At 58.3% G+C, this 57,203-nt stretch carries 54 protein-coding genes and 1 pseudogene (1 of these 55 running past the window's edge); 24 read left to right on the plus strand and 31 right to left on the minus strand.

The annotated features are described in order from the left end of the window. Window positions 1–647: 647 nt before the first annotated feature. The 4 genes from AXG89_RS02355 to AXG89_RS02370 are packed head-to-tail and all read right to left on the minus strand — an operon-like array spanning window position 648 to window position 5,632. Window positions 648–2,489 carry a polysaccharide biosynthesis protein gene (locus tag AXG89_RS02355; protein ID WP_236873366.1) on the minus strand — a complete coding sequence of 614 codons (1,842 nt, stop codon included), beginning with the start codon at window positions 2,487–2,489 and terminating at the stop codon, window positions 648–650. A gap of 16 nt (window positions 2,490–2,505) precedes the next feature. Then, entirely contained in the window at window positions 2,506–3,498 is a 993-nt protein-coding gene (locus AXG89_RS02360; protein ID WP_062170222.1) for an MraY family glycosyltransferase, read from the minus strand. An 8-nt stretch (window positions 3,499–3,506) separates the two neighbouring features. Then, entirely contained in the window at window positions 3,507–4,502 is a 996-nt protein-coding gene (locus AXG89_RS02365) for a UDP-glucose 4-epimerase family protein (RefSeq protein WP_236873367.1), read from the minus strand. Beyond that, a complete protein-coding gene (locus tag AXG89_RS02370) occupies window positions 4,448–5,632 on the minus strand; it encodes a glycosyltransferase family 4 protein (RefSeq protein ID WP_062167564.1) in 1,185 nt (394 codons plus the stop codon). The genes AXG89_RS02365 and AXG89_RS02370 overlap by 55 nt, the downstream gene beginning before the upstream one ends. Before the next feature lie 509 nt (window positions 5,633–6,141). Here AXG89_RS02370 and AXG89_RS02375 point away from each other — a divergent pair. The 9 genes from AXG89_RS02375 to AXG89_RS02415 all read left to right on the plus strand — a co-directional run bounded on the left by AXG89_RS02375 (window position 6,142) and on the right by AXG89_RS02415 (window position 17,216). After that, window positions 6,142–7,593: a mannose-1-phosphate guanylyltransferase/mannose-6-phosphate isomerase gene (locus AXG89_RS02375; RefSeq protein WP_062167566.1), complete on the plus strand. Its 1,452-nt coding sequence runs from the start codon at window positions 6,142–6,144 to the stop codon at window positions 7,591–7,593. A 111-nt stretch (window positions 7,594–7,704) separates the two neighbouring features. Beyond that, complete coding sequence (locus tag AXG89_RS02380; protein ID WP_062167568.1) at window positions 7,705–8,826, plus strand: glycosyltransferase family 4 protein; 1,122 nt, start codon at window positions 7,705–7,707, stop codon at window positions 8,824–8,826. Window positions 8,827–8,914: 88 nt separating this feature from the next. Next, window positions 8,915–10,873, plus strand: coding sequence for a hypothetical protein (locus AXG89_RS02385; protein ID WP_162916001.1), 1,959 nt, complete (start codon window positions 8,915–8,917; stop codon window positions 10,871–10,873). A gap of 130 nt (window positions 10,874–11,003) precedes the next feature. Next, window positions 11,004–12,098: a CDP-glucose 4,6-dehydratase gene (gene rfbG / locus AXG89_RS02390; RefSeq protein WP_062167571.1), complete on the plus strand. Its 1,095-nt coding sequence runs from the start codon at window positions 11,004–11,006 to the stop codon at window positions 12,096–12,098. Window position 12,099: 1 nt separating this feature from the next. Further along, on the plus strand, window positions 12,100–13,032 hold the full coding sequence (locus AXG89_RS02395; RefSeq protein ID WP_062167573.1) for an NAD-dependent epimerase/dehydratase family protein: 933 nt from the start codon (window positions 12,100–12,102) through the stop codon (window positions 13,030–13,032). A gap of 18 nt (window positions 13,033–13,050) precedes the next feature. Then, window positions 13,051–14,028, plus strand: a complete 978-nt coding sequence (locus AXG89_RS02400; protein WP_062167575.1) for a glycosyltransferase family 2 protein — start codon at window positions 13,051–13,053, stop codon at window positions 14,026–14,028. 15 nt (window positions 14,029–14,043) lie between these two features. Further along, window positions 14,044–14,847 (plus strand): glucose-1-phosphate cytidylyltransferase, encoded by an 804-nt coding sequence (gene rfbF / locus AXG89_RS02405; protein WP_062167577.1) that lies wholly within the window; start codon window positions 14,044–14,046, stop codon window positions 14,845–14,847. Next, entirely contained in the window at window positions 14,847–15,878 is a 1,032-nt protein-coding gene (locus AXG89_RS02410) for a lysylphosphatidylglycerol synthase transmembrane domain-containing protein (RefSeq protein ID WP_062167579.1), read from the plus strand. Before rfbF ends, AXG89_RS02410 begins: the two co-directional genes overlap by 1 nt. A 21-nt stretch (window positions 15,879–15,899) precedes the next feature. Further along, window positions 15,900–17,216 (plus strand): NAD(P)/FAD-dependent oxidoreductase, encoded by a 1,317-nt coding sequence (locus tag AXG89_RS02415; RefSeq protein WP_062167581.1) that lies wholly within the window; start codon window positions 15,900–15,902, stop codon window positions 17,214–17,216. A 402-nt stretch (window positions 17,217–17,618) separates the two neighbouring features. Here the strand turns inward: AXG89_RS02415 and AXG89_RS42945 are convergent, their stop codons facing one another. From AXG89_RS42945 to AXG89_RS02450, 7 genes are all read right to left on the minus strand, one after another. Beyond that, the gene (locus AXG89_RS42945) at window positions 17,619–18,719 is read right to left on the minus strand and encodes a hypothetical protein (protein WP_236873368.1); all 1,101 of its coding nucleotides are present in this window, start codon (window positions 18,717–18,719) and stop codon (window positions 17,619–17,621) included. Window positions 18,720–18,795: 76 nt separating this feature from the next. Then, window positions 18,796–19,791, minus strand: a complete 996-nt coding sequence (locus tag AXG89_RS02425; RefSeq protein WP_062167583.1) for a class I SAM-dependent methyltransferase — start codon at window positions 19,789–19,791, stop codon at window positions 18,796–18,798. Window positions 19,792–19,960: 169 nt separating this feature from the next. Further along, window positions 19,961–22,591, minus strand: a complete 2,631-nt coding sequence (locus AXG89_RS02430) for a glycosyltransferase family 4 protein (RefSeq protein ID WP_069638335.1) — start codon at window positions 22,589–22,591, stop codon at window positions 19,961–19,963. Window positions 22,592–22,608: 17 nt separating this feature from the next. Next, window positions 22,609–24,102, minus strand: a complete 1,494-nt coding sequence (locus tag AXG89_RS02435; RefSeq protein ID WP_062167587.1) for a class I SAM-dependent methyltransferase — start codon at window positions 24,100–24,102, stop codon at window positions 22,609–22,611. 25 nt (window positions 24,103–24,127) lie between these two features. Further along, a complete protein-coding gene (locus tag AXG89_RS02440) occupies window positions 24,128–25,351 on the minus strand; it encodes an ABC transporter ATP-binding protein (protein WP_062167589.1) in 1,224 nt (407 codons plus the stop codon). 268 nt (window positions 25,352–25,619) lie between these two features. Further along, on the minus strand, window positions 25,620–26,660 hold the full coding sequence (gene gmd / locus AXG89_RS02445) for a GDP-mannose 4,6-dehydratase (protein WP_062167591.1): 1,041 nt from the start codon (window positions 26,658–26,660) through the stop codon (window positions 25,620–25,622). 196 nt (window positions 26,661–26,856) lie between these two features. Then, the gene (locus AXG89_RS02450; protein ID WP_062167593.1) at window positions 26,857–27,651 is read right to left on the minus strand and encodes an ABC transporter permease; all 795 of its coding nucleotides are present in this window, start codon (window positions 27,649–27,651) and stop codon (window positions 26,857–26,859) included. 537 nt (window positions 27,652–28,188) lie between these two features. On the opposite strand from AXG89_RS02450, the gene AXG89_RS02460 reads away from it, so the two are divergent. Next, window positions 28,189–29,043, plus strand: coding sequence for a symmetrical bis(5'-nucleosyl)-tetraphosphatase (locus AXG89_RS02460; RefSeq protein WP_062167597.1), 855 nt, complete (start codon window positions 28,189–28,191; stop codon window positions 29,041–29,043). On the opposite strand, the gene rfbD is transcribed toward AXG89_RS02460, so the two are convergent. The 10 genes from rfbD to AXG89_RS02510 form a co-directional block, all read right to left on the minus strand. After that, window positions 29,040–29,942 carry a dTDP-4-dehydrorhamnose reductase gene (rfbD, locus tag AXG89_RS02465; RefSeq protein WP_062167599.1) on the minus strand — a complete coding sequence of 301 codons (903 nt, stop codon included), beginning with the start codon at window positions 29,940–29,942 and terminating at the stop codon, window positions 29,040–29,042. The two genes, AXG89_RS02460 and rfbD, sit on opposite strands and share 4 nt — an antisense overlap. Before the next feature lie 8 nt (window positions 29,943–29,950). After that, complete coding sequence (gene rfbC, locus AXG89_RS02470; RefSeq protein WP_062167601.1) at window positions 29,951–30,502, minus strand: dTDP-4-dehydrorhamnose 3,5-epimerase; 552 nt, start codon at window positions 30,500–30,502, stop codon at window positions 29,951–29,953. After that, window positions 30,487–31,380, minus strand: coding sequence for a glucose-1-phosphate thymidylyltransferase RfbA (rfbA, locus tag AXG89_RS02475; RefSeq protein WP_062167604.1), 894 nt, complete (start codon window positions 31,378–31,380; stop codon window positions 30,487–30,489). Before rfbA ends, rfbC begins: the two co-directional genes overlap by 16 nt. Continuing rightward, on the minus strand, window positions 31,370–32,437 hold the full coding sequence (gene rfbB, locus AXG89_RS02480) for a dTDP-glucose 4,6-dehydratase (protein WP_062167609.1): 1,068 nt from the start codon (window positions 32,435–32,437) through the stop codon (window positions 31,370–31,372). The genes rfbA and rfbB overlap by 11 nt, the downstream gene beginning before the upstream one ends. A 1-nt stretch (window position 32,438) precedes the next feature. After that, the gene (locus tag AXG89_RS02485; protein WP_062167615.1) at window positions 32,439–33,254 is read right to left on the minus strand and encodes a lysophospholipid acyltransferase family protein; all 816 of its coding nucleotides are present in this window, start codon (window positions 33,252–33,254) and stop codon (window positions 32,439–32,441) included. Window positions 33,255–33,267: 13 nt separating this feature from the next. Beyond that, window positions 33,268–34,551, minus strand: coding sequence for a dihydroorotase (locus tag AXG89_RS02490; RefSeq protein WP_062167619.1), 1,284 nt, complete (start codon window positions 34,549–34,551; stop codon window positions 33,268–33,270). Window positions 34,552–34,555: 4 nt separating this feature from the next. Beyond that, window positions 34,556–35,587: an aspartate carbamoyltransferase catalytic subunit gene (locus AXG89_RS02495; RefSeq protein WP_119024614.1), complete on the minus strand. Its 1,032-nt coding sequence runs from the start codon at window positions 35,585–35,587 to the stop codon at window positions 34,556–34,558. Between the two features lie 84 nt (window positions 35,588–35,671). Next, on the minus strand, window positions 35,672–36,187 hold the full coding sequence (gene pyrR, locus AXG89_RS02500) for a bifunctional pyr operon transcriptional regulator/uracil phosphoribosyltransferase PyrR (protein WP_062000175.1): 516 nt from the start codon (window positions 36,185–36,187) through the stop codon (window positions 35,672–35,674). Then, on the minus strand, window positions 36,184–36,648 hold the full coding sequence (gene ruvX / locus AXG89_RS02505) for a Holliday junction resolvase RuvX (RefSeq protein WP_375508394.1): 465 nt from the start codon (window positions 36,646–36,648) through the stop codon (window positions 36,184–36,186). Before ruvX ends, pyrR begins: the two co-directional genes overlap by 4 nt. After that, complete coding sequence (locus AXG89_RS02510; RefSeq protein ID WP_062167622.1) at window positions 36,645–37,223, minus strand: YqgE/AlgH family protein; 579 nt, start codon at window positions 37,221–37,223, stop codon at window positions 36,645–36,647. The genes ruvX and AXG89_RS02510 overlap by 4 nt, the downstream gene beginning before the upstream one ends. 29 nt (window positions 37,224–37,252) lie before the next feature. Here AXG89_RS02510 and AXG89_RS02515 point away from each other — a divergent pair, with 29 nt between their 5' ends. Next, window positions 37,253–38,737 (plus strand): cryptochrome/photolyase family protein, encoded by a 1,485-nt coding sequence (locus tag AXG89_RS02515; protein ID WP_062167626.1) that lies wholly within the window; start codon window positions 37,253–37,255, stop codon window positions 38,735–38,737. A 3-nt stretch (window positions 38,738–38,740) separates the two neighbouring features. On the opposite strand, the gene AXG89_RS02520 is transcribed toward AXG89_RS02515, so the two are convergent. Together AXG89_RS02520 and AXG89_RS02525 are read right to left on the minus strand one after the other, a co-directional pair. Next, the gene (locus AXG89_RS02520) at window positions 38,741–40,099 is read right to left on the minus strand and encodes a hypothetical protein (RefSeq protein ID WP_062167628.1); all 1,359 of its coding nucleotides are present in this window, start codon (window positions 40,097–40,099) and stop codon (window positions 38,741–38,743) included. Window positions 40,100–40,476: 377 nt separating this feature from the next. Further along, a complete protein-coding gene (locus AXG89_RS02525) occupies window positions 40,477–40,647 on the minus strand; it encodes a rubredoxin (protein WP_062167629.1) in 171 nt (56 codons plus the stop codon). 355 nt (window positions 40,648–41,002) lie between these two features. Here AXG89_RS02525 and AXG89_RS02530 point away from each other — a divergent pair, with 355 nt between their 5' ends. The 3 genes from AXG89_RS02530 to AXG89_RS02540 are packed head-to-tail and all read left to right on the plus strand — an operon-like array spanning window position 41,003 to window position 43,155. Further along, entirely contained in the window at window positions 41,003–41,872 is an 870-nt protein-coding gene (locus AXG89_RS02530; RefSeq protein WP_062167635.1) for a hydroxymethylpyrimidine/phosphomethylpyrimidine kinase, read from the plus strand. Window positions 41,873–41,897: 25 nt separating this feature from the next. Continuing rightward, window positions 41,898–42,719, plus strand: a complete 822-nt coding sequence (locus AXG89_RS02535) for a DUF72 domain-containing protein (protein WP_062167642.1) — start codon at window positions 41,898–41,900, stop codon at window positions 42,717–42,719. Between the two features lie 55 nt (window positions 42,720–42,774). Beyond that, window positions 42,775–43,155: a hypothetical protein gene (locus AXG89_RS02540; protein WP_062170228.1), complete on the plus strand. Its 381-nt coding sequence runs from the start codon at window positions 42,775–42,777 to the stop codon at window positions 43,153–43,155. 142 nt (window positions 43,156–43,297) lie between these two features. Here the strand turns inward: AXG89_RS02540 and groL are convergent, their stop codons facing one another. Then, window positions 43,298–44,941 carry a chaperonin GroEL gene (gene groL, locus AXG89_RS02545; RefSeq protein WP_062167646.1) on the minus strand — a complete coding sequence of 548 codons (1,644 nt, stop codon included), beginning with the start codon at window positions 44,939–44,941 and terminating at the stop codon, window positions 43,298–43,300. A 106-nt stretch (window positions 44,942–45,047) separates the two neighbouring features. Continuing rightward, on the minus strand, window positions 45,048–45,338 hold the full coding sequence (locus AXG89_RS02550; RefSeq protein ID WP_031362728.1) for a co-chaperone GroES: 291 nt from the start codon (window positions 45,336–45,338) through the stop codon (window positions 45,048–45,050). A gap of 672 nt (window positions 45,339–46,010) precedes the next feature. Between AXG89_RS02550 and AXG89_RS02555 the strand changes: the two genes are divergently transcribed. The 8 genes and pseudogenes from AXG89_RS02555 (at window position 46,011) to AXG89_RS02590 (ending at window position 50,757) form a co-directional block, all read left to right on the plus strand. After that, on the plus strand, window positions 46,011–46,343 hold the full coding sequence (locus AXG89_RS02555; protein WP_062167649.1) for an ArsR/SmtB family transcription factor: 333 nt from the start codon (window positions 46,011–46,013) through the stop codon (window positions 46,341–46,343). Then, window positions 46,340–46,807 carry an ArsI/CadI family heavy metal resistance metalloenzyme gene (locus AXG89_RS02560; RefSeq protein ID WP_062167655.1) on the plus strand — a complete coding sequence of 156 codons (468 nt, stop codon included), beginning with the start codon at window positions 46,340–46,342 and terminating at the stop codon, window positions 46,805–46,807. Before AXG89_RS02555 ends, AXG89_RS02560 begins: the two co-directional genes overlap by 4 nt. Continuing rightward, complete coding sequence (locus tag AXG89_RS02565; RefSeq protein WP_062167661.1) at window positions 46,804–47,325, plus strand: arsenate reductase ArsC; 522 nt, start codon at window positions 46,804–46,806, stop codon at window positions 47,323–47,325. Before AXG89_RS02560 ends, AXG89_RS02565 begins: the two co-directional genes overlap by 4 nt. Continuing rightward, window positions 47,312–48,382, plus strand: a complete 1,071-nt coding sequence (arsB, locus tag AXG89_RS02570; RefSeq protein ID WP_062167667.1) for an ACR3 family arsenite efflux transporter — start codon at window positions 47,312–47,314, stop codon at window positions 48,380–48,382. The genes AXG89_RS02565 and arsB overlap by 14 nt, the downstream gene beginning before the upstream one ends. 11 nt (window positions 48,383–48,393) lie before the next feature. After that, window positions 48,394–48,819, plus strand: coding sequence for an arsenate reductase (glutaredoxin) (gene arsC, locus AXG89_RS02575; protein WP_062167673.1), 426 nt, complete (start codon window positions 48,394–48,396; stop codon window positions 48,817–48,819). Next, window positions 48,816–49,580, plus strand: coding sequence for an arsenical resistance protein ArsH (arsH, locus tag AXG89_RS02580; protein WP_062167679.1), 765 nt, complete (start codon window positions 48,816–48,818; stop codon window positions 49,578–49,580). The genes arsC and arsH overlap by 4 nt, the downstream gene beginning before the upstream one ends. Then, window positions 49,561–50,367: pseudogene (locus AXG89_RS02585) on the plus strand (MFS transporter); the annotation flags it as partial. The gene arsH and the pseudogene AXG89_RS02585, both read left to right, overlap by 20 nt. A gap of 105 nt (window positions 50,368–50,472) precedes the next feature. Continuing rightward, complete coding sequence (locus AXG89_RS02590; RefSeq protein WP_062167685.1) at window positions 50,473–50,757, plus strand: transposase; 285 nt, start codon at window positions 50,473–50,475, stop codon at window positions 50,755–50,757. A 58-nt stretch (window positions 50,758–50,815) separates the two neighbouring features. Here AXG89_RS02590 and AXG89_RS02595 read toward each other — a convergent pair whose 3' ends face one another. From AXG89_RS02595 to AXG89_RS02610, 4 genes are all read right to left on the minus strand, one after another. After that, entirely contained in the window at window positions 50,816–51,043 is a 228-nt protein-coding gene (locus tag AXG89_RS02595) for a type II toxin-antitoxin system RelE family toxin (protein WP_335671955.1), read from the minus strand. 26 nt (window positions 51,044–51,069) lie between these two features. Continuing rightward, on the minus strand, window positions 51,070–51,294 hold the full coding sequence (gene relB / locus AXG89_RS02600) for a type II toxin-antitoxin system RelB family antitoxin (protein WP_062167687.1): 225 nt from the start codon (window positions 51,292–51,294) through the stop codon (window positions 51,070–51,072). A gap of 165 nt (window positions 51,295–51,459) precedes the next feature. Beyond that, a complete protein-coding gene (locus tag AXG89_RS02605) occupies window positions 51,460–51,573 on the minus strand; it encodes a tyrosine-type recombinase/integrase (protein WP_082771322.1) in 114 nt (37 codons plus the stop codon). A 489-nt stretch (window positions 51,574–52,062) separates the two neighbouring features. Further along, complete coding sequence (locus AXG89_RS02610) at window positions 52,063–52,302, minus strand: AbrB family transcriptional regulator (protein WP_119024616.1); 240 nt, start codon at window positions 52,300–52,302, stop codon at window positions 52,063–52,065. A 162-nt stretch (window positions 52,303–52,464) separates the two neighbouring features. Between AXG89_RS02610 and AXG89_RS02615 the strand changes: the two genes are divergently transcribed. Next, window positions 52,465–53,157: a DUF2242 domain-containing protein gene (locus tag AXG89_RS02615; protein WP_062167692.1), complete on the plus strand. Its 693-nt coding sequence runs from the start codon at window positions 52,465–52,467 to the stop codon at window positions 53,155–53,157. Between the two features lie 9 nt (window positions 53,158–53,166). Here the strand turns inward: AXG89_RS02615 and AXG89_RS02620 are convergent, their stop codons facing one another. Then, window positions 53,167–55,260, minus strand: coding sequence for a D-(-)-3-hydroxybutyrate oligomer hydrolase (locus AXG89_RS02620; RefSeq protein WP_062167695.1), 2,094 nt, complete (start codon window positions 55,258–55,260; stop codon window positions 53,167–53,169). 292 nt (window positions 55,261–55,552) lie between these two features. Then, window positions 55,553–55,912 (minus strand): BON domain-containing protein, encoded by a 360-nt coding sequence (locus AXG89_RS02625; protein WP_062167697.1) that lies wholly within the window; start codon window positions 55,910–55,912, stop codon window positions 55,553–55,555. A 702-nt stretch (window positions 55,913–56,614) separates the two neighbouring features. On the opposite strand from AXG89_RS02625, the gene AXG89_RS02635 reads away from it, so the two are divergent. Next, a protein-coding gene (locus AXG89_RS02635) for a TAXI family TRAP transporter solute-binding subunit (RefSeq protein ID WP_062167705.1) crosses the window boundary here: on the plus strand, window positions 56,615–57,203 show its beginning. The gene runs 872 nt beyond the window's last position; 589 of the gene's 1,461 nt are visible here — the first part of the coding sequence; its start codon is at window positions 56,615–56,617; its stop codon lies beyond the right edge, outside the window.

A 57,203-nucleotide genomic window follows, 5' to 3' on the forward strand; every position in this document is an offset into this window, starting at 1 on the left:
TGAACCGGTCATTAAGTGATAGGTGACAATTACAGCGAGCGCCAATAACATAAGTAGTTCAAGCGCGAGCTTACGGCGAAGGCGATATGCGGCACGTACGTACTCGAAGGGCGACATAGGTTTTCCATCCGGTTGTTTTCGCTCACCATATGGAGAGCCGACTAATGATGTCGCGTCCAGTATGAAGTCAAATATTTAGAGGCTGCGCATACCAACGTCTCGAGAAACTAGGTCGTAGCCCTGACACTTTGCGGAGATCCTTGCCAGATCCCGGAGCTAAGATGCTGTCGAGTGCCTTTTACGGTAGCTTCCTTTAAATCCTCCACGAAAATAAATCTCCGGCGCTTTAGCGTTGAGTAGTGACCTATCAATCTGGACTACATAGTGTCTACTATATCCTCAGGTCCACAGTCGAACTCCGATGACTTTTTGATGAAGGACTTTACTAACGCGAGCGAACCGATGGACGGCGGCTGCGTCGAAAAGAAGGTTGCATGTCCCCGACGATGCGGACTTTGTTGGAAAACGTCCTAAGTAACGTGCTAGGGCGCCTCACAGTAAAACAGAGGTGGATGGGATCTGAACAGACTCCCTAGCGGCTAAGCCTGCCGAGCCCGGATCTTATCGAAGTCGCATGCGGAGGTGGATTACCGATTCGCAGACTGAATAGATTGCAAGACCGGTTGCATAGACGTTTGATATTCAGGCACCCAACGCCGCAGGTCACGACGCACTTCTTCATCCGCCAGCACGCGATGCTGCATAAGCCACGGCAGCAGTTCATCGAGGAAATGATCCGCGACCCCGCGCGCTTGCGCAATTCGTAATTTTGGATGCGGTGTACGGGTAGTGGTCTCGTCGTCAGCGAGCAATTCTTCGTATAGCTTCTCGCCTGGGCGCAAACCCGTGAAAACAATCCGAATCTGCTCCTCAGTGAAACCGTATAAACGGATCAAGTCTCGCGCGAGGTCTACGATCCTCACTGGTTGGCCCATATCCAGTATAAAAATCTCGCCCCCGCGTCCCATACTAGACGCTTGCAACACCAATTGCGCAGCCTCAGGGATGGTCATGAAAAAGCGCGTGATCTCCGGATGCGTCACTGTGACTGGGCCGCCCTTAGCGATCTGCTGTTGGAACTTTGGGATTACGCTGCCCGCGCTGCCCAAAACGTTGCCAAATCTGACCGTCTCGAATTGCGTGTGCGGAGCGGTCTGCTGCAGCGCCTGACATGCCATCTCTGCGAGCCGCTTACTCGCGCCCATGACATTAGTAGGGTTGACGGCCTTATCGGTAGAGATCAGAACGAAATGGCGGACTTGATGACGAATGGCCGCGCGCGCAACGCGCAACGTACCGAGAACGTTGTTGCGCACCGCAGCCCACGCGTTCTGCTCTTCCATCAGCGGCACGTGTTTGTACGCAGCCGCGTGAAACACAATGTGCGGCGCGAAGCGTGACATGGTCTGGTCAAGCAACAGCGAATCCTTGGCGTCGCCGATCACCGGAATCACCGACAGACCCGGGAACCGCTCGTGCAATTCTTCAACGAGCAGATACATTGCGTATTCGCTCAGATCATAGGCCACGAGTTGCGCCGGCGAAAAGCGCAGGATCTGCCGGCACAGTTCCGAGCCGATAGAACCACCCGCCCCCGTCACCATCACAACACGGCCATGCAGCAACGCTTCGACGTGCGGCATGTCGATCTTCACCGGCTCACGGCCGAGCAAGTCCTCGAGATCGATCTGCCGGACGCGGGAGAGGAACGCCTGACCTTGCGTCAGTATGGTGAGCGCGGGGAGGACCATCGCCTTGACGCCGGCGCGAACGCACATGGTCGCGACGCGCCGCTGAGCATCGACCGACGCCGATGGAATCGCGATGATCGCGGTATCGGCCTTGAGCTGTTCGGCCCAGAGCGGCAGTTCGCTGATCGACCCCAGCACTTTGTGGCCCAGGATTTCGCGGCCGCGTTTGGCGGGGTCATCGTCGAGAAGACCGACCAACCGCCATTCGCTCGAACGCGCGAGTTCACGTACGAGGTTAGCACCGGCAGTGCCGGCGCCGAGCACGATCACGGGCTTGCCCTTGCCGATCAGGCCGCCATACAGATAAAACTCCTTCACCGCTCGATACAACGCGCGCGAGCCGCCCGTCGCCATGAACAGCAGCAACGGCGAAACGATGAGAACCGAGCGCGGAATGATAGGCACCGGCTGCAGCATCGCGGCGCCGATCATCACGACCAACGCCCCGCTCGCAACAGCCTTCGAGATCCGCATGAGGTCTGGCAAACTGGCAAACACCCACATGCCGCGATACAGCCCGAAGATGCGAAACATCACGGCATAGATCACGACCACCCACCCGAGCGCGTTGATGCCGCCATGCCAGAAATCGTCGGGAACCGAGCCGTTGAAACGAAGAGCGTACGCGGCCAACCACGTGACGACCACCGCCACGATGTCGAATCCAAATGCAGCCATAGAGAGCCACGAGGGCTTAATTCGCATCGTTATGATTATTTTGAGTGAGGGTGAATTGCCGCCAACTGCGGTCGATCTGCCAGCCAACCAGCGCCAGAACAACATACCAGCCCGCAAACAGCACCCATTGCGCTACGGGCGGCAGGTGAAGTGCCAGAAGCGCCACCCCGCCGCTGCCCATCATGAGCAAGTAATACGCCACGGCAACCCGGGTATGGCTTCCGGTAATCTGTACCAGCCTCTGATAGTAATGCTCGCGATGCGCCAGCCACACTTTTTCGCCCCGGACGAGACGACGACAGAGCGTCACCGTTGCATCGGCAACAAAAGGCGCGAACGCCAGCGCCGGGAACCAGATGGGCCACACGCCGTGCTGCCAGCCCCAGAAACCAAGCGCGCCGGCGAGAAAGCCAAGCGGTATGGAACCGGCGTCGCCTAAAAATATCTTGGCCGGATGATGATTAAAAATCAAGAATCCAATACCGGCGCCTGCGATTGCCGCCGCGGCCGTTGCAAGCGAAGGCTGCACAGCGAGCGCTGCAACGGCATAAAAACCGAAGCCCGATACCGCCATTCCCCCCGCAAGCCCGTCAGAACCGTCCATGAAATTGTAGAGATTCACCACCCACACCAACGCAATGACGGCGAGAAGAGCAAGCCACCAGGCGATATCGACAGCGCTCCATGCGACGGCCGCCGCAACCACCAGCAAGTGCGCCGCGAAGCGGATTCGGGCCGGCAGGCCACGCCGGTCGTCGATCTGAGACACGATGGCCAGCACTAGTGCCCCCAATGCGATCCAGCCAAAGGATGGCGCACCAAGCGCAATGGCGAGGATCGAACCCGGTACGACGCCCCAGCCGCCCACCCGCGGAATGGGCCGCACGTGCAGGGAGCGGTGATTCGGGATATCGACAGCAATATCCCACGCCCAGCCCGTGCGCAATAACAACAGCAGGATGCCGGTGCTGACCACGCCCGCAATGGCTGCGGCAATGCACAAGAGCATGGGCGCGCTCACCGGTGCGCCTCCTGATAAGCGCGCACAGTCCTTTCGATGCCCTCCGCTACCGAAACAGGCGGCGTCCAGCCGAGACCCGTCCGAAGCCGCGTGCTGTCCATGCGCAATGGGCTCGTCAGTCGATCGATCTGCGCAGAACGCCCGGCAATCCGGCCCAACGCGTGCAACCACGAAGGGGGCACCGGCAACAGACGCGCAGGTTTGCCAAACGCGTGCGCGAGCGACCGGATCATCTGCGGGACCGTCAGGTCGTCACTGTCCGTGACGTGGTACACGCCCGTCGTCGGCTCGGAACGCGTTGCGACAAAACGAATGGCATCGGCGAGATTGCCTGCGTAGATCATGCTTCGATGCGCTTGGACCGCGCCGAGCGGCAGCGGAACACCGCGCTCGACGGCTTTCATCAATTGTTCGAAGTTGGCTCGCACACCCGGGCCGTAGACCAGCGGCGGGCGCAGGCTGACCACCTCCATCCCATGCTCGCGGCCGAAATTCGCAAGGACGCGTTCGGCCTCGAGCTTGGTGATGCCGTAGGGATCGACCGGCGCGGGGGTGTCGTCCTCGCGCCAAGGCCGGCCGGGTTCGCCCTCGCCCAGCGCCTTGATGCTGCTCACGAATACAAATCGCTTCACGCCGGCGTCCAGCGCCGCACGCGCCACGTTCTGCGAGCCCTCTACATTCACGGCGCGGTACGCCTTCATCGGATCGCTGGCGCTGTCGTTCATCACGTGAACGCGGGCAGCGAGATGCACGAATGCATCGGCTGCAGGCAACGGCGCGAGGCTCGCGAAGTTGTCGTCGGCAATCAGCCGTTCGTCGACGCGCGGGTCGCAACCGCCCAGACGCCGCACGAGCGCGGTCACGGCATGGCCTGCATCGCAGAGACTTGCACACGTCGCACGCCCCACGAAACCGCTGGCCCCGCTCACGATGATCCTCATGCCGACAACCCGCGATACACCGCGCAAGTCTGAGCGACGGTAGCGTCCCATGTCAGTTCTGCCGCCCGGCGCAAGCCCCTGGCGATCAGTTCGTCGCGCAGCGCTGGATCGCCGAGCAGGCGCTCCATGCCGGCGGCGATGTCATCGATGGAATACGGGTCCACTTCCCAAGTGGCCCCCGCCGATACTTCCGGCAACGATGTGTTATTCGATGTCAGTACCGGCACGCCGCTCGCCATGGCTTCGGCAACAGGCAAGCCAAAGCCCTCGAACAACGACGGATAAGCGAACAAAGCCGCCGATGCATACAGTTTCAGCAGATTCTCGCGCGGCACGTAGCCCGGCATCACGACCTGATTGTCGCGTGCGAGCGGTTCGATCACGCGCATCAACGCGGCGTTATGCCATCCATCGGCGCCGATCAGCACGAGCGGAAACGCGCTGCGCATATCGGCCGGCAAACGCGCGAACGCTTCGGCAAGCCGCAGCAGATTCTTGCGCGGCTGCAACGTACACACCGACAGCACGAACCCGCGATGTTTCAGTCCGAGTTGCGCGAGGGCATCGGCACACATTTCTTCGGGATACGGCTGGAACGCCGGTTCCACGCCCAGATGAATGGTGACCACCTTCGACTCGGGAACGCCGTAGATCTCGACGATATCGTTCTTCGTGTAATGACTGTCCGCAATCACGACCTGCGCCTGGCGCAACGACTTCGGGATCTCGCGGTCGAGATATTCCACCGCCACGCGCGGATGAAACTCCGGATGCCGCCGATGCGAAAGGTCGTGGATAGTCAGCACGGTCGGGCCTTTGTAGCGCGACGCCACGAAGTTCGTCTCATGATAGATAAAGCCGCGACGTGCGTACTCGTCGCGTAATTCACGCGACAGGACTGCCCGCAAGATGGTTCTGCTTCGATAAAGGCCCGGCAGACTACGCGCCTTTTGCATCACTTTCGCCCTGATGCCCTCGCTGAACTGCACGCCCTTGCTCAACGGAACCCGCTGGTTGATCAGTTCCTGCAGTCGCTCGCCTTCGAACAACTGCGTGCCCACCCAGCCTGCCAGCCCTTGCACATCCCGCGTGTCGGTCAGTCCTTCCAGCAGATGCTGGGTGTAATAGCCGACGCCGCTCCGGGGTGGGCGTAGTGAGTTGAGATCGAAAAGCAGTTTCATGCGTGAATGTCTAGTTATCTTTGTGGCAGCTTGATGGGCTTATGAGCGGCGAACCGGGGTCACGACGGCGGGATCGCCGCCATCGACCTTGTCCGCAAGACATGTGGCTCGCGATCGCAACCGGGCCAAGAATGGAATGAATGAAGCCGTCCTCGTTTGCTGACCGACTGGACCTGTTCCGTGTTTCCCCGAATCCCTTCCCGCTGCGCTTCACAGCGTTTCGCCCGGCCCGGGCGAAACGTCGAAATTTAACACACCGGCCCCTGTTTCCCCCGTCTTTGCGGACCCACCGGAGCGGGTCGCGTGCGCCTGCGCAACGCTCCGCGCCTCGGTGATCACGTGTCAAGAAAACTGTCCACACAGTAACAAGACCCTCGCGACGCGGCGAGCCAGGGGCGGTTCCCCTGCTGCAACAACGGTAACGAGATGTTCTTGAAAGGGGCATCGGTGTTCCGAAATCCGCTAAAATCGCGGCTTCAGTGCCCCAACTCAGTCATTCCTGAGCGTTAATGAACATCATTCCCGTGATTATTTGTGGGGGCGCAGGTACCCGCCTGTGGCCGGTGTCCCGCGAAGCCTTCCCGAAGCCGCTATTGAAACTGGCCGATGGGCAAAGTCTCCTGCAGAAGACATTCTTGCGCGCATCGCACGTGGCGAACGCCGGCGAAGTGGTCATCGTCACCAACCGGGAAACCTATTTCCTGACCAAGGACGAATGCGTCGAAGCTGAATCGGGCGTGAGCAAGCTCGGTTTCATCCTTGAGCCGTCCGCGCGCAACACCGCGGCGGCAATCGGCGTGGCGGCGGAAGTCGTGCGCGAGCAGCATGGCGCGGACGCGATCATGCTCGTGATGCCTGCGGACCAGCTGGTGGAAGACGAAGCCGCGTTCGGCGCCGCTGTGCAGGACGCCGCGCGGGCAGCGCAGGAGGGCCGCATCGTCACATTCGGCATCCGTCCGACAAAGCCGGAGACGGGCTATGGCTACATTGAATTCGACAGCGCGCCGCTGCCGGGCGCGGAGGCCATGCATAAAGTGGTGCGATTCGTCGAAAAGCCCCAGTTGAGCGTAGCCGAAGAACTCGTGGCCGACGGCCGGCATCTCTGGAACGCGGGCATGTTCTGCTTTACTGCCAAGACCATGCTGGCCGAACTTGGCAAGCACGCGCCGACGGTCCTTGAACCATCCATTGCCGCGGTGAATAAAGCCAAGCGCAGCACTTCGAAGGACGGTTATACGGTCGAACTCGATGGCGCCCAGTTTGGCCGTGCGGAAGATATTTCCATCGACTACGCGGTTATGGAGCGCTCGGACAACGTCAATGTCGTGCCGTGCGAAATAGGCTGGAGCGATATCGGCTGGTGGCTTGCCATCAGCGAGCTGACCGCGCCCGATATACGCGGCAATCGCATTCACGGCGGCGCCGAGCTGTATGAAGTCGATAACTGCTTCATTCGCAGCGAAAACGGCCGGATGATCGGCGCGGTGGGCGTGCAGGACCTGATCGTGGTCGATACCGCCGACGCCCTACTGATCGCCACGCGCGACCGGGCGCAAGACGTGAAGCAGATCGTCGCCAAGCTCAAGAAAGTCAATCACGATGCCTACAAGCTGCACCGGACGGTGCATCGCCCGTGGGGCACGTACACCGTGCTGGAAGAAGGCGATCGCTTCAAGATGAAGCGCATCGTGGTGAAGCCGAACGCCCAGCTTTCGCTGCAGATGCATCATCATCGCAGCGAGCATTGGATCGTGGTGAGTGGTTGCGCGGACATCGTCAATGGCGAGCAGGTCATTTCGCTGCAGCCGAATGAGTCCACTTATATTCCGGCGGGACACAAGCACCGGCTGATCAATCCTGGCGTGATGGATCTGGTGCTGATCGAAGTGCAGTGTGGCGAGTATCTGGGAGAGGACGATATCGTCCGCTTCGAGGATGTTTATGGGCGCGTGCCTGCCTGATTGCTTTTAGCGTCATTTGGCAAACGCCGCTGAGGATGTCGAATCCGCGGCGGCGCCTTGCATTGCTTCATTGCCGGCAAGATGTCTTGCGCCGGCCCCTCAGCGGGATTTATGCGCGTTTTACACTTCTACAAGACGTACAAGCCCGATTCGATGGGCGGCGTCGAGGAACTCATCGGCCAGATATGTTCGGGCGCGGCCAAACGCGGCGTGACGAGCGAAGTGCTGACCGTATCGAAGGATACGAGCACGGTCGACTTTGGCGACCACCTGCACCATCGCGCCAAACTCGATGTGGAGATTGCATCGTCGGCGTTCTCCCTTGCGGCGTTCCGGCGCTTTCGTGAACTGGCCGAACACGCCGACCTGATTCATTATCACTTCCCGTGGCCGTTCGCCGATGTCGTGCATTTTGCTTCGCGCGTGCACAAGCCTTCGATTGTGACGTATCACTCGGATATCGTGCGGCAGAAAGTGCTGCTGCAGTTCTACAAGCCGTTGCGGGACAGGTTTTTGGCAAGCGTGGACAAGATCGTGGCTACATCGCCGAACTATCTGGCGACGAGCGACGTGTTGCAGCGGTATCGCGACAAGGTCGAGGTGATTCCCATCGGACTGGATGAGACTTCGTATGCAAAGCCCACGGCCGAGAAACTGCAGTATTGGCGCGAGCGTGCGGGGCCGAAGTTTTTCTTGTTTGTCGGGAATCTGCGGTACTACAAAGGCCTGCATGTCCTGCTCGATGCGTTGCAGGGAACCGAGTTCCGGGCGGTGATCGTTGGGTCGGGGCCGGTGGAGCAGGAACTGAGGGCGCAGGCGGAACAGTTGAAGCTGAATAACGTGGATTTTGTTGGGCCGGTGGGTGACGACGACAAGATCGCCTTGCTTACGCTATGTCATGCGCTGACGTTTCCGTCTCATTTGAGGTCCGAGGCGTTCGGGATCTCGCTGCTCGAAGCGGCAATGTTCGGGAAAGCGATGATATCGACCGAGATCGGGACCGGGACTTCGTATGTGAATGTGGATGAAGAGACAGGGCTGGTGGTGCCGCCTAGCGATCCGGCGGCGTTGAGGGGGGCGATGGGGAGGCTTTGGGGGGATGAGACGCTTTCATCGCGGCTAGGGGCGAACGCCCGGGCAAGATTTAAGAAGCTGTTCACAGCGGACCAAATGGTCGCTAGCTACGTGGAACTTTATCGGCGCCTGGTTAGTCGCCGCCCTCTGCGTTTGTAACGCCTCGAAACGCTGAAGCAGATCTGCGGCAGACATGAACTCAAAATCAAGAAAGTTTTCGGTTAAAAGCAGAATCAAGGAGCGGGTTTTGAGCAAGATAGCATTGGGGCGGTTGGCGTTTGCGTTTTTAATCTGTATCTCGCTGTATTTGTGGACCTCAAATCAGATATGGTCGCAGAGCGTCGACCTTGCCCACCATTACGCGCTCATTACCCGATTATTCGACTCGGGAACCGTCGTTGTCCCGGATGCCAGTCTCGGGGAAATGACCTTTTATCCGCGTCTTTCACACCGCATCGCGGCATCGTTAGGGGCATTGTTCGGATCGCCGATCATGGGCATGCAGCTTGCCGCTGTAGGCTCCATGATCGCAGCATGGGTGGGCATGTGCACCATGCTCTCATCGTTTGGTGGTCAAGTCCGCATTCGCGCGTTACTTTTGTTCGCGGTACTGTTGATCGCGAACCGGCTCGTGTTAAAACTGGATATCTTCGGCAGCGAACTGGTCAACAACTACTTCTTTTCGCAGCTCTTTGCGCAAGCAGCAATGATTTGCGCGCTGGCAGTGGCCTTGTTGCTTGACCGGGCAAGAGTTCCGGTGTGGATTCGCTACGCCTTTCTGATCGTTGCCATCCTAGTAATCGAAAGTGCACATTTATTGCCCGCACTTGAGTTGCTCATTTGCATGGGTGTTCTTGTGCTATCCGATCTGATCGAGGTTTGGAGAGACAAGCGACCAGCGATTCGCAAAAGGTTTTATATTTACGCAGCCGTTTCCGGGATTGCCCTTGTCGGAACCGCGGTAGCAGTAGTCGTACATCCGACATTTAGTGCAATGCGGATGATCAGCGAGAACAACGGCGACTTGACGGTGCACCGGTTCAGCTCGCTCACGTCCCTGGTTATCTTGGCAGTCGTCGTGGTTATATCGTCGGTTTTATTGCTGCTTGGCTGGCAGGCGGCACCGACAGCGATTCGCCGCGACATCCTTCCACTCAAATACTTTGGCTCGTTTGGATTGAGCGCAAGCCTCTTGTTTATGCTTCAGTGCATTGCTCTGCACTTTGGTCAAGGATCGGAGTACGCCTGCAAGAAGTACGGGGTTGCGCTCGCCACCATACTTCTGATTCAAGTCGCTCTTCATCTCGTCGCGCGCTTCTCGTTATCGACTCAACCATTCAAATGGCTCGCCAATCGTCGGCTTGCTGCAGCGGAAATCGTGCTTCCTGGCGTAATAATCGCGCTGGCATTTTTTTCGCCAGTCCCTAGACATCCCGAGCTGACGGTCGCAGAACTGCATAAGCTGGAGGTGCAGACTCGTGAGATCGCAGCACTCTCGGCAAAGCAAGTTTCGCCTCTGCCGACGATTGCAGTACATCTGCCGACGAATCGGCCCATGCTCGACTACATGTACACAATCGCAGTTTTCAAGGCGCCACGTAATCAAATGGTGATGCACATTCTGGCCAATAGGGGCCCCTCGGACTACAGTAATCTCTATGCAGTTGTAACCACGAAAGACGATGCAACTTACGACGACAAAGCATGCCGTCTGCCGTGGTCCACCGCGGACCTTGTTGCCATCGACGCAGCTTGTCATCGCAAGACCGAACGCGCAGCTGCCTTTTGCCGAAGCGACTTCGACTTCACAAAGCCCGGCTCCGTAAGCCCTTTAATGTTGAGTGGCTTCAGCGCCATGGAGGAAAGCGGTACCTGGACGGAGGGTCGCGACGCTTCGTTCAAATGCGAGTTGCCGCCGTCGGACGCGTTTAAGCCGACCCGAGTTGAAGTTGTGACGAGCGCTTTCGTCTCAGGTAGTCGCCAACAACACATGACGGTATCTTCGAACGCTTCGACTACAACTCAGGCGGCCACGTTTAAGAGCGCAGGCGAGGTACAGACAATCACATTGCCCCTAACGCACAGCAACAGCGGCTGGCTATCGCTTAGATTTTCGCTGCCTGACGCCATCTCGCCCAAAGAGGTTGGTATGAGCACGGACGACCGTCCCCTTGGCCTGTCTGTCAAAGCCATACGCTTTCGTTGAATATGAACGTGCAAATGAACACATCGACTGCCGTGCAGATACGGCACCACTCAGATACCCCCGGTTGTTCGAATACAATTGGGGATTGTAAGTGCCACGAGCCGGCACGATGCTTATCTAAAGGCATTGTATGAAAACAAGTTCCTTATTCGATTTCGAACAAACCCTGAAGGGAAAACGCATCCTGGTAACTGGTCATACCGGGTTCACCGGAAGCTGGGCTAGTCTGTGGCTCTCGCAAATCGGCGCCGAAGTTGCGGGATACTCGCTAGCGCCCGATCAGACTCCAGCGCTTTTTGACGAGATGGGTATCGGAGGTGCGATTGACTCGACCATCGCCGATATATGCGACTACGTCGCGCTTAAAGACCAGTTCGACCGCTTCAAGCCGGACGCCGTGCTACACCTCGCCGCGCAGCCCCTCGTGCGGCGCTCCTATCGTGAACCCGTGAGTACCTTCGCCGTGAATGCAATAGGCACGGCTCATGTGCTGGAGGCTGCACGCCTGACGCGGTCTGTCAGGGCGGCAGTTTGCATTACGACAGACAAGGTGTACAAGAACAACGAGTGGGCATGGCCGTACCGCGAGAATGATCCGCTCGGGGGCAAGGATCCATACAGCGCTTCGAAAGCGGCAGCGGAAATGATCATTGATAGTTATCGCTCTTCGTTCGGCAAGACCGACGGTACCGGCGTTGCCATCGCGACGGCTCGGGGCGGCAACATCATAGGCGGCGGTGACTGGTCGGAAGACCGGCTGGTCCCCGACTTCGTACGCGCTGTCGTTGAGAGAAAGCAAATGACCTTGCGTTATCCAGATGCAACCCGCCCATGGCAACACGTTCTCGCGCTTGTGCAAGGCTACTTGATGCTCATAGCAGGCCTGCTGAACGAGCCTGCGAAATACGCACGCGCCTGGAATCTCGGCCCGCAGGATCCACGAAATGTCAGCGTACGTGAAGTGCTGGACGACCTGTCGGCGAATTGGCAGCGCCCTGACCTCGACTACATGGAAGCACCGCTTCCGGAAGCCGGTGCACTCGCACTCGACAGCTCCCTCGCCCGCAATCACCTCGGCTGGACGCCACCGTGGGACACGCGTCGTGTCGTTTCGGAAACCGCCAAATGGTATCGCGACTACTACGCAGATCCGACCGGGGCGAAGAACATCTCGCTGAAGCAGCTTCAAACCTGGCGTGCGGATCTCGCCGCCACAGGTAACTAACGTGCTGTCGAACGTCCTCCTGACTGGCGCATCCGGATTCATTGGCACACGTCTGGCACGCTCGCTCGTTGCTGCGAATGTGCGTGTGACTTGCGTTGGGCGCTCGCCGTGTCTGGTTTCGGGCGTCGAAAATCGTCTAGTCGAGACGCTGGTAGTCGAGAAGATCGAGGCTGCGCTTGCAGGCTCCAGTTTCGACGGCGTCATCCATCTTGCAGCTGCGGGTGTGACCCCCGCAGATCGGGACTCTTCCGCAATCTTCCGCGTGAATGCGTTTCTTGCACCGCAGATGGTATCGCTTGCCGCAAAAGTTGGCGCGAGCGCGATTGTGCTTGCGGGAAGCAGCGCGGAATATCGCTTGCCTCGACGTCCAGAGGTGCTCGACGAGGACGATCCGCTGGAAACCAGCAAGTTGTACGGCGCGTCAAAGGCAGCGGGTGGCATTCTCGCGCTGGCCAACGGAGCAGCAGCAAATATTCCAGTTGGCGTGATGCGGCTTTTCAATGTCTACGGTCCGGGTGAGGCACCTCACCGGCTATTGCCATCCCTAGTGCGGGATTTAAGCGGCGGACGTGAAGTCAAGCTTTCGCCTGGAACGCAAGTCAGGGATTTTGTTTACGTCGAAGATGTCTGCGTTGGTCTGACTGCCGCGCTGAATGCCTTGGCAGAAGGAAAGATGGCGACAGGCGCATACAACGTTGCCACTGGCGTCGGCCGTTCGGTGAGCGATTTTGCGCGAGCAGTCGCCCACGCCATGAAGGTCGATCCGGCATTGCTACAATTCGGGGCGCTGCCTTTTCGTCCGGATGACCTGCCTTATGTCGTCGGATCGCCGTCACGACTACGCAATGCATGCGGCTGGCATACGTACACGACGCTTGCTGCCGGAGTCAGCAAGGCGCTGGCAGAACTGTCGCGCCTGAAATCACGAGACTAACGATAGATCGACGAGTTCATGCACATTGACACGACCATAGGGCGTCGCCCACTCATTTCAATAGCCATCCCCGTCCTGAACGAGGCCGACAATCTGGATGCGCTGTATGCCCGTCTCGATAGTCTCTCGAAGACGATGGCGGGAAAATGCGACTTCGAATTTGTTTTCTCGGACAACCATTCGGATGACCGGACCTGGGACATGTTGTGCAACCTCGCCAAGTCTGATCCACGCGTGCGCGCAATACGCTTCTCGAAGAACGTAGGCTTCCAACGCTCCATCCTTGCTAACTATATGCACACACGTGGCGATGCGGTGCTACAGATCGACGCCGACTTGCAGGATCCCCCGGAATTGCTCGAGCAATTTTTCGACCTTTGGCTGCAGGGCAATCACGTTGTCTACGGCGTACGAGCCAAGCGTCCTGAAGGTCTGTTTATCAACTCGTTTCGTAAGTTTGGTTACTGGGTAATCGACAAGATCAGCGAGCACCCAATTCCCCGCGACGCGGGGGATTTCCGGCTCGTCGATCGCAAGGTCATCGACTCCGTCCAAAAGTTCCGATCGACCAGTCCGTATTTGCGCGGTTTGATCGCCGGACTCGGTTTCAAGCAGATCGGCGTGCCGTACGAACGAGCTGCGCGTGTTGCGGGATCCAGCAAATTCGGGTTGGCACAACTCGTTCGCCTTGGCATGACAGGCGTGTTCAATCACTCCGTAGTACCGCTTCGCGTGGCGACGTACTCCGGCCTATTCTTGCTTGCGTTAAGCGTGCTCGGCGCGCTTTACTACATTGGATTGCGGTTGTTTCAGCCCGGGCTCCCGCGCGGCTTGGCAAGCATTCATATTCTTGTTCTCTTCGGGATCGGCTTCCAGTCGCTCTTGTTAGGAATCTTGGGCGAATACCTGCAGCGCATCTACATACTCTTGCGCGCAGAACCCACTGCTATCGTGGAACAGGCGCTGAACATTCCCGCGAACGAACTCAAACTCTGAACATAAGGTGCGCATATGAAAGCGGTAATTTTGGCTGGTGGACTGGGGACCCGGATCGCCGAAGAGTCCGACAGCAAGCCCAAGCCCATGGTGGAAATTGGCGGCCGCCCGTTGCTGTGGCACATCATGAAAACCTACAGCCACTACGGCATCAACGACTTCGTGATTTGCCTAGGCTACAAGGGCTACGTCATCAAGGAATTCTTCTTTAACTATTACCGCCATACGGCGGACCTTGAGATCAATCTGGCGACCGGTGCTCACAGGGTTCTAAACTCCCAGTCGGAGCCTTGGAACGTGACATTGATTGATACCGGTCCTGAGACAATGACTGGTGGCCGGCTTAAGCGTATAGCACCGTACCTCGGCAGTGAGACATTTTGTCTGACTTATGGCGACGGTTTGTCAAACATTGACGTTCGAGCAGAAATCGAGTTCCACCGCCAGAACGGCAAACTTGCAACTGTCGCGGCTACCCAGCCGCCGGGGCGCTTCGGCGTGCTCAACATTGCGGCGAACGCTGAAGTGACGAGTTTTGAAGAAAAACCCACAGACGAAATCGGCTGGATCAATGGTGGATTTTTCGTCCTCGAGCCAAAGGCAATCGATTACATCGAAGACGATACGACATCTTGGGAACTCGCGCCCCTTCGCGATTTGGCGCGTGACGGTCAGCTCGCTGCATATCAGCACCATGGCTTCTGGCAACCCTGCGACACACTGCGAGACAAACGGCAACTCGAAGCTTTGTGGGAAAGTGGAGCTGCACCTTGGGCGGTCTGGAACACCACTCCCGGCGCGACGGGAACTAACTCGTAATGAATGATCAACTGACTGAAACCCGTCCGAAAAGAAAACTGCCCGTTCGTCAGATCCTCGGAGTCGGTATTTCTGTCGTATGCCTGGTGCTGGTTTTTCGCAAGGTCGATTTCGAGCAGCTAAAACTGGCGCTTGAAAACTTTAAATGGCATTTTGTTGCACTCGGCCTTGCGTCGCTTGCTATCGACTACGCCATGCGGATTCAACGCTGGGCCGTCATGTTGCGCGCTGGCGGGGCAACCGTGTCTGGTTGGGATTGCGCAGCGCCATTTCTCGGTTCGATCACGCTAAACAACGTGCTGCCTTTTCGGGCCGGCGATCTGGTTCGGGCGCTGGTTTTCCCATCCGCGATCGGCGTACGCCGCGTCACGGCTACCGCCAGCCTTCTCCTGGAACGACTGGTCGACATGCTGACGTTGTTGCTGAGCCTTGGCATCGGTCTGTCTTTGAGTCCCGTTGCAAAGATGCCGGAATGGCTCGGCCGCTCGGTAACCGCGCTGGCCGTGGTGGGCGTGATTGCGCTAGTGCTGATCGTCACGTTGCATCGGCCGATCGTGCGACTGCTCGTCTATATCGAAAACGGTTTGCTACAACGTAACGTCGCGAAGCTCGCGAACGTGTTTGCTGTGATCGCTCAACTGACGCGGGACATTGGTGAAATGTCGCGGCCGCGCACGCTGCTGACACTCGTATTGCTGTCGATGGTCATATGGATCGGCGAGACCGGCCTGTTCTGGGCCGTGCTGCAAGGCCTCAACATTGATTCTGGCTTCCCGGCCGCCCTAACTATCATGGCGGTGGCGACTCTGTCCACGCTCGTGCCTTCGTCTCCCGGCTATGTAGGACCGTTCCACCTCGCGGCATATTCCGCTGCGGTCATGCTGGGCGGAACTGCGGCCCAGGCGGCCAGCTTTGCGGTGCTGGCGCATCTGGGGCTATGGCTTCCAACTACGCTGGCTGGAGGAATTGCGATCCTCGCCAAACCCGCCCTCTTCAAGGGCCGTGCTAGCGCCCTTCCCGACGCTAAATAAATTTTCTGGATTAAAGTGCAAATGAGCAATCAACACGATGTGGTCATCGTCGGCGCGGGCTTTACCGGTTTGACAGCGGGACTGGAACTGGCTCGTGCCGGACGCAAGGTTTTAATTATCGAAAAGGACGATGCGCCCGGCGGCCTCGCCGGTACGTTCGAATTCAAAAGCGGCGTTACGATCGAAAAGTTCTACCACCATTGGTTCAACAATGACGTGTACGTACCACAACTCGCGCGGGAGTTAGGTCTGGAAGATCAGATTGTCACGCTGCCATCACGCACGGGTATGTATTTCAACGGCAAGTTGTGGCGGCTGTCCACGCCGTTCGACTTGCTGAAGTTCTCACCGCTATCCCTTCTCGACCGTATTCGTCTAGGCCTGCTTGTATTCAAGGTGCGTCAGATCAAGGACTGGAAAACCATTGAACACCTTTCGATCCGCGAGTGGCTGGAACCATTATGCGGCAAGAACGTTTTCCGAATTGTGTGGGAACCGCTCATCGAATCCAAGTTTTCCATCTTTGCTGACGCCGTCAACGCCGTGTGGTTCTGGAAGAAGCTCGTGCTTCGGGGTAGCACCCGCGATAAGCAAGGTGGTGAGCAACTGGCATATTTTAAAGGTGGTTTTGGACGGCTCGCGCAAGGCATCGCCGATGAAATCGTCAAGCTTGGTGGAGAGATTCGCTATGGTGTCGAAGTGACCAGCGTGCAGAGTGAAGGGGGTCGAGTGGTTGCGCTGAATACAAGCGATGGTTCGCTCGCCGCTCGTGAATTCTTGCTGACGCCATCGTTCGCTATCATAGCGAAAATGTTTGATGGTGCCGCAGACGAGAAGTGGTTGACGGCTCTGCGCCGCGTGAATTATCTCGGCAACATGTGCCTCGTGCTGCAGATGGACCGCAGTCTCTCGGACACATACTGGCTGAATGTGAATGACCCAGGTTTCCCGTTTGTTGGCGTGATCGAGCACACAAATTTCGATCCGCCCGAGAATTACGACGGAAAGCATATCGTGTTCATTTCGCGCTATCTGGCGACACAGGACCCCGTCTGGTCATTTGGCGATAAGGAATATCTCGACTTCGCCATCGAGCACTTGCAGCGCATGTTCCCGGAGTTCAATGAGACTTGGGTGAAGGAGTTCAGGGTGTGGCGTGCGGAATATGCGCAACCAGTGACTGAGCGCGACTACTCGAAATATGTTCCGAAGCGCGAGACGCCGTTCGCGAACGCGACCATTGCAACAATGGCGCAAATCTATCCGGAAGATCGCGGGACCAATTACGCAATTCGCGAAGGAAAGGACGTGGCGATCGAGATTAACGCGCGCCTTTAATGGCAACGCGCTGCCCTGCGGGTTGCATCAAGCTAGTGAAAATAATTTGAAGCGCGCTCGCCGGGAATTTACATTTATTCCTACTCGAGCGCATAAAAGACCGAAGGCGAAAAAACACAGTACCTTACCAAACATATCGAAGGTCAATGCTAGTAGCACTTGACCTATACGACAATCAAAAATACAGGCCAAAGGTTAATTAGATAGTCGAGTCACCTATGGCCTGGATTAAGCTGCCGGGCCACGGGCTAGTAGTACGTTTTTCAAAAGTAAATTAACGACACACCTTAGACATTTTGTTACCAAGTGGCCGTTGCATTTCGAACTTTTGCAATGCCTACTATTCACTCGAACTCCTACGCAATTGAATGCCAAATCAAAAAAATGTTCTCGCCTCCAGCCTCAGTGCGGGGACTTCCTCACTACGATTCCTGCAGAAGTCGTGACATAGTTATCGAAGCGCATTTTCAAGTGCGGCGAGCTAGCATAGGGAGGAAGATCAACGTGAAAGTCCAGCACGTGGGAGTCCGGCGCAATGATGAAAGGCTTGACGTCGTGCCCCAAAGCTCGAAGACGCGAAACTACGTCGATCAAATCCCGATGCCTATAAAGCACAGTATGACCGCTTTCGATCGTGTCGTCGGTTGATGAAAGATTTAGTTCGGTGGTGTGGACTGCGACACCGCCGCCCGCCAACGTCTTTTCGACGCTGTTGAGTATGAATTGAATCCCTGCCTCAAGCGATCCAAGATGTTCCAGACAACAGCATGACCAAGTAAAATCGAATCCGGCAATGTCATCGTCGATCGCGTTCATGTCGCAAAACCGATGTGAGACACGCGCGTCAAAATCCGCTTCTGGCACGATGCTTGGATATTTAAGCTCCGCAAGATTGTCGCTATGCTGACCGGTCTTAGTCCACCCGCTGGAGACGCCAATATAGGGCGGCGCGTCCGTCGCCAACACGCTCGCACCACGGCTTGCGAACGCCGCGGGCAACCGCTCCTTGCCAACGCCGAAGCCTACCCCTCGTTTTCCTTCCTGCAACATCCCCGCCTGCTCTAAATGATGAAGGACAAAAATCCATTCCCAGAGCTTCCGGTGAAACATGAGGGGGTGATCAAGCACTGCACAAAGATCCGAATATCTTGGATGAAGGAAGTCTGCAGCACTGCAACTGGAAAAAGGCATAAACGGCTTATCGCGCGACCAATGCGACGTAGTGGGAAGGAAGATGTGGTCTCTGATCGCCTTAGCGACCCGTTCATCAAAAGTATTTTCTAACGCCTCAATCCTGGCTCGGAGCGCCGTTACTTCATACTCGGCTCCGTCGGATGACAATGCCTCCTTTATTCCAACCAAGGCCTGCTCGGAACCACGCATCGCGTCGTGCAACGCTTCTCGTTGTAGCCCAGGCAATTTGATGATTGCCTGATTAATTGTCAGAATTGCAGAATAAGCGGATGCAAACTGTCTAAACGGCGTGTAGTTCTTGATCGACATGGCTCTCCCGCGTATCACTTTGACTGCAGTGGGAATACCCAAAAATTGACATCTGTGGAACTCCTGTCAAGAGTGGTTATTCAAGTTCCGCTGGTTCGTACGATCGATACAGCCATGCCGGCTTCTTACCTTTATCCTCACTGGTCTTTCGGGCGCGAACAAATAGATATTGCCCAAGGTCGTGTTTTCTATATTCGATAAGATGCCCAAATTTATCAGGATCAAGATAAAGAGCGGTCATATTATCGTGAACGTCGGCGCTGAACATTTCATCGATAGTAAAGCCTAGATACGTCAATAAAAGGTATAGCTCGTGTTTGTTGTACTCCCGATTATGTCTTCCATACGGCCCGAATCCGCTATACGGGTCATACATATTTGTTCCGACAACCATGCGCGCGACGTTTTCAATCCGATTTACGTTTGGCGTTGTTAGAACGAGCGTTCCATCATTCTTCAGGACACGCTTAATTTCCCTTAATACTCGACAAGGATCATTCAGCAGATGTTCGATAATTTCACAAAAAAGGACGATGTCGAGCGATTCGGTTTCAAACGGAAAGACGTCTTCTTCAATGTTAAAATGAGAATACGCAAGATCGACCTGTGTTTTATTCTTCGCGTTCCGGAACTCACTTAAATAAACCGTTTGTGACGCCTCGCCCTTTGGTATTTGATCTCCAAAATAATTGCCGAGTCGCCAATCAACTGACGTGAAATTCCTCAACAGCATTGTGGTGAAGTAAGGGTTCCCACCTAACTCCAAACCGGTAAGCGGCCCCTTCACATCTTGAGTCGTGCGCTGCACGAGACCAAATGTCTGCACAAACCGCTCGAAGTCTTGAATGCAATAACTTGAGATCGATTCAGGTGCATCTGATACTCGCACTGACTTGAGCCAATCGAATAATTCCTGCCTCGAAACCCCCTCGGGCAAGGGCAGCGGCGGACGAAGAGGAAATGATTCCAATGTGTACTTCGGCCTGCCGACATCGGCGTCGCTTGTTTCAGGTGCAACTTCCTTCTGGTTCTCGACAATCTCAACAGCAGCAGTTCGTTTCCGCAGGAACATCGTAATTCCTCTGATCGGTTGTATGACTGGCAGCTACACGGGTTTGCAATCGACACTTCAGAACGAAAGTTGCAGGTTAAACGTTTCTCCGGTTATGTAAAGAAGTTGCTATAAATTCGACATCATCGGGCGAACGATGCTGCCGCGCCAATATGCGCCGCCCGCCGCATCAGGGCTTGGCCGCGGCAGGCAGGGAATTGATCCATCGTCCATACCATTCAGCCTCGAACATCACCCGTTCAAGCTGTTCAGTACTCTCCTGCCAAGTCATCCACGGCATCCCGGTTGACGCAGGTTCGCGACCTTCCTTCTGCAGCACCACCCACGCTTTGATGGCGCTAGCCAAATCATTCGCATGGGTGCCCGTGAAGAAAAACACGTGATCGCCTGCAACCTCACGGAACACTGGAATATCCCGTGCGATGATTGGCAGCCCTTTTTGCGCCGCCTCAATCAACGGTAAGCCAAACCCTTCACCCAATGACGCCGCGAGCAGACAAGACGAAACTTCGTAGATTTTTTCTAGATACTCGTCGCTAATGCCCTGAAGCCAAAAGAATCGCTCATTCTGGTCGACATGCGCCTCAAGTCGCTTGACTAAGTCATCCACGCCCCATCCGGCTTTACCCACGATAACCAGGTTCACGTCGACATTCTCTGTCCACAATTGTTCAAACGCGGCGAACGCCTGCAGATGACCCTTTCTTGGTTCGACCGTGCCAACCATGACAAATGTTGGCCTCGAGCGCAGCGCCGTCAGTACCTCCGCAGAATTGTCAGGCAACCCTATTGAAGGTTGACTATTTTCGATGTCCGCACCAAGGTGAAAATAGCCGAGCTTGAGATCACGCAGACGTTCTGACCCGTTGGCGTCGAGCCAGGCACGCAGATCATCAGCTACTGCCCGCGAGATACAAATGAGCCCATCCGCGACAGTGGACAACGTGGTAAGCCAAGGTGGAAATACAGCGGCGATGAACCCTGGGAACCACTCCGGCTGAGCCACCGGCAGAAGGTCGTACACGATGAAATAGACCTTTATCCCGCGACGTCTCTGAGCCGCAAACCAGCCTTCCGCGGCCGGAACACAGTCGGCGACGAGATCGAGACCCAAAAACACGTCACCTTGAGCGCTGTCGACCCAGTCGTCCTCATCGCTCACACCGCGAGGACCGAGGTTGAACTCGTGCATGAACTTGTTCGCATAGCGGTAAACCATCACGCTGCGATCAAGCCGCACCAGTCGCACTTCCCAACCCGACGGCGGGAGCTCGAGCAGTTTGCGGGCGATTGCACGGGTCACACGCTGGATGCCCGACTTTGCATCTATTTCGCAAAGCACAGACACGTCGACCAGCAACTGAGGCATGCGTCCAGTCCGCTGGTTGGACGCGATCACATCCGCACTAGCAATCAAATCAGCGTCCGACACAGGATGATTCAGTGTTGTCAGCGCTTTAACCAGCCTACGGTAGCGCGATTCAGCAGATGAAAGTGCGTTAAATTGGGAATCCACTATTGCATCGGGCGCCGTGGGCAACGCCAAGGCAGCATCAATGCCGTTTGGTCTATCACGACGACCGTGAGCGGCCATCGCCTTCTCGAACGCATCCAAAGCGCGCCGTCCGGTCGCATCCCAAGAGAACTTCGGCACCTGTACAGCAGCATTTGCCAGCAACGATTGCCGATACTCGTTATCACTCAAGCCGCGCTGCATCATATCGGCCATCTGCTTCAGATCGAGCGGATTAAACATCGCGTCGGCGCGGCCGATCACTTCCGGAATGCTCGTAGCTGCAGAGCCGATGACAGCGGCGCCGCACGCCATCGCCTCAAGTGCGGGCAAGCCGAAACCCTCGTGGAGCGACGGAAACACGAACAGCTCGCACGATTGGTACAGCGCAACAAGATCGGCGTCATTCACGTATCCCGACAACACCAGATCGTCTTGGGCAAGCCCGTTTTCGGCTGCGAGATCAAATAGCTTTGTCCGGTTGATTTCCGTCGCCTGACAAACCATGAAAAGTTGATGCTGTTTGCGCAACTTCGATGGCAATTTTGCGTAAGCGACAATCAAACCCTCAAGATTCTTTCTCGGCTCGACAATCCCGGTTGTCATCACAAACGGGCGCGTGATTCCGTATCGCCCGTGAAGCGCGCGACGCTCGACGTCAGTCAACGCATGAATGACAAAGTTTTCCGATACCGCGGAAGAAATGTTAGCGATGCGTTCCTGTGCAATGCCAAGTTCGCGTACAGCCTCTTCACCGCAATATCCGGAGATGGCAAGCAATACATCCGCGCGTTTTAACGCTTCGATCTTGCTGTAATAATGCTTTTTGAAGCCAACATCAGTAAGGTATTTTTCCGGATTGAGGAACGGTATGAGGTCGTAGAGTGTAACGGCGACCAACGTATCCTGATCAAAGGCCTTGACCGACGAAATTGATTCGTCCACATATCCTTCAAACAAGCTGCTGATATGCACAAGGTCCGGCTCAAGTTCTGCAATGGCATGCTCGCGGATAAATACGGCTGCCACGTTCCGCCAGTCGCTGTCGCCCTGATAAACAGAAAAACGCGGAAGGGAATAAACGACAATACGATCGTCGGGCAACAGCCCTTCAAACGAAGCACGAATACCTTCCACTGTCCCAGGAAAGAGATCGTTCAAGGCAATCCAGACCTCGTGATTCCCCGCGTTCCTGACTATCGCCTTGGCCAGCGCGAGGCTGTATCGGCCGATACCGCGCAGACGGCTAACCGATTGGCATCCCTGAAGATCTAAAACAATACGCATTGCAGTACCAGGATATTTTATTTTGTGTTGGCGCTTTTGGCTTCCACCAAATCCGCGTAGATCGCGCGTCCGCGCGTCGTTAGCCCTTCCGTTGATTCGACTGGCGCAAGTGGTGCGCCAGCAACGACATTTTGGGCTGTCGCAAATCCGACGTACCGGGCAACAAAGGCGCGCGCGCGTGGAAACCTTGCGAGCAAATTGGCGACACGCTGCTTCAGCACAGGACGGCATTGTACGTAGGCTACCGCATGGAGCATTACTAGCTTCACAGTACCATTCACCGCGCGAGGGGAACCGCGGAACTTGCGCATCACGGTTCCGACGGCCCTTACCGGCGCCGACAACCGCCAGCTACTGCTGCTTAGCAGCGCAATCACGTGCTGCTGCGATCGATGCGCAAGATCTTCCGCCGCAGCCGCCCGCGCGTAGGTAGCATGAAGCTGAGCCTCAAGTTCCTGGGCCCGCTGCAACTGCGCGGAATTGTTCGCTCTTATCTCAGCAGCATCTGCGCGCTCCCGCGCGTCCGCCAAACGCGCTTGCAGGAACTGCAGACGTCCTAGTGCCTCGCTCAACTGCCCCTGTGCCTCGCTTAACTGCCCTTGCGCCTCACCCAGCCGCAACTGAGTGTCGTCCGTTCGGGCCACGGCGTCATGCAACTGCGCATGCGCGCTGGCAGCCTCGGCGCGCAAAGCCGCGCGTTCCGCCTCCGCCTCAACCACCCGCTCTAACAATGCGTTCACGTCTTCAGTCTCCTTCGCCGAAACAGGCAACGGCGAGTCGCTCACAAGTGAGTCGGCAACCTCGACCAGCTCATTGCCTGCCTTCTTGAACGCAATGATCGCGTAATCCGGCGCCTGCATGAAATTCTGATCAAGCGATGACACCACCTTGTTGATGACACTCGCGCCCGACAATTCCGTGGGCATCAACTCAAGATTATTCTGCAGAAAACCACGATTGACGGGCACGATAACAACGCGCTCAAAACCCGAAAACTCCGCCGCAAAACTCAGCAGTATCGAAGGGATGGGTCGCTCATGAGTCGGGTCGAGATAAAAGTTGCACGCTCCAACCACCAGGTTTGCCGGATTCGGAGTCTCTAGCAGGATCGCACCACCGTCGTCCACGACTCGATATGCTTCCCGCAGAAACAACAGCAGATTCTCAAAGCCAAGATGCTCGACCACGTGGAACGCGCTGATCAATCCGTAGGACTGGTCAGGTTGCTGAGCGAGGTACTGCATTGCATCGGCGCTGAATACGGCAAGGCCGGCCCGCTTTCCTTCCGCGACAAAGTCTTCATTGAGATCAAGACCTTCCGCCGGAACGCCACGCTCGCCCAACAATTCAAGCCATTCAGCGCGGCCGCATCCTACGTCCAGCACCTTCTTTTGCACGCGGTTGGCCAGCGCTTCGACGAGCGGCAAATACACGCTCTGCCGAGACTTGATCAACTCACGACTACCTCGAAAACGATCCTCGAGGGCCCGATAAAAATCATCCGATACCATATGCAGCGCTGCGCCTCGTTATACGTTAGTGATTTTCGACGCTCAATTCAGGCTCGATCCACGCGCATCCCACGAACTTCTTCTTTGACATGTTCAGTACCTGGAATACCACGGCAAAATCGCGCCATTCGTAGTTCTTGACCACGTGCGAGTCACCAGCATGCAGCGCCAGCGCGATTGAATAGCTGCCTTCGCCAAGGTTCGCCGGGAACGTAAAGCGGTAGGAAAGCCGATCACCCGATTTGAGCGCCTTGCTCGAACGTTCCAGGTGATATGTGTTGGTACCAAATATAGGCTGTCCGACGCGGTCCTTGATCATATAACCCAGAACCAGCTCGGAAATATCCGACTTCACCGCGACGTCGACCTCAAGCGTCACCTCGCTGCCTACATCGATGAGTTCGTTCGATCTGCCATCCGCATCAACCAGCCGAATACTGTCGATAACAGCCTCGCCCGAGCCCGACTTTGTCTGCGTCGTGCCGTCTTCGCTCTTTGTCTGAACGACGTTTGCTGCTTCCTTGTCGGCAAGCAGCGCGTTGTAGTAATCGAAAATGGCTTCCGGCGAACCTTCCAGTTCAAGCCGTCCCGCATTCAGCAAGATAGCCCGGTCACAGATTGCCTGAATCGCCGTCTTGTCATGCGACACGATCAGCAGCGTGGTTCCTTGCTCGCGGAAAGTGCGGATCCGGTCGAAACTTTTGTGCTGGAAGTAGGCGTCGCCGACTGAAAGCGCTTCGTCGATGATCAGGATATCCGGCCGATGAAAAGTCGCAACGCTGAAGGCAAGGCGCATCTGCATGCCGCTTGAGTAGACACGCACGGGCTGATCGATGGCATCGCCAATTTCGGCGAACTCTTCGATCCTGCTCATGTTCTGCGCAATTTCATCGACGGAATAACCGAGCAGTTGCCCCGCCATGAAAGCGTTCTGGCGACCGGTGAAATCCGGATGAAAACCCATGCCCAGCTCAAGCATGGCAGCGACACGTCCGGTGATCGTGATGCGGCCGGTTGTTGGCTGCGTCGTGCCGGTGATCATCTTGAGCAGCGTACTTTTACCCGCGCCATTGATCCCGACGATACCCAGCGACTCGCCCTGCTTGATTACAAAATCAATGTCCTTCAGCACCCACTTCAGGTCGTGGCGGACAATCGGCACCGGCGACAGCCACTCCAGCAGTCGTCCGAAGCGCGAGGGATATTGCTTGTATGCCTTACCAACGTTTTGTACCGAGATACTGCCCATGTTCCGATCCACTTTTACGGTTTGAACCGTGAGGGTACACGACCGACAGCCATAGACTATTGTGGCCGGTACCAGACGCGCAACGGACTCACGAAACCGAAACCCAACGCGCTTGCAAGAAACCGCCACGCGTGGCCGTTTGTATTGCGTTTCATTGCATTACGCGAATGTCTGCGCATTAAACAGCCAACAGCGCGCAAGGCTTTGCAGCCTTGCGCGCTTTCCGAAAACCGCTCAACGCCGGTAACGCACCGGCCTGCGGTTTCGCTCAGAACGAAAACCCGGTCTTGTTGCGACGCAGATCTTCCTCGACCATCATCTTGCAGAGCTGTTCGAGCGTCGTCTTGGGTTCCCAGCCGAGCACCGACTTGGCTTTCGCCGGATCGCCAATCAACAGTTCGACTTCGGCCGGCCGGTGGAACTTGGGGTTCACCTTGACCAGCACCTTGCCGTTCGAAGCATCCACACCCTCTTCTTTCTCGCCTTCGCCACGCCACGCCACTTCTACACCGGTGGCCTTGAACGCCATCGATACAAAATCGCGCACCGTTTCAGTACGATTTGTCGCGAGCACGAACGTGTCCGGCTGGTCGGCCTGAAGCATACGGAACATGCCTTCGACATATTCCTTGGCAAAGCCCCAGTCGCGCTTCGCGTCCATGTTGCCGAGTTCGAGGACGTCGAGCTTGCCAAGCGAAATCTTCGCGACGGAATCTGTAATCTTGCGGGTGACGAACTCCCGGCCACGCAACGGTGACTCGTGGTTGAACAGGATCCCGCTCGAACCGAAGATATCGTAGGACTCGCGATAGTTGATCGTGATCCAGTGCGCGTAGAGCTTCGCAACACCGTAGGGACTACGCGGATAGAACGGTGTGTCTTCCTTCTGCGGGATCGCCTGGACCTTGCCGAACATTTCCGAAGTCGACGCCTGGTAGAAACGGATGGACCGATCCACGATCCGGATGGCTTCGAGAACGTTCAACGCGCCAACGCCGGTGATTTCAGCCGTCGTTGCCGGCTGGTTGAACGACACGCCCACGAAGCTTTGCGCCGCAAGGTTGTACACCTCGCGCGGCTGCGCCGCCTCCAGCAAACGGATCGTCGCGCCCAAATCAGTCAAATCATGCTCGATCAGATTCAGCTTCGGGTGATTAAGGATACCCAGCTCATCCATGCGCCAAAAGTTGACGGAGCTCGTACGCCGATAGGTACCATGAACTTCATAGCCACGGTCCAGCAGCAACTGCGTGAGATATGCCCCGTCCTGCCCCGTGATTCCAGTAACTACTGCGCTCGTCAATTCCATCTCCTTTGGGAAGACCTGTCTTTTGCAAAAGTAGCGCAAAACACAGAATAAAATCTACAAAATGGCCGCAATTATATCTGACGGACAAAACCCGCCATCCGCCAAAACACTGTCTCCAAACCTATTGCTGTAGCCCGAAGTTCAAGCTGAGGCGTCCCGGCCGGGCTCGACGCCCAAATTTGCCCAACCGGCAACATCAAAGCTCGTCGACCATGTCGGCCGCGTGGCGGCGAAACAAATAAAGGCCCAGTACGCATAACAGCAAGCCCAGGATCAGCACCGGCCAAACCAGCGTCCAGTCGGGCCACTGACCATTCACGAGAATCGCCTGATAGCCCAGGATCAGGTCAGCCATGGGATTGAACTTAATGTAAGGCTTGATGCTTTCCGGCAATACATGCCACGGATAAACGATGGGCGTGAACCAGAACCAGAATTGCAGGAGTATCGACATGAACTGGCCGACGTCGCGGAAAAAGACGTTCAAAACGCCTACCGTGATTCCGAGCCCGACACTAAAAACGATCTGTACCAGCAGTAATGGGACCAGACCGAGGAAAGTTACCCCGGGAAAGTTGCCGCTCACTACCAGGAAGATTGTAAACAGAGAAAATATGATCAAAAAATTCATCAACGCCGAAAGCGCGACGATGACCGGCAGCGCAATCCGTGGGAAGCTAAGCTTTTTCAGGACATTCGCGTTCTCGATGAATACGCTCTGCGCTCGAGACACGATTTCCGCAAAGAGGCCCCATGTCAACACCCCTGCACACAGGTAGATGCTGAAGCCGAACGTACTGTTCACACCCGGCATTCTTGACTTCATGACTTCCGCGAAGATCACGGTGTAGACCAGGATCATGGCCAAGGGTTGCAAAACCAGCCACAGCGCACCGAGCATGCTGGTGCGGTAGCGCATCTGGAATTCGCGTTTGACGCTGCTAAAAATAAACCCGCGGTACCGGATCAGGGCACCCAACAATGCGCTCAAATCATGTCCTCAGCGTTGAATATTTGACAGCCCGCGTTGCGGGCCTGTCATTGTGGGAAATTTCGTAGATTGCCCCAAACCCGCCATTGTCAGCGATGTTTCCGGCAAAAGGCAATTGCTGCCTCGGTTCCGTGACAAATAGCGCGAAATCAGCCGTCTGCCGCCGGTTAGCACCCCCGCCACTTGACTTCGAGGCCAACAGCATTAGACGGCGCATGATTATAAATGCGAGCAACCACTAACAAAAGCGCCCTGACAACCTGATACAAAGCCGAAAAGTAATAATTCCTGATTAATTTTTTTGCAGTAACTTATGCAACTTTCCTGGTCGCCAGTTTGCGCGCCCGTCAGTCAGCGACGGCCTCGGCTATCATGCAAGGTCGGGCTCACAAGCAATTGACGAAGTCCACGCAAACTTTAGCAGCGACGCAATTGTCCCAAGTTACCGTTGTTGGCCGAAAAAACCTCCGCTGCTAAGGTTCGTCCATCCGCACCATCCACGCTTGGCAACAGATTCATTCCTCTCACCTTTCCTCCATGGCATCTTTACTCCCGCAAAGCCCCGTCCCACTTGCATTCGGCGACATCCAGGGTTGCCGCGAAGCATTTCAGCGTCTGCTGGCAAAAGCCGCCCCGAGCGATGCCACGCCGCTGTGGTTCGCCGGCGACATCATCAATCGCGGCCCGCAGTCCCTTGCCACGTTGCGCGACCTGATCGCGCTCGGCGACCGCGCCGTCGCAGTCCTCGGCAACCATGACCTGCATTTGCTGTCCGTATCGGCGGGGATTCGCAAATCCAAAAAGGGCGACACTATCGATGAAATCCTCGCCGCGCCCGACGCCGCCGATCTCATCGACTGGGTGCGGCACCGGCCGATTGCGCACTTCGATCACGGCATGCTGATGGTTCACGCCGGCGTCTTGCCGCAGTGGGACGTAGCAACAACGCTCGAACTAGCCGACGAATTTCAGAGCGCGCTGCGGGCGCCCAACTGGAAGGAGACGCTTGCAAGCCTCTACGGTAACGAACCGAATCGATGGAAATCCAAGCTCAAAGGCGCTGACCGGCTGCGCGTGATATGCAACGCGCTCACGCGCCTGCGCTTTTGCTCCGCCGATGGCGACATGGAGTTCTCCTCCAGCGGCGGCGTCGGGTCCGCGCCTGCCGGCTTCATTCCGTGGTTCGATGTACCGTCACGCGCTACGTCGGACGTGACCGTGGTCTTCGGCCACTGGGCGGCGATTGGCTTGATTGTCCGCGATAACATCATTGGCCTGGATTCTGGTTGCGTCTGGGGCGAACGACTCACCGCCATGCGTCTCGCCAGCGATCCTGCCCAACGGACGGTGACGCAGGTGGAATGCTCGGATTGCCGCGCGGTGATTGATTAAAGCCGCGATTCCCGCATGCACTGGCGCAGCGCTTCGTCCCACGCGGGCGCCTCGATGCCGAATGTCATCGCCAGCTTGTCGTTTGAAAGCTGTGAGTTCAGTGGCCGTACAGCCGGGGTGGGATACGCGGATGTCGTAATGCTTTTGATCACTTGCCTGGCCGGCTGACAGGAGTTATGAAAGATCGCCTCCGCGAATCCCGCCCATGATGTCGACCCTCCCGCTGTGAGATGGTAGATGCCGGAGCTGCGGATCCAGTCGTCGCGATCGCCGCACAGTAGCTGCGACAACACTTTGGCTGTTCCGCTGGCGACGGTCCTCGACCACGTCGGCGCGCCTGTCTGATCGTTCACCACGCTGAGTTCGTCGCGCTCGGCGCCAAGCCGCAGCATCGTTTGGAGAAAGTTTGTTCCTCGGGCGCCGTAGATCCAGCTCGTGCGAAAGATCAGATGTGCGCAGCCCGACGCCGCAATGGCCTGCTCTCCCGCCAGTTTGCTCACGCCGTAGACGTTCAGAGGATTCGGCGGATCGTCCTCGACGTACACGCCGGGCTTCGCACCATCGAACACGTAATCGGTCGAGTAGTGAACCAGCAACGCGCCAAGACGCTTGGCCTCCTGGGACAACACTCCCGGCGCATCGGCGTTCACTCGCATTGCGCTGGCGGCGTCCGTTTCGGCTGCATCGACTGCCGTATAAGCCGCGGCATTCACAATCAACGAAGGTCTCACGTATTGCACGACGTGCCGTATCCGATTCGTATCCGATAAATCCAGACCGGCCCGATCCAGTGCCACGACGCGGCCAAGGCCCCGCAGACTGCGCGCAAGTTCAAAGCCGATCTGGCCGTTGACGCCGGTCAGCAGAATCGTCTGTTGCGGCAATGCCGAGTCGATCATTGCGGCGCTCAAGGGTAATGGTCGGCATCGGCCAGGCTTGCGCCCCCGGCATCTTTTGCGGACAGCACCGGCTCGAAATCTATCGGCCACTGTATGCCGATATCGGGATCGTTCCAGGCAACGCTTCGCGCATGTTCCGGATGCCAGTAATCGGTCGTCTTGTAGAGCGATTGCGCAAACTCCGACAGCACGACAAAACCATGCGCGAATCCCGGCGGAATCCAAACCTGCCGGCGGTTGTCAGCGGACAACTTCACGCCCGTCCAGCGGCCAAAATGCGGCGAGCTTTTACGCATATCGACGGCGACATCGAACACTTCGCCTTCCACCACCCGAACGAGTTTTCCCTGCGGATGTTCGATCTGGTAATGCAAGCCGCGCAACACGCCACGCGCCGAACGCGAATGATTGTCCTGCACGAATTCCACGCCGGCCTGAACATGCTCGCCGAAGTCGCGAACGTTGAAGCTCTCGAGGAAGAAGCCGCGTGCGTCCGTGAACACATCCGGCTCGATGATCACGACTCCCGGCAACGCAGCGGCGATTACTTTGAAGGCCATGCGACTTGATGAGTAAGAAGGTTGAGCAGATAACGCCCGTAGGCATTTCTTGCGAGCGGCGCGGCAAGCTTCGAGACTTGTTCGCCGTCGATCCAGCCACTGCGAAAAGCAATTTCTTCAGGACACGCGATCATCAGCCCCTGCCGTTTTTGCAGCGTTGCGATAAACGTCGCGGCCTCGATCAGCGAGTCGGGTGTGCCGGTATCGAGCCACGCAAAACCGCCGCCCATGATCTGTACCTCCAGCTTCTGCTTTCCCAGATAGGCCGAATTGATATCGGTGATCTCCAGTTCTCCGCGTGCCGATGGCTTGATGCCTCGGGCGATGCGGCACACGTCGTTATCGTAGAAATAGAGGCCGGTTACTGCGTAGCTCGAACGGGGAATCCGCGGTTTTTCGTGTATCGATATTGCGTGGAAATCCGCGTCGAATTCCACCACGCCGTAACGCTCGGGATCTTGCACATGGTAGGCAAAAACCGTGGCGCCTTCAGGTCGTGCGTTCGCCTGCGCGAGCCGCTTGTCGAGATCCTGACCGTAGAAAATATTGTCGCCGAGAATCAGTGCGCATGGGTCCGCGCCAATAAAGCCCTCGCCGATGATAAACGCCTGCGCCAGCCCATCGGGCGCGGGCTGCACGGCGTACTGGATCTCCATGCCCCACTGGCTTCCGTCACCCAGCATGGCTTCGAAAAGCGGCGCATCGTGGGGCGTCGTGATGACCAGCACTTCGCGGATTCCCGCTGTCATCAGCGTGGACAGGGGATAGTAGATCATCGGTTTGTCGTACACGGGCAGCAATTGCTTCGAGACCACATGTGTGATCGGATAAAGCCGCGTGCCCGTGCCGCCGGCGAGAATGATGCCCTTACGCGCCATCGTCGGTCCTTGTTGTCCTGATACACGCCGTTCGATACGCGCCGGAGATCACATCGCCGACCCACGTCTGATTGTTCAGAAACCAGCGGACTGTTTTCTCGATACCCGTCTCGAACGTTTCCGCCGGCTTCCAGCCGAGTTCGCGCTCGAGCTTGCGGGCATCGATGGCATAACGCCGGTCATGTCCCGGCCGGTCCGTAACGAACGCTATCTGGTCGCAATACGAACCCGCCGTTTTTGGATTCAATCGGTCGAGCCGGTCGCACACCGAGTGCACGACCTCGAGGTTCGTCTTCTCATTCCATCCGCCGACGTTGTAGGTTTCGCCAACTCGGCCTCGCGCCAGCACTTCGCGGATCGCGGCACAGTGGTCGCTCACATACAACCAGTCGCGGATGTTCAAGCCGTCGCCGTACAGCGGCAGCGGCTTGCTTGCCATGGCGCTCATGACCACCAAAGGAATCAGCTTCTCCGGAAATTGATAAGGGCCGTAATTGTTCGAGCAGTGGGTCGTGACCGTGGGCAAAGCGTAAGTATGGTGATACGAACGCACGAGATGGTCGGAAGCAGCTTTGGTCGCCGAATAAGGGCTATTTGGCGCGTACGGCGTGGTCTCGGAGAAAGGGGCATCGTCGGGGCCCAGAGAACCAAAGACTTCATCCGTCGATACATGCAGGAAGCGAAACGCCCTTTGTTCGGCAACGGCCAATGATCGCCAGTACGCGAGAGCCGCTTCGAGCAGCGTGAAGGTGCCGACCACGTTGGTCTGCACGAATTCGGCGGGTGCATCGATCGATCTGTCCACGTGGCTTTCGGCCGCGAGGTGGATGATCGCGCGAGGTCTGTGCCGAGCGAGCAGCGCGTCAATCGCCGCGCGATCGCAGATGTCCGCGCGTACAAAAACGTGATTCTGGTTATGCTGCAGAGGATGCAGCGTGGACAGATTGCCGGCATAGGTCAGCTTGTCGACGTTGAGCACAGCCTCGCTCGACGCGCTGAGCCACTCAAGCACGAAGTTCGCGCCGATAAACCCAGCCCCGCCCGTAACAAGGATCATGTCAATGCCCGGGCGTGAGCCCCTCGAGGTCTTCAGACTCGGCAGCCACTTCTTCTTGCGTTTCAGCCACCGTCACCACACTCAGCCCCGCCTGCATCCGTCTCAACGCGCCTTCAATTGCCGCCTGCGCCTCTTTCGCCAGCACGCGCCGGTCATCCCCCGCCGCGAGCGCATCGCAGACGTAAAGATGCGCGGTCAGCGGCCTGGCATGCAGCATAGCGTTGAGCGTAAAGCTAAGCGTCAGGTCATCGATATAAGCCGGAGCCTCCGACTGCCTTCCATTGCCATCCTCGTACATCAAACAAACCGGCTGAACGGGACAACCCGCCGACACCGCCGCCTGAAACAGATTCGAATGAAACGGCAGCAAGTCCTTGCCCGCCGATGTTGTCCCTTCTGGAAACACGCACATCAACTCGCCGCGCTTCAACCGTTCGGACAGCTCATGCATGATCCGTTTCGCATCGCTGCGTTTTTCGCGCTGGAGAAAGATCGTGTCCAGTTGCTGCGCAAGCCAGCCGACGATCGGCCATTGCCGCACTTCAGCCTTCGATACAAACGGCGTCGGCCGCCATGCGTTCACCACGTAGATATCGATCCACGAGACGTGATTGCCGACGACCAGCGCGCCGCTATCGAGCCGCGCCTGATCGTTATGGACGACGAGCTTCATGCCGCATCGGCGCAACATCTCGACTGACCACGCTCGGTTCAATTCCATCCGCGTTTGGGGCGTCGCGTTGGGAAAACGCGTCGCCACGGTGAACATGCCGTGCAGCAGATGCGCAAAGATGCGGAGCTTGCGGATGGCGAGCATGGTCTTTCGATCCTCAGCCGGGAAGTGCTTCATAAGCAACGTGCCCGGCCACGATCGTCGCCCTCACCCGCGCCGGCAGCTCGTAGCCGAGGAACGGCGAGTTATATCCCTGGCTCTTCAGCTTCGCCGGTTCGACCTGCCATTCGGCAGCGGGATCGAAGAGACAGAGGTCGGCGGTATCGCCCACCGCAATGCGTCCCGCGTTCAGCTTGAGCACGCCGGCCGGCGAATTCGTGATGCGCGTCAGCGCCTTCGACAGCGGCACGTTCGCCTCGCGCGCCCACTTCACGGTCAGCGACAACAGCAACTCGAGACCCGTCGCGCCCGGCGTGGCTTCGGCGAAGGGCAGCAGCTTTTCGTCGTCATCGAGCGGGGTGTGATCGGAACAGATTGCATCGATGGTGCCATCGGCCAGCCCCGCGCGAATCGCATCGCGATCACGCTGCGAGCGCAGCGGCGGATCGAGACGAAACTGCGAGTTGAAATAGCCGATGTCCATGTCTGTCAGATGAACATGGTTGATGGTCACATCGCAGGTCACGGCGAGGCCTTCGGCCTTCGCCTGCCGCATCAGCGCCACGCCCGCGGCCGACGACAAGTGCGACAAGTGCACGCGCGCGCCCGACACGCGGACCAGCTCGAAGATGGTATGCAACGCGATGGTTTCTGCCGACACCGGCACGCCCGACAACCCCAGCCGCGACGCCACCGCGCCGCTCGCCGCCACGCCGCCGCTCGCCATGTAGCTGTCTTGCGGACGCAGCCAGACGGCATAACCGTAAGTGGTCGCATATTGCAGCGCGCGCAAGAGCGTGCGGGTGTTCACGATCGGCGTATCGGCCTGCGAAAATCCGATGCAACCCGACCCGGTCAACTCGACCATTTCGGTGATCGCTTCGCCTTTGAGCCCGACGGTCAGCGCACCCAGCGGATACACGTGCGCCTTGTTCAGCTTGTGCGCGCGAAAACGCAACATTTCGACAAGACCGGGTTCATCGAGAACGGGATCGGTGTCCGGCGGACACACGAGACTCGTCACACCGCCGGCGGCAGCGGCCGCCATTTCGGATTCCAGCGTGGCCTTGTGTTCGAACCCGGGTTCGCGAAGCCGTGCGCTCAAATCCACAAAACCCGGCGATACCACGAGGCCCTTTGCATCGATGGTAAGTGCCGCGTGAAAGTCGGCTGGCGCACTGCCGATTCCCGCGATCTTCCCCTCATCGATAAACACATCGGCGAGTGTTTCGGTGCCCGCGGCCGGGTCGATGACAGTGCCGCCCTGAATATGTATTTGCATTGGCTTAATCACTATTCCCGGCAACGATGCCCATTACCGCCATGCGCACGGCGATCCCGAAGGTGACCTGATTGAGAATCACGGACTGCGGGCCATCCGCGACCTGCGAATCGATTTCGACGCCGCGATTCATCGGTCCCGGATGCATCACGATGGCATCGGGCGCGGCGAGCGCAAGACGCTCGGGTGTGAGTCCCCACGACTTGAAGTACTCCTGCGCCGACGGTAGCAACGCGCCGCTCATGCGCTCGTTCTGCAAACGCAGCATGATGATCACATCGACGTCCTTCAGGCCTTCGTCGAGGTTGTGATACACGTGAACGCCCATCTCGTTCAGGTTGCTCGGCAACAAGGTGCGCGGCCCGATGGCGCGCACTTCGGGCACGCCGAGCGTGGTCAGCGCATGGATGTCGGAGCGCGCCACCCGCGAATGCAGGATGTCGCCGACAATCGCCACACGCAGGTTCCTGAAGTCCTTCTTGTAGTGACGGATCGTGTACATGTCGAGCAGGCCTTGCGTCGGATGCGCATGACGCCCGTCGCCGGCGTTGATCACGTGCACATGCGGCGCGCAATGCTCGGCGATCAGATACGGCGCCCCGCTCGATGCATGACGCACCACGAACATGTCGGCGTGCATCGCGGAAAGGTTGTTGATGGTGTCGAGCAGCGATTCGCCCTTGCTCGTGGACGATGCATTGATATTCAGGTTCAGCACGTCCGCCGACAATCGCTTCGCGGCGATCTCGAAGGTAGTTCGCGTGCGCGTGGAGTTTTCGAAGAACAGGTTGAAGACCGACTTGCCGCGCAACAGCGGCACTTTCTTGATCTCACGATCGGTCACGCTGACGAACTGTTCGGCGGTATCGAGAATAAGCGTGACGATGGCGCGCGGCAGGCCTTCAATGGTGAGCAGATGCTTGAGTTCGCCGTTTTTGGTGAGCTGCGGATTGCCTTTGAGAAAGCCTGGGCGCGTCACCGCCGGCTTCCTGTCCGGCGCGCTGCTTTCGGCAGAACCCTGGGTGGCCATGTTCATGTGGATCCTGGTAGTGCTTGATTCGTGACAAAAAGAAATGCTTACCGCGCGTGCTTGATCAGTGCGTGCTTAATCGGTGCATGATTAATCGGTGCGTGCTTCGGTGCTGAACGAAAGCGTGCCGTCGTCGCGCTGCGTGAGCACGAGATTGGCACTCGCCGATACATCCACCACACCGCCCGTAAAGCGCGCCGCCATGGGCAACTCGCGGCCGCCGCGATCGGCGAGCACGGCGAGTTCCACCTGCGCGGGACGGCCGTAGTCGTAGAGCTCGTTGACCGCTGCGCGCACGGTGCGTCCGGTGGACAGCACGTCGTCGATCAGCAGGATTTTCGCGTTATCGATTTCGAACGGCAGGGACGTCGGGCTCGCCTGACTATGCAGGCCCTTCTTGGCATAGTCATCGCGATGCAGCGCCACGTTCACCACGCCGAACTGCGCCACGTTCAAGTCTTTCGCGAGACGAGTGGCAAGCCACACACCGCCGCTGTAAATACCGGCGAGCACCGGACCACCCGCTTGCGAGAGCGACTCGCCATAAGCCGCGCGAATCTGCCCGAGCAACTCGCGATACAACGCCTCGGCGTCAATGGAACTCATGATTGATCGTCGGAAAGTTGGTCGAAATACTGTTGGAGAATGACGCGGGCGGCTTCGGCATCGATGTCGTCATAACGGCCCTTCGCGTTCATCTTCACGCCGTTGCGTTTCAGTTCGGCTTTCGCTTCCACCGATGAATACCGCTCGTCCACCCAGCTCACTGGCACGCTGAACCGGCCGTTCAACTGATTGCCGAAGCGCGTGGCGAGCTGCGTCATTTCGTGCGGCGTGCCGTCGGGGTGCATCGGCAAACCGACGATCACCGTGCGCGGATTCCACTCTGCAATCAGCTGCCCGACCGCCTCGAACCGATACTCCCGGCTGCGGTTTTCAAGCACCGTCAACGCCCGCGCATGGCGCGTCAATGTATTGCCGACCGCGACGCCGATGCGCTTTTCGCCGTAATCGAAGGCAAGCAACGTGGCTTCGATACGACTTCCAGCCTGGCCGTCACCCGTCATGCGTGGCCCGCTTCGCCCGACAACATGGAAAGCGAAACGCCCAGCAACGACAGCGCCGCCTGCAACTTGTCCTCGGCGGGTACGTCGAAGACGATGCGCGGATCAGCTTCGACCGTCAGCCAGCCGTTCTTCGCGATTTCCTCTTCGAGCTGCCCCGCGCCCCAGCCGGCGTGGCCGAGCGTGAGCAGGAAGCGCTCGGGACCCTTGCCGCTTGCGACCGCCTCGAGCACGTCTTTCGACGTGGTCATGGCAAGGCCGCCCGGCACGCTCATGGACGATGTATAGACATCGCCGTCAGCGGGATCGTGAAGCACGAAACCGCGCTCGGTCTGCACGGGTCCGCCAAAATACACGGGCAAATGCACGAGCGGCTCGATCTCGAGCTTCAGGTCGATGCGGTTGAAAAGCGATTGGAGGTCGATGTCGGTCGGCCGGTTGATCACCAGGCCGAGCGCACCACGCTCGCTGTGATCGCAAAGGTAGACTACAGTCCCCGAGAACGTGGGATCGGCCATGCTGGGCATGGCGATCAGGAACTGATTCGTCAAATTGATGCGATCGGGTGTCTTGGACATAATTCGGATTTTAACAAAGGCGATACTTGATGGCCGACTTTGAGCTGGGGCTAGTCTGGTTTCGACGAGACCTGCGCGTGGCAGACCATGCTGCACTCTATCACGCACTAACACGCTGTCGCCGGGTGCTGTGCGCCTTCGTTTTCGACCGCGAAATTCTGTCGCCTTTGTCGAAAAACGATCGGCGCGTACCGTTCATTCACGCAAGCGTGATTGAACTGGACCAAACCCTGCGCGAGGCCGGGGGCGGGCTGATGGTGCGTCACGGCATGCCGTCGCATGAAATTCCCGAACTCGTGCGCGAATGCGGCGTGAACGCCGTGTTCGCCAATCGCGATTATGAGCCGTCGGCCAAAGCGCGCGACGAGGGTATCGAGAAAAAGCTGGCGAGCGCCGATGTTGCGTTTTTCACGTTCAAGGACCAGACCATCTTCCACCAGGACGATGTGCTGACCGGCGCCGGCAAGCCGTACACGGTTTTTACACCGTACAAGCGCAACTGGCTGGCATCGCTTACTCCGGACGCGCTGAAACCGTATGCATCGGAGGAAAGTCTGTCAGCTTTAGCGAAACTGCCGGCGGGTGTGAAGCACGGGATTCCATCGCTGGAATCGCTCGGGTTTAGCAAGGAGCACGCGCCCGCGTTGCCCGCGGGCACGAGCGGCGCGTATCAGCTTTTCGACGACTTCCGCGACCGCATGACCGACTACGACCGGACGCGAGACTTTCCAGGAGTCAAAGGGCCGAGCTATCTCAGCGTGCACTTGAGGCACGGCACCATTTCCGTACGCGCCCTGGCCCGGACCGCACACGACGCCCAACGCCACGGCAATCGCGGCGCGGAAACGTGGCTGTCCGAACTCATCTGGCGCGACTTCTATTTCTCCGTGCTGCACCATTTCCCGCAAGTGGGCGTACCCGGCGATCACAAGGCGTTTAAGCCGGTGTACGACCGGATCGAATGGGAAACCGGTGAGGTGGCCGACAGCAACTTCGCCGCGTGGTGCGAAGGCCGCACAGGCTATCCGCTGGTCGATGCCGCCATGCGCCAGATCAACACGTCCGGGTATATGCACAATCGGCTGCGAATGGTCGTCGCGAGTTTTCTGACAAAGGATCTCGGGCTGGACTGGCGTCGCGGAGAACGGTATTTCGAGTCGCTGCTGAATGACTTCGAGCTGTCATCGAATAATGGCGGCTGGCAATGGGCGTCTTCCAGCGGCTGTGACGCCCAGCCGTATTTCCGCATTTTCAATCCGATCACGCAGTCGGAGAAATTCGATGCCAAGGGCAAGTTCATCCGCCATTACGTGCCGGAACTCGCCGGGCTCTCGGACAAGGACATCCACGCACCGTGGAAAGCCAAGCCGGACGCGCTGAAGGCGGCGAAAATCGCCTTGGGCGCGGAATACCCGATGCCCGTCGTCGATCACGATACCGCCCGCAAAGCCACGCTGGCGCGCTATGCGGTGGTCAAAAGCGCGTCCGGTCCTGCTCCGGCCGACGACGAGTAGAACTCAGCGGACCACCGCCAGGCCACGCTCGATCATCGCGGTCAGCGCCGCCACCGAAGCGCCGCCCTCCGAAGGCGCAATTCCCGCCGCCGCCTGATGCAGCATCGCGCCGAGCGCCTGAGCGGCGCGCTCGGGAATGGTGGTATCGAGCGGCTGGCCGTCGGGCATCATCTGCGCTTCGTACGCAATGCGCCGCCACGCAAGGCCGAGCGTGTCGGCGAGCAGCGCGACGTGGCCCAGACCCAAGGCGCACGCAGCCGAGCCCAGTCGATACGCCGCGTCAGCCGCCTTGATCGCCGCCTGCACATCGATACGCCCCGCCTCCCGCGCCGCCGCCCCATGCTCGATCAACCCGCCGATAGCCGGCTCGGCGCTCGTCAGGAAATCCTCGTAAGCCGCCGCGTTCACGCGCAGCACGCCGAGATCGCGCGTGGACGCATCGCGCGCCTGCTCCGCAGTCTTTTCCCACGCTTCTTCGGAGGCTTGCGTGCCCGCGACATGCCAGTGGACGGTCAGGCCGTAATCGCGCAGGACGTCGACCTGGTCGGAGTCTTCCGCCGACGCGCCGTATAACGCGTAATCGCGCCACAAGAGCGCGAGCGCGGCGCGTACCAGGGATTTCGGCGCGTGCGTCAAGCCATGCGCCTGGTCGGCCAGGATCAGATTGAAGCGCGCGTACAGACGGCGGGCATCGGCGGCGTTGTCGGCATCGGGCTGCAGGCGCAGCGCCTGAACCACCGCGCCGGCCAGGCGCCAGAAGTCATAGGGATCGGGGCCGGCGAGATCGGCGAGGCAGGCATCGAGGATCGACATGGTTTCAGCCTGCCCTCTTTCTTCGTCCACCTTCGAGCGCAGCAGCACCAGCAACGCGCGCTCGTAGTGCGCGCGGACGCGGCCAAGGCGTTTCGGTGAAACCGAACGCAGCGTGGCCGGCGCAATGGCACGGCCGGCGAGCGCGAGGTCATCGAAGGAAACAGGCGCGGCGCGAGTATGTGCGGCCATCAGCGCGTGGAGTCCGCGATAGTGATCGAAAAGCAGTGTGGAACATGCGAGTTCGCGCAAATTGCGGCGCTCGACGGCGAAACCGAAGTCGCGCAACGCCTGGGCAAACTGGTTGCGCGTCTTCTCCGATAACCCTGCCAGTGGCGACACCAGCACCAGCGTCTCGGCGAAACGCTGCGCGGGCAGCCACCCTGCCGCCTGCAGGGCCCCAATCGCCCGGCGCAAGACGCCGAGCGTGTCGCCCTCACGCAGGAATGCGTGCTGCGCGTCGGTCAGCGCCATTTCAGCAATGCGCACCGCGCCGCCGCGCGGATTGGGCAATGCCTGGAACGTGTTGGTCAAGCCGGACAAAGTAGTCATGGAACGCTCACGAGCCGACGCACAGCGCGAGGCTGTACGTTGGATGGATCTGGGTCGAACCCGGGCGCATGTCGCTTCTTACATGCTGTTCACATCTTGCGATACAAACCCGGACCTACGTTTGCCGAATCGTTTCCTTGGCCAAACACTCCTGCGGATTGGCGTTTTCAGGCGTATCCGGCCCGATGAACGAGCCCTACGCCTTCGCCCGTGGTCGCGTTGTGTGCCGCCTCGACACGCCACGTCATACCGCACGTCCATCTTCTTGCGCTTTGAATTCCCTGCTTCACCACCGTAAACAACACGCGCCGCATGAAGGCATCCCATCCATGCGGCGCGGTTTTAAATGCTTCCCTGCATCATGTCCGAGCCTTTGCTCAGATCTGAACCATCTCAAAGTCTTCCTTGCGAGCGCCGCATTCGGGACACGTCCAGTTGATTGGAACGTCTTCCCAACGCGTGCCGGGCGCTATGCCTTCCTCAGGCAAACCCGTTTCTTCGTCGTAAATCCAGCCACAAATCAGGCACATCCAGCTTCTGTATTCCATGCTTATGTCGCGTCGGGGAATCGGTTAAATGAGTGCATGATGGTACCGGTTTGGCGCCGCGATGCCTAGCAATGCAGCAGCGCTGGCCAATCACACGGTTTCCGTCACGATGGACATCAACATGCACGCCGGCATTTCGCCAGCGATACGAAACGGTGAGCTAGCAAATACCGCGCCGTGCGCGCCGTTTCGGTTCGCTCAAAGTCCGGCGTGATTTTGCTTGCGTCCCCGGAAAAAGTGTTCGGATCAGGTGGCAAGGCGTCATTAGGCCGCATAATCGTGCCGTTTGCACCGAACCATTTTGTATCCGGCTGCCCGACGATTCTTTAGCCGAAAGACCAGAAAAAACCACCCGATGCCTAGCGATACCCCTCCGATTGTTCTTACTTTTGGCTTGTCCGACCCAACCGGCGGCTCCGGCCTGCAGGCCGATTTACTGACCTTGGCCAGCATGGGCTGCCACGGACTGACCGTGCTGACCGGCTACACGGTTCGCGATTCCGCCACCTGCGACGAAGTCACCGGTCTCGAACCCGAAACTGTAGGCACGCAGGCCCGCATGTTGCTAGAGGATATGCCTGTGGCAGCGTTCAAGATCGGCGCGGCGACGCGTGCGGAGGTCGTAGCCGCGATTGCGGAGGTCGTGGCGGACTACGACGATGTCCCGCTTATCCTCGCACCCGATTTCACGCTCGACGACGAACACGTGCTGGCCGCGGACGAACTGCGGGAGTCGATGGCCGATTTGCTGGTGCCGCAAACCACCATGCTCGTTGCCGATCACGCCACCCTCCTGCAGCTTGCGCAGCCCGACGGTGACGCCGAAGCGCCCACGCTCGACGCTGCGATCTCGCACCTGCTTTCACAGGGCTGCGAGTACATATTGGCTACGGAAACGGGCACGCACCGGCACGTGAACACGCTGTACAGCGAGGAAGGCCAGATCCGGCAGGACACGTGGGACCGGACCGAACATCGCATGATGGGCATTACCGATACGCTCGGCTCGGCGATTGCCGCGCTGCTGGCGAACGGGCAGGAACCGGCGGAAGCCGCGCGCGAAGCGCAAGAATACGTTTTCCAGGCGACGCGAGCCGCCTTCAGGCCCGGCATGGGCGCATATATGCCGGATCGATTCTTTTGGGCCCGTTCGAACGATGACGAAGAGACAGCGCCCGTGGTGGTCGACGCGCCACCCGCCGCACCTGGCGAAGCACGCCACTGAAACTGATCTGGAGCGAAACTAAAACATGCCGCTGCGCAAAGCTTCGCTCCCGTCACTCAAGAAACATCCCGTCGGCGCAGTCCGTATAGGCTGCGCCGGTTGGGGGCTCACCGACGCCGTCGGCGAGCACTACCCCGGCGACGGCACGCACCTCGCGCGCTATTCGCAAGTGCTCACGTGCGTTGAAATCAACTCGAGTTTTTATCGGCCGCATCGTCCCGAGACATATGCCCGCTGGCGTGACAGCGTGCCCGACATGTTTCGATTTTCGGTGAAGATCCCGAAGGCCATTACGCACGACGCACGCCTCGTTTCGTGCGAACCGTTGCTCGACGCGTTCTTCGAATCCGCCACACAACTCGGCGACACACTCGGTTGCTGGCTCGTCCAATTGCCGCCCAGCCTCGCGTTCGATGCTGACGAAGCCGAGGCGTTTTTTGCCTCGATGCGCGAGCGCACCGCGATTCCCATCGCGCTCGAAGCCCGGCACGAAAGCTGGTTTGCGAAGGGCGTCGCCACGTTGCTGAAATCGAAAAGCGTCGCTTACGTCGATGCCGACCCGCAACCCGATTACTGCGCGATCAAGCATCGGGCGGATACGTCTCTGGCGTACTTCCGGCTGCACGGCTCGCCGGACGTGTACCGCTCATCGTATGAATATCCTTACCTCGATGCCCTCGCCCTCACGCTTCACGACCGGGCGAAGAAGGCGCACGACGTCTGGTGCATCTTCGACAACACCGCCGCCGGCGCCGCGCAATTCAACGCGTTACGCGTGAAAAGCCGCCGGGCATTGAACGCCCGTCCCAAGAAACGCATTGCCGTAAAGGAGAAAGTCGATGCGTGAATACGTGAAGTGGTTGAGCGCTGCTTTGCTTCTGACTGGCGGTTTGACATCGGCAATGGCGCAGACCGCGCCGGCAACGAACGGAACAAGCGCAACCAACGCGGCCACACCGGTTGGCGATGGAACCTTCCTCCTCACCATCTTCCTTAAGCACGACGAATCGAAAACGCTGCCGCAGATTAACCAGCAGTTAAAGGAGCATGGCTACTTCAAGGCGTTCCCTCCGCCCGGCGTTCAGGTGGTTTCGTGGTACGTGATGATGGGTATCGGCCAGGTGGTGACGCTGCGTGTTCCCGCCGACAAATTGCGCGAAGTGAATCGCGCAATCGAAAACACCGCGTGGGGCGGATACAGGACAGAGTTCTATCCGACCTACGATTACAAGGCCACGGCTGAACAGATGCGCGAACAGATGCGCGAACAGAACAGCAAATAACAGCAAGTAAAACCCGGCTTGGCACGCATACGAAAAAACCCGCACGGGTTGCCCGATGCGGGTTTTTTCTTTGACGACTTCTGGCAAAACGCAGACTTCCGAGGAAGCCTGCGTTGTCACGCAATTCCGGCAGATGCCAAAATTACATGTCCATGCCCATGCCGCCCATTCCGCCCGGCATTCCGCCGCCGCCCATCGGACCGTCTTCCTTCGGCAGTTCCGACACAGCGCAGTCGGTCGTGAGCAGCAGACCTGCTACCGATGCCGCGTTTTGCAGTGCCGTACGCGTCACCTTGGTCGGGTCCACAACACCGGCTTCCACCAGGTCGACGTACTCGCCCGTTGCTGCGTTGTAGCCGAAGTTGCCCGTACCAGCTGCAACTGCTGCCACCACGACGCTGGCTTCTTCGCCACCGTTCGTGACGATCTGGCGAAGCGGCTCTTCCATTGCGCGCAGCACGATCTTGATGCCGGCGTCCTGGTCAGCGTTCAGGCCCTTCAAGTCTTTCAGTGCCAGACGTGCGCGGATTAGCGCGACGCCGCCACCAGCCACGATGCCTTCTTCCACAGCTGCGCGCGTTGCGTGCAGTGCGTCTTCAACACGTGCCTTCTTTTCCTTCATTTCGACTTCGGTAGCCGCGCCAACCTTGATCACTGCAACGCCGCCAGCCAGCTTGGCGACACGTTCCTGCAGCTTTTCACGGTCGTAGTCCGACGTAGCTTCTTCGATTTGCGTGCGAACTTGCTTCACACGCGCTTCGATGTTTGCAGCTTCGCCAGCGCCGTCGATGATCGTGGTGTTTTCCTTCGCCACTTCGATGCGCTTTGCCGAACCTAGCTCAGCCAAGGTAGCCTTTTCAAGCGTCAGGCCAGTTTCTTCAGCGATGACTTGACCACCGGTCAGGATCGCGATGTCTTCCAGCATGGCCTTGCGACGATCGCCAAAGCCCGGAGCCTTGACAGCAACAGTCTTCAGGATGCCGCGGATGTTGTTCACAACCAGCGTAGCCAGTGCTTCGCCTTCGACATCTTCAGCGATGATCAGCAGCGGGCGGCCAGCCTTGGCAACCTGTTCCAGGATCGGGAGCAGATCGCGGATGTTCGAAACCTTCTTGTCGTGCAGCAGCACGAACGGGTTTTCGAGCACAGCAACTTGCTTTTCCGGCGTGTTGATGAAGTACGGCGACAGGTAGCCGCGGTCGAATTGCATACCTTCAACCACGTCCAGCTCGTCTTCCAGCGACTTGCCGTCTTCAACCGTGATCACGCCTTCCTTGCCGACCTTGTCCATTGCTTCTGCAATGCGGTCACCAATCGACGAATCGCTGTTGGCCGAAATCGCGCCGACTTGTGCGATTTCCTTGTTGGTCGTGCAAGGCTTGCTGATCTTGCGCAGTTCTTCGATAGCGGCGGTCACTGCCTTGTCGATACCGCGCTTCAGGTCCATCGGGTTCATGCCCGATGCAACGTACTTCATGCCTTCGCGAACGATCGACTGGGCCAGAACCGTAGCCGTCGTCGTGCCGTCGCCGGCGTTGTCGCTGGTGCGGGAAGCAACTTCCTTCACCATTTGCGCGCCCATGTTCTGGAGCTTGTCTTTCAGTTCGATTTCTTTCGCAACCGAAACACCGTCTTTCGTGACCGTCGGGCCGCCGAAGCTGCGTTCCAGGACGACGTTACGACCCTTCGGGCCCAGCGTGACCTTGACCGCATTGGCCAGGATGTTCACGCCTTCAACCATCTTTGCACGGGCGATATCGCCAAATACGACTTCTTTAGCTGCCATATTCAAACTCCTTGATTCGTTTCAGTTTTGGCTTGTTCCAGGTCGGGCGAGAGTCGCGGGAAAGCGGTTCGATCGCGCCGGCTGGAGGCCGCAGGCTTGAAGGTGATTACTTGACCAGAACGGCCATGATGTCTTCTTCGCGCATCACGAGCAGTTCATTGCCGTCGACCTTGACGGTCTGACCAGCGTATTTACCGAACAGCACGCGGTCGCCCACTTTGACGTCGAGGGCGTTTTGCGTACCCTTGTCATCGCGCTTGCCCGGGCCGACGGCCAGGATTTCGCCTTGATCCGGCTTTTCAGCTGCAGCGTCGGGGATGATGAGGCCCGAGGCAGTCTTGGTTTCCTGATCCAGACGCTTGACGATGACGCGATCGTGCAAAGGACGAAGGTTCATACACACTCCTCTCTTAACTGAGACTATAAAAAACGCGGGAAACCCGTCCGGCGACTCACAGAATCACCGGACGGAAAACTGTTAGCACTCTCGTGCGACGAGTGCTAAGTATATGGCACTCCAGTCGGTAATTTCAAGAAGGATATGGAGAAGGACGAGAAATACGCTCGGGTTTCGGAATTTCAAACTGTGACGATTCAACTGGCGTTCGCTAGCGGTTACCGCAACCGACCGTGAAATCTTCTTGGCGATACGGCAGATCACAGGCAACGCCACTGCTCGTTTTCAGGTGATCTAAAGAGGAACGGTGTCATTCGTGTTTCGGGTATATACCGTGGAACGCCGAGGACTGCCAATGTGCGGTACACCCGAATGCTTGCTGGGTTCAGCACCATTGAAAGGTGTAAGTAAGTGCGGGGCGGAAAAATTGGCAACATAGTTGCTGACCGCGCGACGCGAAATGAGGCAACAAACCGCTAACGACGTGGTGGTTGAGAGCGCTAGTCGACCCGAAAGCGACGGACCCTCAGACTGACTGAGCGGCCGGTTTTTGCGTGGCTCCAGTCGCTCGAATGATCTGATCTCCCGCCTCATACATCCGCACCGCTTTGCGCCACGAAGTTATTTCGACAATACTTGAATTATCGAATCGATTGCTTTATCGTTCCCCGCATGGACTCTAATCTCGTCGTACGCGCCTTGAGCGCCCTCGCCCATGAATCGCGCCTCGCGATCTTCCGCCTGCTGGTCGTCGCCGGGCAAGACGGCATGGCCGCTGGTGATATCGCGAAGCAGCTCGGGCTTTCCCCTTCAAGTCTGTCATTTCATCTCAAGGATCTGTCACATGCGGACCTGGTGAAGCCACGGCAAGAAAGCCGCTTCATCATCTACACCGCGAATTTTGACGCCATGACAGGCCTGATCGGCTTCCTGACGGAGAACTGCTGCGCCGGCGCGACCTGTGCCGCGAGCGATCTCCCTAACTGCTGCGGAGATACACCATGAAGCGCATGCATATCCATGTCGCGGTCGAAGACCTCAACGACAGCATTCAGTTCTACAGCGCCATGTTCGGCAACAAGGAACCCACAGTTCTCAAGAGCAATTACTGCAAATGGGAACTAACCGATCCGGCCGTCAATTTCGCGATTTCGCAGCGGGGCGCGAAACCGGGCGTTGACCACATCGGCATCCAAGTTGAAACCGACGCAGAGTTGGAAGAGATGAACGCGCGCTTCACTGCGGCAAAGCTGCCGGTACAGGAGCAGACGGAGACAACCTGCTGTTACGCCAAGTCGAATAAGGCATGGACGATCGATCCTCAGGGCGTCGCATGGGAGACATTTAGAACCCTCGAAGCGGCGCCGGTCTACGGCGAGTCCCGCGATCGAGCGCGAGAACATGCGCAATCAATGGCCGCATGCTGCTCGCCGGCTGAAACCGTCGTGGCCATTCGGACCCGCACGTGAGCGACAACCCTTACTCCGTTCTGATTCTCAGCACGGGAAACAGCTCGCGCAGCATCATGGCCGAGGCGCTGTTCAATGTTTTGGGGAAAGGGCAGTTTCGGGCGTTCAGCGCTGGCAGCCATCCCTCTGGCGCAGTCAATCCGTTTGCCATTGAACGATGCGAAGCGCTCGGCTACGACACGTCGGGGCTGCGGAGCAAGAGCTGGGATGAGTTCGCTACGCCTGACGCTCCGCATATGGATTTTGTTATCACCGTGTGCGACCAAGCGGCGGGCGAAGTCTGCCCGATCTGGCCGGGCAATCCGATGACAGCGCATTGGGGTTTTGAAGATCCGGCCGCATTCGAAGGCAGCGATGAAGACAAGCGCAAGGTATTCACCAAGGTATATCGACAAATCATGAGCCGCGTGAGCCAGTTCGTTAATCTGCCGCTCCGTGTGCTAGACAGCAACGCGATTCGGCACGAAATTCGCGCAATCGGTGAAAGGCCTGCCGAGGAATCAAATGAGCAGCACTGACACGGCAGTTATCGGCGCACGACCGGCGATTGGATTTTTCGAGCGCTACCTGACAGTCTGGGTCGCGCTTTGCATCGTGGGCGGCATTCTGCTCGGGCAGGTCCTTCCTCAGCTCTTTCAGGCCATCGGTCGCATGGAAGTGGCACAGGTCAATCTCCCGGTCGGCGTGCTCATCTGGGTGATGATCATTCCGATGTTGGTCAAGATTGATTTTGCCGCGATGACTCAGGTCAAAAGTCAGTGGCGTGGAATAGGCGTCACGCTGTTTGTGAACTGGTTCGTCAAGCCGTTTTCAATGGCGTTACTCGGCTGGATCTTCATCCGCCATGTGTTCGCGCCGTGGCTTCCCGCTGATCAGCTTGACAGCTACATCGCCGGCTTGATCCTGCTGGCTGCAGCTCCTTGCACAGCAATGGTGTTCGTCTGGTCGCAGCTCTGCAAGGGCGATCCGTATTTCACGTTATCGCAAGTGGCGCTGAACGACTCCATCATGATCGTGGCCTTCGCGCCGCTCGTCGCCTTGTTGCTTGGTTTGTCGGCCATTACGGTGCCATGGGATACGCTAATTATTTCGGTCGGCCTCTACATCATTGTCCCAGTCATTCTCGCTCAACTGTTGCGCCGGATATTGATGGCGAAGGGCGAAGCGCATTTTCGGAAGAGTGTCACACACCTCGGTCCCTATTCGATCTGCGCGCTGCTCGCGACCTTGGTGCTGCTTTTCGCCTTCCAAGGGCGGGCGATCATCAAGGAGCCGCTCGTTATTGCAATGCTCGCAGTGCCGATCCTCATTCAGGTATTTTTCAATTCCGGCCTCGCCTACCTGTTGAATCGGCGGCTCGGAGTAGCGCACTGCGTGGCAGGCCCATCCAGTCTGATCGGTGCAAGCAATTTCTTCGAGCTGGCAGTGGCCACCGCAATCAGCTTGTTCGGCTTTCATTCCGGCGCGGCGCTGGCCACCGTCGTCGGCGTGCTGATCGAGGTGCCGGTGATGCTGCTAGTCGTCGGCGTCGTCAATCGCTCGCAGCACTGGTACGAAGCAAAACAAAGCATCTAAGGACAACGAGTATGAGCATCACGATCTATCACAACCCGGATTGCGGGACGTCGCGCAATACGCTGGCCATGATCCGCAATGCGGGCATCGAGCCAGAAATCATCGAATACCTGAAAACCCCGCCGAGCAGGAGCACGCTGCAAGATTTGATCGCCCGCGCCGGTCTCACAGTACGTGCTACGTTGCGTGAAAAAGGCACGCCTTACGCCGATCTGGGTCTGGGCGATCCATCAGTGACTGATGAGCAATTGCTCGACGCGATGCTGGAACATCCGATCCTCATCAATCGCCCGCTTGTCGTCACACTGCTTGGCGTGCGCCTGTGCCGGCCCTCCGAAGTCGTTCTCGACATCCTTCCAGCAGCGCAAAAAGGTGCGTTTTCCCAGGAGGACGGCGAACCGGTCATCAATGGCGAAGGACGCAGAGTCCGCGAATGACACAACACCTACCCAACATCAGCACGCCGCATCTCGACATGCCGGATCTGCGCAAACTCGAACCGCGCGCGGTTTCGCAACATGCGCCACGGATCCTGCTGCTCTACGGTTCGTTGCGCCCCACGTCATACAGCCGGTTTTTAACGTTAGAAGCCGAACGCATCCTGCGCCATTTCGGCGCCGAAACACGGGTATTCGATCCGCACGGCCTGCCGGTGACCGACAGTGTCAGCGCTGATCATCCGAAAGTGGCCGAACTACGCGCACTGTCGGAATGGTCGGAAGGCCAGGTATGGTGCAGCCCGGAGCGTCACGGCACGCTGACGGCCGTATTTAAAAACCAGATCGATTGGCTGCCGCTCGAAATCGGCGGCATCCGCCCGACCCAAGGCCGCACGCTCGCGGTGATGCAGGTGTGCGGCGGATCGCAGTCGTTCAATGCGGTCAATGCGTTGCGCGTGCTCGGCCGCTGGATGCGCATGGTGACCATTCCGAACCAGTCGTCGGTGGCAAAGGCCTGGCAGGAATTCGATGCTGAAGGACGGATGAAACCATCGGCTTACTACGATCGCGTCGTCGACGTGATGGAAGAGCTGTACAAGTTCACGCTGCTCGTGCGCGATCGCTCGGAGTACTTGACCAACCGTTACAGCGAGCGAAAAGAAGCGCATCCGGAGCTTGCCACGTCGCTGGCGAGCGCCGCGATGAACCAAGAGGCGGTAAGCGTCAACGCCGATACCGATGACAGCGAAACGGAGTGACGGCGTCCGCGCGACATGGGCACTCGCAGCCGCGCAACTCGTGTCGTGGGGCTCGATCTATTACGCGTTCTCGCTGTTTGTCGTACCGATGGAAAGTGCGCTAGGTTGGAGCCGTACCGCCACGAACGCAGCGCTCTCGATCGGTCTGCTGATCTCGGGACTCGCGGCGTATCCCATCGGGACGTGGATCGATCGCGGCCACGGCCGTCGCGTCATGGTCTGCGGGTCTATCCTTGCTACTGCGATGTTGGCGCTATGGTCTCAGGCACATAGCCTCGCAATATTGTTTGTCGTCTGGGCCGGTCTTGGCGTCGCGATGGCTGCGACGCTCTACGATCCGGTCTTCGCGGTGGTCACACACGATTTTCCTGACAGCTTTCGCACCCGGATCACGCTCATTACGCTGGTAGCCGGTTTTGCGAGTACGGTTTTCATCCCCCTAACTCAAGGCCTCATCAAATGGTGCGATTGGCGGGGCGCATTGCTCGTGCTTGCGGCGTTCAATCTGGCGATCTGCCTGCCGCTGCACATCTTCGCGATCGGCCGGGATGCGCCACGCGATGGCGAATCAAATTACAAGGCGACGCAGAAAGCTGCCAATGCAGCGGCCACACGGCGCGCATTACGCACGCCAACATTCTGGGCGCTCGCAGTGTGCTTCACAGCCTACTACGCCACATTCGCTGCGCTCACGTTCCATCTGGGACCACTGATGGCGCAACGGCGCGTGTCGCCTGCGCTGATCTTGACGACGATGGCCGTTATTGGCCCGGCGCAAGTTTTGGCTTCAGCATTCTGAATCCCACCAGATCTAGTGGGAATCAGAATCACGGAAGTGAGCGCACTAGGCCGCCCCCGCGGCTCAAGAACCTACACACAAGAATTCCGGGAGATGGTCGCAGCGCAAGCTAACGACCCGGAGCGTTCGATCGCTGAGGTTGCTCAGGAACACGGTCTGAACGCGAACATGGTCGCGAAGTGGCGACGTCAACGGTCGCCCTCGCCACCGGCGACGCTATTGCGGGCACAAGAATCATTTCTCCCGGTGCAAATCACGCCATCTACGCAACACCCGACCATTACGGTGGAGTGCGGAGCGGTCCGGGTTCGCTTCGAAGGCAACCCTGATCTGGACGTGCTGCGCATTGTGCCGGCTACCTTGCTTGACGCTCAATGACCCTAGGACCACCCACTGGCACACGTGTGTGGCTGAGGATGCATGTGCGGTTAGAAGGTCAGCGGTAAATCTCACGCCGGTTGCCCAGCCGTAACACCGTAATTGTGATGTGCGCGTCCTCGATCTGGCAGATCAGCCGCCAGTCACTAACGCGATACTTCCAGAATTCACCCAGTTCGCTGCCCTTGAGGGCCTCGCCGATCGCGCGCGGGTCGTCGATCACCGACACCCGGTCCCGCAGAAACGCGACGATGCGGCCGGGCGACCACGCGGTCCAGTTTTGCAAGCTGCTTTTCAGCGGTTTGTGAGACCTCAATCCGCCAGACCAAGCCGTGCCTCCACCTCATCCAGCCCAGCCGTCTGTTCCTTGGCTGCCTGGATACGCTTAACCACCCGCTCAGCCAGATAGAGGTCTTCCAGATCGTCCAGGTGTTGCAGAATGGCCTCACGCGCATAGAACGTCTTGCTGCGCCCGGTGCGCTTGGCAAGCGTCTCTAGGCGAGCTTCAATTTCTTCGGGCAGGCGGATGGCGAGCATGGTTAGCCTCCAGCAGTACGGATATGTCGTGGGATTCGTGCTATACACGTATAACGCATATTAAACGCACTTCACTCAAGGTCCGCCTCGTCATCGAGCGCGGCAGGTTGGATTGTTGACGCTGCGCGAGAGCTTGGCCGGGTGCGTCGTTGTGTGAATGTACCTTCAGCGCCCGGATGTCACGCGCGTGTAGACCTGCGTTGTTTTAATATCGGCATGGCCCAGGATCGCCTGTATATATCGCACGTCCGCTCCGTTCTCCAGCATCAGCGTCGCCATCGCGTGACGAAACAGGTGGCAACTGCCGATGTTGCCCGTCCACCCTGCTCATTCACCCATTCGTATCAGTCTTCCCCGATAGGGTTGTCGGGTCGGCCTGCGCATCGACCTTTTCGAGGTACGGAAACCTACTCGGACTTCCAGTCGATCGCAGGCGGTTGAAGCTCGCTTTTCCACGCCACGCCGTTATCCGATCGTCAATGCAACGTGATGGATTTCCCCACCCAAAGACGGCGGTATGCCAGAGTGGAAATGTGATTGACCACTCAAACCGGGAGGGGGCGTCTACCATCCAGATCACGACAGTCGGGCTTAACCTAGCCGGGAACGTATTTCAGGTCCACAGGGGCCGTTGATCGTTGCGCAAAGCCAACCACGGCTAGAGTTGAATGACAAGTGACTGCGAAGCCTTGTATCGATAGCATCCGCAGTTCAAGGCTCGTTGAACCTCGAAACGAGGCTTGGGTGCCGGCCCGATCTCCAGGTTTTTTACCGCCTGGAAGGCTGCAGGATTGGGATCACATCCGGACGCAAGTCAAGGAAATCGATACAAGCGGCCGGTTCAGCGGCAAATGAAGTCCAATCAGGCCGAGCGGTGCACGCGTGATTAAGCGAGGCTGTGTTCTTATCATGCTCGTTCGTGAGTTCGGCAACTTCTTCACATCGCGTATCTTTCGGCGCCTGATTGACCTCGGTCGGTTTGTTCTCCAATACAGATGTTTTTCTCATGTGAACATCCTTCGATAAAAGCGCGAGTTCAAAATAGGACTGTGCGCAAGACGTTTCATAGGTCAAATTGCTCTTGCGTAATTTTGCACGTTTTTACGCTTGCCCTCACGGCACACTACAATCTAGCCCGCCGATGTCCCTCGATTCGTCCCGCAGACTGTCATGTACAAGCCGCTTTCCCGCCTTTCCCTCGCCTTTCCCCTGCTGATCCTCGCCGCGTGCGCAGGTAAAGCGACGCCCACGCCGAGCTACCAGGCGGAGATGTTTTCCACCGGCGTAAGCCCGTTCGCGCACAACTACGACGCAACCAGCCAGGAAACCTGCGAAGCGTCGCGCCGCGCGTTGCTAAGCCAAGGCTACATGACGACGATGGCCCAGCCCGATACCGTCGATGCCACCAAGAATTTCCAGCCAACGCCGGACACGCACGTGGTGGTGTCGTTTCATGTGGTCTGCACGCCAGGCGAGAACGCGAGCAACACCAGCATCGCTTATGTGAACGCCGTGCAGGACGGCTATACGCTTAAGAAAAGCGATACATCGGCGAGCGTGGGATTGAGTGTGCTCGGATCGTTGTCGCTGCCGATCCGCTCGAACAGCGACTCCATGGTCAAGATTTCGAGCGAGACCGTACCGGCGGGCAAGTTCTACGACCGGTTCTTCGGTCTCGTCGGCCATTACCTGCGCACAGTGCCGCGCAGCTCTCCCATTCCCGGCGACGATGTCACCAGCCGGTCGCTCGCGCCATCGCTGATATTGAATTCGCCGGAGCTGACGCCAACGCCGATCGTCGTGCAGACGCCGGTGGTGAGTGTGCCGGCGCTGCCGGCTTCATCTCCGACCCCGGCGCCCTAAAACCGCGTCTTACTCCGGCACGTTCACCGAACCACCGCTAAAAGTGATCGCGTTGCCGCCGGGCGCGGCTGAGATTGCCGGCAGATTCGCCACCGATAATGCCGGCGCCGCCCCCGCCGCGCCGCCTCGCGGCACGGTACGCACGACCTGCGAAGGCGGCAGCGGCGCATTGTTCTTCAAATGCGCCCACATCAGGTTCAGCGCCTGCAGGTTGTAGTAATGCAGCGGGATGAAGCGGTTATCGAAGCCCGCGACACTCAGGAAAGCATCGAAATGCTGGCCGTTCGTCACCTCATAGAACGACAGATTGCTCGAATTCCCCTCGGCGAGCTTGTTCATGGCGGCGTACGGGCGCGACGCATGGTTGATCGGCACGAGCGTGTCCGAGCGGCCCTGCACGATGATCGCCGGCTTTCCGTGCAGGTTCGCATTCACGCGGATGGCATCGACGCTCGCCGTCATCCGCGCATCGCCATTCGTCCACAGACCGCGCACGCAGAACGCGCCGGCAAAGCTTGCATCGGCGGTGGCGAAGCGATGATCCGCCGCGCCCGAATTCCCCGCGTTAAAGACGAGGTTGATGCCGTTGGTCGGCGGCACGCCGTTGCCGTTGCCGAAGACGGTCGGCATGGGCGAGACGAGCGGCGTTACGCCCGCCGCGCCGGTGAGCGCGTTGGTCGTGCCAAAGCTGAAGTTGCACAGGTTGTCCGTCACGCTCGACTGCGTGTACGCGTTGGCATATGTCACGGCAACCGCCGGCACCGCCTGCGAATCCCACATCGGCGCTTGCAGTAGGTCCGAGTCCGTCTGATATCCCGCCTGATGCAACTGAGCCAACGCGCTGTTCGCCTGACTGATGACATCGCCGCCGGAAATCACGCCGTTGGCCGCCAGCGACGCACATCGGGCCGCACGGATCGACGCCGTCGTGGTCAGCGGCAGCGCCGTCAGATAAGGCGCGCCCGCTGCTGCCGGGGCCAGCGCCGCGCAAGGCTGCAGCAGGTTTGCGAGCGACATGTAGTCGGCAAGCGGACGCCCGAACGATGCTACCGGCACGCCACCCTGACGCACGGACACCTGCGACGGAACCTTCAGATTGATCTGCGGCTCGCCGACAACCACCGCCGTGATCCAGCCTTGCGTATCCTCTTCGGCCGCGGCGAGCGACGCGCCGCCGCCATTGCTCACCGACGCCGCTATCGTCGTCACGTCGCCGCGGTTATAGCGCGTCTTGTGGTTGGTGCCATCGACTGCGCCGTAGGTATCGTTGAGCGCCCAGTACGCGAACTGGATGGCCTGCAACGTGTTCGTGCCCCAGTCCTTCTCCGGGTTCTGCTGCGAGTGGGCGTGCTTGAACGCGTACCGGTTGGGGAACTGCGCGTTAAATGCAGCGATGCTGGTCGCACCGGGATTCGCGGTGAATTCGCTGCTCTTGCCGGCGCCCGTCGCGTTGGACAAGGTGCCGTCGATCAATGTGACGAGGTTCGTCGCGAGTTCGTGCGCGCCATTGCCACTGCCTTTGTCGGTATAAGCCACCGCGCAGCCGCGCTTCAGGCCCCACTCGCCCGCCGCCGATATCGCCCCGTACACGCCGCGAGACCCCGACGATGCCGCCGTCACAATGCAGGGCTGGTCCGGGTTGAAACTCGCCGGAATCTGGACGAGGAGGCTCACGTTCTTCTTGCCGCTGCCATCGTCGGCGTATGCGAGATATTCCTTGCCCGCGATCTTGCCTTCGCCGAGGGTATCGTTGCCGTTCAGATCGACATTCGGCCCCCAAAAACGCCCGTAGCCACCGTTCGCGGACATGTCCACGAGCGCCCGATAGTTCGAGTAGATCGCAAGCCGCCGGAGTTCGGCAGCCGTAGGCGAGGACGCGTTCGCAACAGAAGGCGCACTTGCCGATGCCAGCCCGCTCTTGCCAAGCCCGGCGGTCAGGAGGTCGTCCGTGTTGCCGTCGAAGGTTTGCGTGCGCACGCTGCCCAAGATGAAGCTTGGCAGCGAATTGGTCTGCGAACCATTGTTGTCGTCGTTGCCGTGGCACGCCGTCAGGCCTGCGCCGACCAACGCGGCGAGCGTCATGGCTGCGGGGAATCGCTTCATGGTGTCTCCCTGAATTTTTATCGGTTTGAACGTGCCAAACGCCGACCACGGACACAACCAATATCAAGCGGGAGAGCAATCCGCAAGGTCCGCGCAAGGTCGGCGCAATGTCGTCACTGAACCATAAACCGACGCGGCGCCACTACCCGGCAATACCCGGACCACCAATACAAAACGGGTTCCGGCGCGCAAGGCGCCGAAACCCGTTATTGAACCATTCGATTTTCGTCAAGCCGCGTCGTTACAAAGGACAACGCCGCGGCTTTCCGAAAGCCCGTGGTTCAGGCCTGCATCACGAACCGTTTTGCGGTGCGAGCGAGAGTTTGTTCGATACCGATGTCACGCCGGCCACGCCCTTCGCGATTTCTTCAGCTTTCGGGATCTGCGCGCCGTCCGGCACCGAACCCGTCAGAACGACGGCGCCGCCGCGTGCGCGTACGAAGATATTCGACACGTCGATGCCCTGTGCCTTGCCCAACGCACGGCGCACATCGAGACCGAGCTTACGGTCGGTCTTTTTGGTGATCTTGGCGTCAGCCTTGGCCGACATTGCGTCCGAGGGCGCAGCATCGCTTGATTGAGCATAGGCGCTCGATGCCACCGCGACGCACAGCACGACGCCCAGTGCCTTCAACATATCGACTGCTTTCATGGTTTCTCCTTTTGTTTCGCTTTGGACTTCGCAAGTTGTACTTCTTTGTGCTTCTTTTGAACCGCATCAACCCAGCGGCTTACTACGACATCTTGCGGTTTCCCGACTAACGGTGACCTAGAACAGTCGACGTAGACGGACAATACCGGCGATGCTGGCGACACGGCGTTGCGAGAGACTGGCGAAAAAAACGAATGTCCGGTGATTCTTGTACGGGTGTCATTGCGGATGTCACTCCGTTCTTTCAGGACACGCACTGCCGTACATCGTGCGACGCTTCCGGTTCTGCACGGAGCACTTGCTCCGAAATGCCGGTTGGCGGCGCGGATGCTGGTTCTGCGGCGGCGAACGTCAATTTAATCCAGCCTTGCCAGAAGCGCAAAGCATTTAACACGATGACGCGCATCCGTGCGTTTATCGTGAGGCCGGACATGGAAACTGACGCTCGATGACCACGGCTTAGGGCGTGCCCCTGATTTCGGCGGGTTGGCGTTCATGTACCATCGGCGACGTTTCGGACCGGTTGAATCATCCGCCAGGCGCAGCGGATGGCCTGTTTAGTGAACGAGGGTTTTCCCTTTTATAGTCTGCTTTTCTTCGCTTCAAAGATCCGCGGCTGCAATGTTTCATGGTGCCAACGCGAGTCCAGTCTCAAGTCCTGCCCCAAGTCCTGCATCAAGTCCTGCCTTAGCAAACTCGACAATGATCCAACCTCCCGATCAGAAACCTTCTCCCTCGGACAATCCGCAAAAGCCGCGCGCACGGCGCATTGCGCCTTCCATGACGCGTTTTGTCGCAATCTCTTGGCGCGATCTTGCGATCTCGTTCGGCCCGATCCTCTTGATCAGCGCGGCTGCCATCTATCTCGCCGTGCGCCTGATCCAGCCCGCGCCGCCCAATACGCTCACCATCTCAGCGGGGACGAAGGGCAGTTCGTTCTGGAACAACGCCCAGCAATACAAGAAGATCCTCGCGCGCAACGGCATCACGCTGAACGTGCTGGAGTCGCAAGGTTCGCTCGACAACCTGCAGAAGCTCGAAGACCCGAACGCCAAGGTCGATGTCGGTTTCGTGCAGGGCGGAATGTCGGCGGCGGCGGCCATCGTTCCGGGCAGTGCACCGGCCACATCCGATAAACACGACGACCTGGTTTCCCTCGGCAGCGTGGCTTACGTGCCGTTGGCGGTGTTTTATCGCGGGCCAGTGTTGACGCGGCTGTCCGAGCTGAAGGGCAAGCGCCTTGCAATCAGCACCGAAGGCAGCGGCACACGCGCACTGGCGCTGGCGATCC

The sequence above is a fragment of the Burkholderia sp. PAMC 26561 genome, from assembly GCF_001557535.2.
GTDB lineage: Bacteria > Pseudomonadota > Gammaproteobacteria > Burkholderiales > Burkholderiaceae > Caballeronia.

Excerpts from the sequence above, each read along its gene's own strand:
- AXG89_RS02355 (WP_236873366.1), bottom strand. The coding sequence starts at position 2,489 with ATGGCTGCATTTGGATTCGACATCGTGGCGGTGGTCGTCACGTGGTTG.
- AXG89_RS02360 (WP_062170222.1), bottom strand. The coding sequence starts at position 3,498 with ATGCTCTTGTGCATTGCCGCAGCCATTGCGGGCGTGGTCAGCACCGGC.
- AXG89_RS02365 (WP_236873367.1), bottom strand. The coding sequence starts at position 4,502 with ATGGGACGCTACCGTCGCTCAGACTTGCGCGGTGTATCGCGGGTTGTC.
- AXG89_RS02370 (WP_062167564.1), bottom strand. The coding sequence starts at position 5,632 with ATGAAACTGCTTTTCGATCTCAACTCACTACGCCCACCCCGGAGCGGC.
- AXG89_RS02375 (WP_062167566.1), top strand. The coding sequence starts at position 6,142 with ATGAACATCATTCCCGTGATTATTTGTGGGGGCGCAGGTACCCGCCTG.
- AXG89_RS02380 (WP_062167568.1), top strand. The coding sequence starts at position 7,705 with ATGCGCGTTTTACACTTCTACAAGACGTACAAGCCCGATTCGATGGGC.
- rfbG (WP_062167571.1), top strand. The coding sequence starts at position 11,004 with ATGAAAACAAGTTCCTTATTCGATTTCGAACAAACCCTGAAGGGAAAA.
- AXG89_RS02400 (WP_062167575.1), top strand. The coding sequence starts at position 13,051 with ATGCACATTGACACGACCATAGGGCGTCGCCCACTCATTTCAATAGCC.
- rfbF (WP_062167577.1), top strand. The coding sequence starts at position 14,044 with ATGAAAGCGGTAATTTTGGCTGGTGGACTGGGGACCCGGATCGCCGAA.
- AXG89_RS02410 (WP_062167579.1), top strand. The coding sequence starts at position 14,847 with ATGAATGATCAACTGACTGAAACCCGTCCGAAAAGAAAACTGCCCGTT.
- AXG89_RS02415 (WP_062167581.1), top strand. The coding sequence starts at position 15,900 with ATGAGCAATCAACACGATGTGGTCATCGTCGGCGCGGGCTTTACCGGT.
- AXG89_RS42945 (WP_236873368.1), bottom strand. The coding sequence starts at position 18,719 with ATGTCGATCAAGAACTACACGCCGTTTAGACAGTTTGCATCCGCTTAT.
- AXG89_RS02425 (WP_062167583.1), bottom strand. The coding sequence starts at position 19,791 with ATGTTCCTGCGGAAACGAACTGCTGCTGTTGAGATTGTCGAGAACCAG.
- AXG89_RS02430 (WP_069638335.1), bottom strand. The coding sequence starts at position 22,591 with ATGCGTATTGTTTTAGATCTTCAGGGATGCCAATCGGTTAGCCGTCTG.
- AXG89_RS02435 (WP_062167587.1), bottom strand. The coding sequence starts at position 24,102 with ATGGTATCGGATGATTTTTATCGGGCCCTCGAGGATCGTTTTCGAGGT.
- AXG89_RS02440 (WP_062167589.1), bottom strand. The coding sequence starts at position 25,351 with ATGGGCAGTATCTCGGTACAAAACGTTGGTAAGGCATACAAGCAATAT.
- gmd (WP_062167591.1), bottom strand. The coding sequence starts at position 26,660 with ATGGAATTGACGAGCGCAGTAGTTACTGGAATCACGGGGCAGGACGGG.
- AXG89_RS02460 (WP_062167597.1), top strand. The coding sequence starts at position 28,189 with ATGGCATCTTTACTCCCGCAAAGCCCCGTCCCACTTGCATTCGGCGAC.
- rfbD (WP_062167599.1), bottom strand. The coding sequence starts at position 29,942 with ATGATCGACTCGGCATTGCCGCAACAGACGATTCTGCTGACCGGCGTC.
- rfbC (WP_062167601.1), bottom strand. The coding sequence starts at position 30,502 with ATGGCCTTCAAAGTAATCGCCGCTGCGTTGCCGGGAGTCGTGATCATC.
- rfbA (WP_062167604.1), bottom strand. The coding sequence starts at position 31,380 with ATGGCGCGTAAGGGCATCATTCTCGCCGGCGGCACGGGCACGCGGCTT.
- rfbB (WP_062167609.1), bottom strand. The coding sequence starts at position 32,437 with ATGATCCTTGTTACGGGCGGGGCTGGGTTTATCGGCGCGAACTTCGTG.
- AXG89_RS02485 (WP_062167615.1), bottom strand. The coding sequence starts at position 33,254 with ATGCTCGCCATCCGCAAGCTCCGCATCTTTGCGCATCTGCTGCACGGC.
- AXG89_RS02490 (WP_062167619.1), bottom strand. The coding sequence starts at position 34,551 with ATGCAAATACATATTCAGGGCGGCACTGTCATCGACCCGGCCGCGGGC.
- AXG89_RS02495 (WP_119024614.1), bottom strand. The coding sequence starts at position 35,587 with ATGAACATGGCCACCCAGGGTTCTGCCGAAAGCAGCGCGCCGGACAGG.
- pyrR (WP_062000175.1), bottom strand. The coding sequence starts at position 36,187 with ATGAGTTCCATTGACGCCGAGGCGTTGTATCGCGAGTTGCTCGGGCAG.
- ruvX (WP_375508394.1), bottom strand. The coding sequence starts at position 36,648 with ATGACGGGTGACGGCCAGGCTGGAAGTCGTATCGAAGCCACGTTGCTT.
- AXG89_RS02510 (WP_062167622.1), bottom strand. The coding sequence starts at position 37,223 with ATGTCCAAGACACCCGATCGCATCAATTTGACGAATCAGTTCCTGATC.
- AXG89_RS02515 (WP_062167626.1), top strand. The coding sequence starts at position 37,253 with ATGGCCGACTTTGAGCTGGGGCTAGTCTGGTTTCGACGAGACCTGCGC.
- AXG89_RS02520 (WP_062167628.1), bottom strand. The coding sequence starts at position 40,099 with ATGACTACTTTGTCCGGCTTGACCAACACGTTCCAGGCATTGCCCAAT.
- AXG89_RS02525 (WP_062167629.1), bottom strand. The coding sequence starts at position 40,647 with ATGGAATACAGAAGCTGGATGTGCCTGATTTGTGGCTGGATTTACGAC.
- AXG89_RS02530 (WP_062167635.1), top strand. The coding sequence starts at position 41,003 with ATGCCTAGCGATACCCCTCCGATTGTTCTTACTTTTGGCTTGTCCGAC.
- AXG89_RS02535 (WP_062167642.1), top strand. The coding sequence starts at position 41,898 with ATGCCGCTGCGCAAAGCTTCGCTCCCGTCACTCAAGAAACATCCCGTC.
- AXG89_RS02540 (WP_062170228.1), top strand. The coding sequence starts at position 42,775 with ATGGCGCAGACCGCGCCGGCAACGAACGGAACAAGCGCAACCAACGCG.
- groL (WP_062167646.1), bottom strand. The coding sequence starts at position 44,941 with ATGGCAGCTAAAGAAGTCGTATTTGGCGATATCGCCCGTGCAAAGATG.
- AXG89_RS02550 (WP_031362728.1), bottom strand. The coding sequence starts at position 45,338 with ATGAACCTTCGTCCTTTGCACGATCGCGTCATCGTCAAGCGTCTGGAT.
- AXG89_RS02555 (WP_062167649.1), top strand. The coding sequence starts at position 46,011 with ATGGACTCTAATCTCGTCGTACGCGCCTTGAGCGCCCTCGCCCATGAA.
- AXG89_RS02560 (WP_062167655.1), top strand. The coding sequence starts at position 46,340 with ATGAAGCGCATGCATATCCATGTCGCGGTCGAAGACCTCAACGACAGC.
- arsB (WP_062167667.1), top strand. The coding sequence starts at position 47,312 with ATGAGCAGCACTGACACGGCAGTTATCGGCGCACGACCGGCGATTGGA.
- arsC (WP_062167673.1), top strand. The coding sequence starts at position 48,394 with ATGAGCATCACGATCTATCACAACCCGGATTGCGGGACGTCGCGCAAT.
- arsH (WP_062167679.1), top strand. The coding sequence starts at position 48,816 with ATGACACAACACCTACCCAACATCAGCACGCCGCATCTCGACATGCCG.
- AXG89_RS02590 (WP_062167685.1), top strand. The coding sequence starts at position 50,473 with ATGGTCGCAGCGCAAGCTAACGACCCGGAGCGTTCGATCGCTGAGGTT.
- relB (WP_062167687.1), bottom strand. The coding sequence starts at position 51,294 with ATGCTCGCCATCCGCCTGCCCGAAGAAATTGAAGCTCGCCTAGAGACG.
- AXG89_RS02605 (WP_082771322.1), bottom strand. The coding sequence starts at position 51,573 with ATGGCGACGCTGATGCTGGAGAACGGAGCGGACGTGCGATATATACAG.
- AXG89_RS02610 (WP_119024616.1), bottom strand. The coding sequence starts at position 52,302 with ATGAGAAAAACATCTGTATTGGAGAACAAACCGACCGAGGTCAATCAG.
- AXG89_RS02615 (WP_062167692.1), top strand. The coding sequence starts at position 52,465 with ATGTACAAGCCGCTTTCCCGCCTTTCCCTCGCCTTTCCCCTGCTGATC.
- AXG89_RS02620 (WP_062167695.1), bottom strand. The coding sequence starts at position 55,260 with ATGAAGCGATTCCCCGCAGCCATGACGCTCGCCGCGTTGGTCGGCGCA.
- AXG89_RS02625 (WP_062167697.1), bottom strand. The coding sequence starts at position 55,912 with ATGAAAGCAGTCGATATGTTGAAGGCACTGGGCGTCGTGCTGTGCGTC.